Below are 41600 nucleotides of genomic sequence, written 5' to 3'. Positions count from 1 at the left end.
TGATGCCCACTCGTTTTCGGTTGGGGCCTTCTCTGTCGGTGCGCCGCCAGGGACTCGAACCCCGGACCCGCTGATTAAGAGTCAGCTGCTCTAACCAACTGAGCTAGCGGCGCCTGCTGACAGAGATAACTCTACCCGACCTCTAGGGGTGCTCCTGACCAACGGTGACCGTCTCCGGCCTGTCGGATGGTCTTATGAGGCCTTTGATCCGTCAAAATGCGTTTTGTCCAGACAGTTGAGAAACTGGCGCCCGAAACGAGGCCCAGAAGATCTTGACGAGTGTGGAGGGGAATCGCATGAGCGTGCCGGTCTTCGAGGAATTCGAACCCGCGCCCGACTGCGGCTGCCCGGGCTGCGCCCGGCACCGCCGCGACCTCGCGCTGGGCCTGCCGGTCCGCGCGGGCGGCCACCCGGCGGCGCACGGCGCCCGCCGGGCCCTGGTCCTGGTGACGGCGGCGGGCGCGGTACTGGGCGGGGGAGGGGCGAGCACCGCCGCGACGGCCCTGGCGCCCGGGACCCCCGCGACCCCGGCGGTCCCGGCGGACGCGGCCCTGGGCTCCGACACCCCGCAGGGCGGGCGCGCCCCGCTGCACGGCCCGCCGGCCGCGCCGGCCGACGGCGCGCCGACTCCCGGCGCGGTCCCGACGACCAGTCAGATCTCGACGGAGACGCTGCGGAAGACGACCCGCACGGAGATCGTCAACCGGGCCAAGAAGTGGGTCACGGCCCAGGTGCCGTACTCGATGGAGAAGTACTGGTCGGACGGGTACCGCCAGGACTGCTCCGGCTACATCTCCATGGCCTGGAACCTGCGCAGCAACGAGTGGACGGGCAGCCTCGACCGCTTCGCCGTCCGCATCGACCGGACCGAGCTCCAGCCCGGCGACATCCTGCTCTTCCACAATCCGGCCAACCCGACCCGCGGCTCGCACGTGACGATCTTCGGCGGCTGGACGGACTACACCCACACGTCCTACATCGCGTACGAGCAGACCAAGCCGCGCACCCGGAAGCAGGCCACGCCGATGGCGTACTGGGAGAACTCCGCCCGGTACGTCGCCTACCGCTACAAGGGCCTGGTCAGCGGCGGCACGGGCGCGGGCGGCGGAACGACGGCGCCGCCGGCGGGCGCGGCGGCGTACCCGGGCGGTTCGAAGTTCGGCCCCGGCGCGGACAACGCGCACGTGACACGGCTCGGCCGGATGCTGGTCGACCGCGGCGCCAAGGGCTTCTACGCCACGGGCCCCGGCCCGAAGTGGGGCGAGGCGGACCGGCGGGCGACCCGGGCGTTCCAGCTCGCGCAGGGCTGGAAGGGCAGGGAGGCGGACGGGCTGCCGGGCCCGCACACGTGGGCGCTCCTCGTCTCGGGGCAGGGCAGGGACATCGGCGGTTCGAGTGGTTCGGGCGGTTCGAGCGCAGATGCGACGAGGTTCCCCGGGCGTGGCTACTTCCGTCCGGGCCAATCCAACGCATATGTGGAGAAGCTGGGCAAACAACTGGTGAAGCGGGGCTTCGGCAAGCACTACCTGTCGGGACCCGGTCCGCGCTGGACGGAGGCGGACCGCCGCAACGTCGAGGCGTTCCAGCGGGCACAGGGCTGGCGCGGCGCAGCGGCCGACGGTCACCCCGGCCCGGAGACCTGGCGGCGATTGTTCCGATGACCCCGAGAGCATGAGGTGGACCCCGAATGACGGCAGCACCCCCCAACGACTCCGGCGCCGCGGCCTCACGCGACGCCGCGAGAACCGCCCGCCGCCTCACCGACGGCACCCTCCCCCGCAGACCCCCCACCCCGCCGCCCCACGAGACCCCACCGACCACCGAGGCCCCGCCCCCCACACCCGCCGACACCCCACCGCCCCCGCCTCCGCCTCCGACACCCGGCGACCCCGCTCCGGTCGCGGCCTCCGACGGCCCGCTCACGGCCGCCGACTCCGCGCCCCCTCCGGCCCAGGCCGCCGCCGAGGACCCGGACCCGGCCCGGCCCGCCGACGCCTCGCCCGGTGCGGCGCGGACGACCGCCGACGCTTCGCCCGGCGCGGTCCCGTCCGCCACCGGCGCGCCGGGCGGACCGCACCCCGTACCGGCCGCGCCCGGTCTCCCGACGGACTCGACTCCGGCGCCTACTCAAGCCCCGACTTCGGCTCCGGCTCCCGCGCCGACTTCGGCTTCGACTTCGGCTCCGGCTTCGGCGCCTGTCGTTGCCGGGCCTGCCGTCCGCGCGCCGGGCGAGGCGCGGGCGGAGTCCGTAGCGGCCCCCGCTCCGGCCGACCCGGCCCGTACGCAAGCTCCCGCCGGGGCGGCGCCGCGCGAGGCAGGAGCCACGCCGGTCCCGGCCGCTGTCCCGGCGGGCCCGGGGCAGGCCCCGGCCGGGACGGCCGCGACGTCTGCCGTCCACCCGCCGGACCTCCCGGCGGGCTCGGCAGGCGCCCCGACGGGGCCGGTTCGGACGGACGCCCCGACGCCGAAGCCGACGCTCACACCGACACCGACACCGACACCGACACCGACACCGACACCGACACCGGCGCCGGTCGGCCGGACGTCGGCCACGGCCGGTGTCCCGGCCGGCTCGGCGGAGGCGGCCCGTACGCCGGGGGAGGCGCGCCCGACGGCGGGTCCGGCCCCGGCCCTGGACGGCTCCGCCGCCCGGGCCACCGCCGCTCCGGCGGAAGGAGTGGCGGGCCCGGCCACCGGGGCCCGGGCCCGTACGGCCGGTGACCCCACCCGTACCCCCGTCGGCTCCGTCTCCGCCGCCCGGCCGTCCGGCACGAGGCGCGCGGCGGGGGTGACCGGGGGAGCGACGCCCGGCAGCTCCGACCTGCCGGGAGCTCAGGGAGCTCAGGCGGCCCGGACAGTCCAGGGAGCTCAAGGAGCCCAGGCGGCCCAGGCGGCCCAGGGAGCCCAGGCGGTCCAGGGAGTCCAAGGGGCTCAGGCGGTGCGGACGGTCCAGGGGGTCGGTGTGTTCAAGGAGGAGCGGGAGTTGCTCGACTTCGGGCGGATCACGGGGATGCGGGTGGCGTCGGTCGCGATGCCGGTCGCGGGGGTGGGTCGGCTGCCGCGCCGGAAGAACCTCATCGGGGCGGAGACGACCGGGTCGATCCCGGTGCACCTGCTGTTCCGCGACGGCGGCGGGCCCGGCGGCGGGCCCGGGGGCGACGCCGTCGCCGCCCGCGGGGACGACGGCGGGCCCGACACCGTCGCCATGGCGCCGCCCGGCGGGCGGAAGCCGAGGACCGTCATTCCGAGGCCCGTCACCAAGCCGGTCCGTGCCGACTCCGCGCGGCCCGCGCCGACGGCCGATCCGGCGCTGGTGGAGCGGTCGGCCGCGGTCCTCCCGGGTTGGGTCGGCGTGGCCGGCGGGCTGCTCGCGCTCGTGGGGTGCGCGGCCGTCGTGTGGTGGACGGGTGTCGTGCCCGACGGGGTCGCGCGGATGCTGCGCCTTCCCCCGCGCCCGTACCACGGCGTCCACCTCGCCCAGTGGGCCCTGTTGGCCCTCGGTGTGCTGGCGGTGCTCTTCGCGGTGGGCGGGCTCGGCCGGGGCAGGGTCGGGTACGCCTGGGTGCTGACGCTGTTCGGCGAGTACCGCGGCACGGTCCGGCGTACGGGCCTGGTGTGGGCGAGTCCGCTGCTGCTGCGCCGCCGGGTGGACGTCCGGTTGCGTCACTGGCGCAGCGAGCCGCTGCCGGCGGTGGACGCGAAGGGGACGGCGCTCGACGTGACGGTGCTCGTGGTGTGGCGGGTCCGCGACACCGTCCGCGCGGCGCTCGGCGTCGACGACCACGAGGACTACCTGCGGGAGCAGGTCGAGGCGGCGATGGCCCGGGTGCTGTCGCAGCTGCCGGCCGACGCCTTCCACGAGGACGCGCCGACGCTGCGGGACGCGGAGGCGGTCGGCGAGGCGCTGACCCGGATGCTGTCGGCGGAGTGCGCCCCGGTCGGCCTGGACGTCTTCTCGGCGCAGCCGACGAGGATCGAGTACGCCCCCGAGGTGGCGGAGGCGATGCGCCGCCGCCGGATCGCGGCGATCGACGCGAAGCACCGGGACAGCGTCCTGACGTCGGTGGTGGACGCGGTGGACGACGTGGTCCACCGGCTGACCAGTCGTGGTCTGGTCGAGCTGGACGACTACGAGCGCAAGGCGCTGGTGAAGGACCTGACGGTGGCGTTCTACACGGGCCGTGGGGGGCCGGGCGAGGGCGCCTGAGATCGGTTCCGGCTTCTGGTCACGAGGGCGGTCGGGGTCTCCCGGCCGCCCTCGCCGTTGGTATGGACATGTTCAACTTCCGTCCCTACCTTGGTACTTGGTCTAGACCTAGAACAGTCCCTTCCGCACGCGTGCAGCACGGCCCACGGGCATCACGGAACTCCCCCACGTTCTCCCTGGAGCGACAGCATGCGCAAAAAGACAGGGCTGGCCGCCGTGGCACTCGGCGTCACGGCCGCCTCCCTCTTCGCCACCAGCACCGCGAGCAGCCACGGCTACACCGACTCCCCGATCAGCCGCCAGAAGCTCTGTGCCAACGGCACGGTGACCAACTGCGGCAACATCCAGTGGGAGCCGCAGTCCGTCGAGGGGCTCAAGGGCTTCCCGGGCGCCGGGCCCGCCGACGGCACCATCTGCGCCGGCGGCAACTCCCAGTTCGCCCAGCTGGACGACCCGCGCGGCGGCACCTGGCCGGCGACCAAGGTCACGGCGGGTCAGAGCTACACCTTCCGCTGGCAGTTCACGGCCCGCCACCGCACCACGGACTTCCGCTACTACATCACCAAGAACGGCTGGAACCCGAGCAGCAAGCTCACCCGGGCCCAGCTCGACCCCCAGCCGTTCCTGACCGTCCCGTACAACAGCCAGCAGCCGCCGGCGACCCTCTCGCACTCCGGGACCATCCCGGCGGGCAAGACGGGCAAGCACCTGATCCTGGCGGTGTGGACGGTCGCGGACACCGCGAACGCCTTCTACGCCTGCTCGGACGTTCAGTTCTGACGTACCGTCAGTTACAGTCCGGGCCATGACGGCCAGGACACGGGCAGGCGCGGACACCGTCGCGGAGCTGATACGGCGCCGCTGGGGCGACCACCGGACCGGGCTGAGGGACGAGCAGCACACCCTCAGCCACCACCGGGCCGCCGCCGGCGCCGCCGCCCGGGCCGCCCTGCTCGTGGAGCTGATGCCACCCCGGCCGGGGAGCGAGCCGCACCTCGGCCTCCTGCTCGACAACACGCCGGAGTACCCGCTCTGGCTCGGCGCGGCGGCCCTCGCGGGGGCCGCCGTCGCCGGTCTCAACCCCACCCGCCGCGGCGCCGAGCTGGCCCGGGACATCACCCACACCGCCTGCCGGGTCCTCGTCACCCAGCGCGCCCACCTGCCGCTCCTCGACGGCCTGCCGCTGCCCGGCGTCCGCGTCCTGGTCACCGACACCGAGGCGTACCGGGAGCTCCTCGCGCCCTACGACGGCGCCCGCCCCGGCGACGCCGTCCTCGGCCCCGTCGGCCCCGGCACCCGCTACCTCCTCACCTTCACCTCCGGCTCCACCGGCGCCCCCAAGGCGGCGCTCCGCAGCCAGGGCGCGGTCGCGTCCGCCGGCGCCTCGCTCGCCCGCGCCTTCTCCGTCGGCCCGGACGACACCCACTACGTCTGCATGCCGATGTTCCACGGCAACGCCGTCATCGCCGACTGGGCCCCCGCCCTCGCCGCCGGCGCCGGGGTCGCCCTGCGGGCCCGCTTCTCCGCCTCCCGCTTCCTGCCGGACGTCCGGCGCTACGACGCCACCTACTTCACCTACGTCGGCCGGGCCGTCCAGTACCTCCTCGCCACCCCGCCCGGTCCCCACGACCGCGACCACCGGCTCCGCCTCGGCTTCGGCACCGAGGCCGGCGCGGTCGACGCGGCCCGGTTCCGCGAACGCTTCGGGGTGCCGCTGATCGAGGGGTACGGCTCCTCCGAGGGCGGCGCGTCGGTCCAGCGCACCCCCGACACCCCGCCCGGCGCCCTCGGCCGCGCCGCGCCCGGCGACGACCTGGCCGTCGTCGACCCCGAGACCCTGCGCGAGTGCCCACCGGCCCGCTTCTCGCCCACCGGCCGGCTCCTCAACGCCGACGAGGCCATCGGCGAACTCGTCAACCGCGGCGGCACCGGCACCTTCGAGGGCTACTGGCGCAACCCCGCCGCCGAGTCCGCCCGCCGCCGCGGCGGCTGGTACTGGACCGGCGACCTCTTCCACCGCGACGAAGCCGGCTTCCTCTACTTCGCCGGCCGCACCGACGACCGCCTCCGCGTCGACAGCGAGAACCTCGCCGCCGCCATGATCGAGGCCATCCTCGCCCGCTGGGACCGGGCCGCGGGCGTCGCCGTCTACGCCGTCCCCGACCCGGTGGCCGGCGACCAGGTCATGGCCGCGCTGGCCCTGCGCCCCGGCATCGCCTTCGACCCGACGGCCTTCGCCGCCTTCCTCGCCGCCCAGCCCGACCTCGGCACGAAGATGCCCCCGCGCTTCGTCCGCGTCACCCGCGAACTCCCCCTCACCGCCACCAACAAGATCCACCGCGTCGCCCTGCGCCGCGCGTCCTTCCTCTGCGACGACCCCGTCTGGTGGCGTCCGGCGCCGACCGCCCCGTACGAACCCCTCACCGGACCCGCGACCGCCGCCCTCCTCGCGGAGTACGCCCGCCACGGCCGCGAACCGGCGTGACCCCCGCCCCCAAGCGGCCCCCCGAGCGCCCCGGCCGAACCCCCGCCGGAACCCACTCCGGGTGTTCCGCGAAGGACGCCGCCGAGCCCGGCCCGGGGTAGGTCCGGCCCCACCTCCGACCCACCCTCCCGCCCCATGGCCCGCCCCCGGCGCGCCCGCCTACGGTGGGCGGTCATGGAAGCCCGTGACCTCCGCCAGGCCCTCGTCCTCCGGCCCCGGCGGTACCCCTTCGGCGCCTGGCCCTGGCGGGCCGCCGCCTATCTGGCGAGCGGCACCGCCGCCGGCGCGCTGGCCTGCGCCGCGCTGCTCGTGCTGCTGCTCGCCTCCCTCCTGCTGGTCGGCATCCCGCTGCTGCTCCTCGGCGGGGTCGCGCTCGGCGGCCCCGAGCGGCTGCGGCTGCGGCTGGTGGACCGGCGACCCGCCCCCGACCCGCACCGGGTGCCGGGCGCCCCCGGGCTCGGGGCCTGGGCGCGGGTGCGGGCGGGGGAGCCGGCGACCTGGCGGGAGTTCGCGTACGGGCTCCTCCTCGCCACCGTCCTGTGGCCGCTCGACGCCCTCGCGCTCGCCGTCGCCCTCGGCGTGCCCGGCGTCCTGCTCGCCACGCCGTTCCTGCTCGCCGCCGACGGACACGAGACCAAGGTCCTCAAGGCGGTCCTGGTGACCTCGTACCCCCCGGCCCTCGCCGCCGCCGTGCTCGGCGCGCTCCTCCTCGTCGGGCTCTCCTACCCCCTCGGGCTGTACGCGGCCGGGCGCGGCGCGCTCGCCCGGGCCCTGCTCGCGCCCCGGGACACCGGCGCGGCGGACGGGCTCGGCGAGGTCATCGCCTCCCGGGCCCGGCTCGTGGACGCCTTCGAGGCCGAGCGGCGCCGGATCGAGCGCGATCTGCACGACGGGGCCCAGCACCGGCTGGTCGCGCTCACGATGACCCTGGGACTCGCGCGGCTGGACGCCCCGGCGGGCGGTCCGCTGGCCGAGCGGCTGGCGCGGGCGCAGGAGGAGGCAGGTCAGGTGCTCACCGAGCTGCGCGAACTGATCCACGGCATCCATCCGCAGGTCCTCGCCGACTACGGGCTCGGACCGGCGCTCGCCGACGCCGCCGACCGTACGGCCGTCCCCGTCGACACCGACCTCGGCGGTCTGCCCCGGCTGTCCGCCGCCGTCGAGAGCGCCGCGTACTTCACCGGCCGGGAGGCGCTCGCCAACGTCGACCGGCACAGCGGTGCCTCCCGCGCCCGGCTCGCCGGCCGGCACGACGGCCGTGTCCTCGTCCTCACCGTCGAGGACGACGGGCGCGGCGGCGCCGATCCGGCCCGCGGCTCCGGGCTCACCGGCCTCGCCGACCGGCTCGCCGTCCTCGATGGCACACTGACGATCACCAGCCCGCCGGGCGGGCCGACGGTCCTACGAGTGGAGATCCCGTGCCGCGTTCGCTCCGCGTCGTCCTCGCCGAGGACGGTGTCCTCCTCCGCGAGGGACTGATCGGTCTCCTGGCCCGTTTCGGCCACGAGGTCGTGGCCGCGGTCGGGGACGCGGAGGCGCTGCGGGCGGCGGTCGCCGCCCACGACCCGGACGTGGTGCTCACCGACGTGCGGATGCCGCCGGGCTTCCAGGACGAGGGGCTGCGGGCGGCGGTCGCCCTGCGCGCCGACCGCCCCGGGCTTCCGGTCCTCGTCCTCAGCCAGTACGTGCAGCGGGACTACGCCGCCGACCTCCTCGACTCGGGCGACGGCACCGGCGTCGGCTATCTGCTCAAGGACCGGGTGGGGCAGGTGGAGGAGTTCGTGGACGCCCTGGCCCGGGTCGCCGCCGGCGGCACGGTCGTCGACCCGGAGGTCGTGCGGCAGCTGCTGCGCCGGCGGCGGGACCCCCTCGCGGCGCTGACCCCGCGCGAGCGGGAGGTCCTGGCGCTGGTCGCGGAGGGGCACTCCAACGGCGAGGTGGCCCGTCGGCTCGTCGTCACCGAGGCCGCGGTCGGCAAGCACATCGGCAACATCCTCGCCAAGCTCGGCCTGCCGCCGGCCGAGGACACCCACCGGCGGGTCCTCGCCGTCCTCGCCTATCTCCAGGCGTGACCCGCGGGCACGACAGAAGAGGCCCCCCGCTTCCGCGAGGGGCCTCTTCCCGTCTGTGCGCCGCCAGGGACTCGAACCCCGGACCCGCTGATTAAGAGTCAGCTGCTCTAACCAACTGAGCTAGCGGCGCGTGCTGACAGAGAAAATACTACCTGGTCCCGACGGGTGCTCGTGACCGCCCCGCCGGGACTCCGCTTTCCGCGGCTCAGATCGCCAGCGAGAGCACCACCGGAGCCGCCCGCCGGTTCAGCGTGTCGGCGGCCGAGCGCAGCCGGTGCGCGTGCTCGATGGGGAGCGAGAGCGCCAGGCAGCCCACGGAGGAGCCGGCCGTCAGCGGCACCGCGGCGCAGACCGTGCCGACCGCGTACTCCTGGAGGTCGAGGACCGGGACGGTCGGCGGCTGGCTGTCCAGCTTGGAGAAGAGCACCTTCTCGTTGGTGATCGTCCGCGAGGTCAGCCGGGCGATCTTGTGCCGGGAGAGGTGGTCGCGCCGGCCGTTGAGGTCGAGCTGGGTGAGCAGGCACTTGCCGACGGCGCTGGCGTGGGCCGCGGAGCGGAAGTCCACCCACTCGTTGACCTTGGGCGTGCGCGGGCCGTCGGCGAACTGGGTGATCTTCACCTCGCCGTCGATGTACCGGCTGATGTAGACGGCGGCCCCGACGGAGTCGCGCAGCTCGGTGAGGGTCTCCTGGAGCTTGGCCTCCAGGGCCTCCCGGCGGGTCGAGCCCGAGCCGAGGAGGACCAGCGAGTCCCCGATGACGTACGCGCCGTCGGAGACCTGTTCGACGTACCCCTCGCGCCGGAGCATGAGGAGCAGTGACGAGAGGTGGTGGACGGGCAGTCCGGCCTCCCGGGCGATCTGGACGTCCGACACCCCACCGCCGTGCCGCGAGACCGTCTCGAGGACGCGCAGGGCGTATTGCACCGAGTGGAACGGCGCGGTGGGCTCGGGCTTCAGCGCCACGGTTTCCCCCTACCAGGTTGTGACCGCAAGCTTCCGTACCACGATAGCCGCCAAGGGCCGTTTGCGGGGCGGCTGTTGGCGAGAATCATGCGGAGGATCCCCGGCCTGTGCAGGGGCGCGCCACCCTGGCATATGACATGGGCATGAGTGAACGGGAGAGGGTGAGGTCAGAAGGGTGCGGACCCCTGCTCGCGCAGGCGTTCGGGCGGTCGTGGCGCGAAGATTCCCTGCGGGGAAGCGGAGCCGGACGCCGATCCTCCGGTGGCCGGAATGTGACCCTCGCCACCCGAATTGTCTCTCTCATCCCGTAATGGGGCGTCATGGAATAACCGCCACCGCACCCCTGTTGCCGTTCCGTTGGACATACCCCACGGAGGAAGGACCGGACGGTGAGCGAGACCGGCACCCAGGCAGACGCGGACACGGCGGACGAACCCACGAGGGACGTCATACGCGGGCAGGCCCTGGGCTCCGCCCCCGTACCCCTCTCCGTCCTCGACCTGGTGACCGTGGGCAGCGGATCCACCGCGAGCCGCTCGCTCGCCACCAGCGCGGAGCTGAGCCGGCTCGCCGAGCGGCGCGGCTACCACCGGCACTGGGTGGCCGAGCACCACTCGATGCCCGGGGTCGCCTCCTCCTCCCCGGCCGTGATCCTCGCCCACCTCGCCGCCCACACCAGCCGCATCCGTCTCGGCTCCGGCGGCGTGATGCTCCCCAACCACGCCCCGCTGGTCATCGCCGAGCAGTTCGGCACCCTGGAGGCGCTCGCCCCGGGCCGGATCGACCTCGGACTCGGCCGCGCCCCCGGCACCGACGGCGCCACCGCCGCCGCCCTGCGCCGCACCGACACGCTCGACGAGGGGGCCGACGACTTCCCCGAGCGGCTCTCCGAGCTGACCCGCTTCCTCGACGACGACTTCCCCGACGGGCATCCGTACGCCCGGATCCACGCCGTGCCCGGTCCCGTGCAGGGGCCCGGGGGCCGGCCGCCGGTCTGGCTGCTCGGCTCCTCCGGCTTCAGCGCCCGGCTCGCCGGGCTGCTCGGACTGCCCTTCGCCTTCGCCCACCACTTCTCGGCCCGCAACACGATCCCGGCGCTCGACCTCTACCGGCAGTCCTTCCGCCCCTCCGCGGTGCTCGACGCGCCCTACACCCTGATCGGCGTCGGCGCCCTCGCCGCGGACGAGGAGCGGGAGGCGCACCGCCAGGTGCTCACCGGCGCGCTGTCGATGCTGCGGCTGCGCACCGGCCGGGCGGGGCTGATCCCGACGCCGGAGGAGGCGGAGGCGTACGGATTCGGCCCGATGGAGCGGGAGTTCACCGACGGCTGGCTGGCGAACGTCGTGTACGGCACCCCGGACGCGGTCCGCGCGGGGCTCGACGAGCTCCAGAAGCGGACCGGCGCCGACGAGCTGATGCTGACGGCCAACGTGCACGGCGGGGCGGCGCGGCTGCGGAGCTACGAACTGATCGCGGACGCCTACGGCTTGCCCGAGCTCGACGCCCCGGCCGGCTGAATCCCGGATTCCGGTGAGGGGTTGGTTCATCGTCGAACCACCTCGCCGGCTTCCCTAAAGAAACCTTAAACCGCTCGTCACGCATGGTGGCGAGCGGTTTCTTTTTGTGCTGCACGCCTCTGACGAGGGCTTTCGCCCTCGAATTGGTCTAGTCCTCAATCTGGTTCAGACCATTGACGCGCCGTTTACACGGGGGTTATCACTTCTCCAACTCCTGTACGGCACCACCAGTACCCCCCCATCGGAGGACGCTCGTGCACCCCCGTAAGTCATTGATCGCCGCGCTGCTCAGCTCGGCCCTCGCGGCCGGCGCCCTCGCCGCCACCGCGGGCCTCGGATCCGCCCAGGCCGCCGACGCCTCGACCACCGCCTCCGCCGGCGGTGTGCGCATCGCGTACTACGACCAGTGGAGCGTGTACGGCAACGCGTTCTACCCCAAGCACCTCGACACGCGGGGCATCGCGAGCCAGCTCGACGTCGTCAACTACTCGTTCGGCAACATCCACCCGACGAACCTCACGTGTTTCGAGGCCAACAAGGCCGCGGGTGACGACAACAACCCGAACGCGGGCGACGGCGCCGGCGACTCCTACGCCGACTACCAGAAGTCCTTCTCCGCGGCCGACTCCGTCGACGGCGTCGCCGACAAGTGGGACCAGCCGATCGTGGGCGTCTTCAACCAGTTCAAGGAACTGAAGGCGAAGTACCCCCACCTGAAGATCAACATCTCGCTCGGCGGCTGGACCTACTCCAAGTACTTCAGCGACGCGGCCAAGACGGACGCGAGCCGCAAGAAGCTCGTCTCCTCCTGCATCGACCAGTACATCAAGGGCAACCTCCCGGTCGAGGGCGGCTTCGGCGGCCCCGGCACCGCGGCCGGCATCTTCGACGGCATCGACATCGACTGGGAGTACCCCGGTTCCTCCGGCGGCCACCTGGGCAACCACTACGCCCCCGAGGACAAGCAGAACTTCACCCTGCTCCTCGCCGAGTTCCGCAAGCAGCTCGACGAGTACGGCGCGGCCAACGGCGGCAAGAAGTACCTGCTGACCGCGGCCCTCCCGGCCGGCCAGGACAAGATCAAGTACATCGAGACGGACAAGATCGGCGCGTACCTCGACTACGCGAACATCATGACGTACGACATGCACGGCGCCTGGGACGGCGACGGGCCGACGTACCACCAGTCCCCGCTCTACTCCGGCTCCAACGACCCGACCGACGTGATCGCGCCGGGCCAGGAGAAGTACTCGATCGACGCCGCCATCGACTCCTGGATCGACGGCAACCCGACCTACGGCATCACGGGCGGCTTCCCCGCCAACAAGCTGACCCTGGGCTACGAGTTCTACTACCGCGGCTGGAAGGGCGTGCCCGCCGGCGCCGCCAACGGCCTCGCGCAGCCCGCCACCGGCGGCTCCAACGTCCGCCCGCTCTCCCAGCAGGCCGGCATCGCGCACTACAAGGAGCTCGGCGGCATCGTCGACAACGCGTCGACCACCTTCTGGGACGACCAGGCCAAGTCCTCGTACTTCTACAAGGACGGCGAGTTCTTCACCGGTCTCAACCAGAAGTCCATCGAGGCCCGGGTGGCCTACGGCAAGCAGCGCGGGCTGGCCGGCGCGATGATGTACTCGCTCCTCGGCCTGGACAACAACGCCACCCTGCTGACCCAGATCAACACCGCGCTCGGCGGCACCACCGTCCCGCCGACCACGCCGCCCACCACGCCGCCCACCACCCCGCCGACCACGCCTCCGACCACCCCGCCGACCACGCCTCCGACCACGGAGCCCCCGGCCGGCTGCGGCTCGGCCCCGGCCTACGTCGCCGGCACGGTCTACAACGCGGGCAACGAGGTCTCCCACAACGGCCGCAAGTACAAGGCCAAGTGGTGGACCCAGAACGAGGCCCCCGGCACCACCGGTGAGTGGGGCGTCTGGCAGGACCTCGGCGCCTGCTGAAGCCCCACCTCGCCTCACCCCGCATGAACCGCTGCCCCCGCCCGGAATGTCCCTCCGGCCGGGGGCAGTTCCATGCCCGTGTACCACCCGCCGGGGCTCAGACCCGCAGCGGCGCCGTGCCCTCCAGCATCGCGGCGATGCACTCCGGGGCCACCGGCCGCGAGTAGAGCCAGCCCTGCCCGGTGTCGCAGCCGATCCGCCGCAGCCGCGCCGCCTGCCCGGCGGTCTCCACGCACTCGGCGGTCACCGTGAGCCCCAGCCGGTGGGCGAGCTGCACCAGGGCCTCCACGATCAGCTCGTCCGCCGGGTTGGCGTGCTCCTCGTCCTGGAAACCGCGCACGAAGGAGCCGTCCAGCTTGAGGACGGAGACCGGCAGCCGGCTCAGATAGGCCAGGTTCGAATAGCCGGTGCCGAAGTCGTCGATCGCGATCCGCACGCCCATGTCGCTGAGCGCCTGGAGGGCCTGGAGCGGGCGGCCCGCCGAACCCATCACCGCGGACTCGGTCAGCTCCAGCTGGAGCAGGTGCGGGGCGAGCCCGGTCTCGGCGAGGATCCCCGCCACGTCCGCCACCAGGTCGGAGTCCCATACCTGACGGACCGCCACGTTGACCGAGACGAAGAGCGGGCGCTCGCGCGGATGGTCCTTCTGCCACTGTCGTGCCTGCTCGCAGGCGGTGCGCAGCACCCACCGCCCGAGCTCCACGATCGAGCCGTCCTCCTCGGCGATCGCGACGAACCGATTCGGCGGCAGCACCCCGAACTGCGGGTGGTTCCACCGCACCAGCGCCTCCACCCCGCGCACCGCCCCGCCGGCCAGGTCGACCAGCGGCTGGTACTCCAGGGCGAACTCCCCGCGCTCCACCGCCGGGCGGAGGGTGGAGGAGAGCGCCTGCCGGGTCATCCGGTGCGCGTTGCGCTCCGGGTCGAAGAGCGTCCACCGGGCCTTGCCGTCGGCCTTCGCCCAGTACAGCGTGGTGTCGGCGGCCTGCATCAGCCCGGTGGCGGTGGTGCCGAAGGCGGCGCGCTCGACGACGCCGATCGAGGCCGAGACCGAGAGCCGCTGCCCGCCGAGGTCGAAGGGCCGCTCCAGGGCGGAGAGCACCGAGCGGGCCAGGTCGGCGAGTTGCTCCGTACCGGTCGACTCCTCGACGAGGACGGCGAACTCGTCGCCGCCGAGCCGGGCCACGAGATGACCGCCGCTGCGGGTGTAGCCGGCGCTGTCGGCGCACTCGGTGAGCCGCCCGGCGACGGCGGCGAGCAGCCGGTCGCCGACCCGGTGCCCGAGCGTGTCGTTGACCGCCTTGAAACCGTCGAGATCCAGGTAGCAGAGGCCGATCCGCCCTGTTCTGCCATGGCTGTGTGATCGGTACGACCGGTACGGCTGATGCGACCGGTACGAGTCCGGGGCGCCGGCCGGCTCGATCGGTCCGGCCGCGCCGGTGGCCGCCTCGGCGCTCTCCGCCGCCGCCGTCTCCAGGGCGGCCGAGAGGCGCTCGAAGAAGAGCGTCCGGTTGGGCAGCCGGGTCACCGGGTCGTGCATCTGGAGGTGGCGCAGCCGGGCCTGGAGCTCGCGCCGTTCGCTGATGTCCGCGACGGAGAGCAGCACCCGGCCGGTGTCGGGGACCGGGGCGACCGTGACCTCGGCCCACAGCTTGCGCCCGTCGGGGTGCTTGAGCCGGCGGGTGCAGCGGAAGCGGGAGCGCCGGCCGCGCAGCACCTCGCGGTAGGCGTGCCAGGTGCGGCCGTCGGCGGCGAGGTCCACGAGGTCGGCGGCGGCCTGCTCGCGCAGGGCGGCGCCGTCGGTGCCGAGGAGGGCGCCGAGCGAGTCGTTGGCGGCGATGACCAGGCCGTCCCGGTCCACGAGGGCCATGGCGAGCCGGGAGGCGCTGAAGGCGGCCCGGTAGTCGCGGAGTTCACGCTCCGTGAGTGCCGGGCGGGCCGGCGGGATGCCGGGCGGTTCTGGGTGTACCGGTCCTTCGGGGGTTCCGCTCACCGCTCGCTCCCGTGGTGCAGGGGGGCCGTTCACATGTGGTCGGGATGGTCGGCCTGGGACAAGTCTGCCGATCATAGAGCCAGCCCGGGGGGCCGTTCCAGCTCCGGGGCGGGTGGCCGGGGGCGCGGACGGTGTGAGGCGGGCCACCGGGCGCCTCCCCCTCGACCGTTTCCGCTCGGGTCTGACGCACGGCGTCTTCGGGATGACCGAATGTGACTTTCCGTGAGCTGAAGTCCGACCGTCTCACGTCCACCGGGCGCCGCCCTCTCACCCGACCGGGGCAGCGGAAACATGCGAAACACCGCGAACCATCACAAGGTGGGGGAGGTGTCCCGCACTCGCGAACCGGAGGTCCACGTGGAGGGTCAGCAGCCACCCGGGGGAGTGGAGCGCTCCCGGCTGCGCGCCGGAGCCGCCTCGTTCACCGCGCTCGCCGCGCTCGCGGCCACCGGCCTGGTCGCCGGGCCCGCCGTGGCCTCGCCCTCGGCCGGCCCCTGCGCCCTGCCCCGTACCGCAGCCCACCACTCGCTCGGCCTCGACAGCTGGAACGGCTCCTATCCGCGCCCGGACCGCTCGCTCGACGCCGTCATGATCTTCCTGTCGTTCCCGGACGCCACTCCGCTGACCACCCCGGAGGAGCTGACCGCCGACCACTTCCCGGCCACCGCCGAGTTCTTCCGGCGCGCCTCCTACGGGCGGTTCACCCTGCGCCCGCACCCCCGCGCCACCTGGACGCGGATGCCCCGCCCGTCCACGGAGTACGACATACGGCGTGACTGGGACGCCGGGAAGCGCGCCGCCTACCTGCGGGACGCGGTCGCCGCGGTCGACGGCTCCGTGGACTTCTCCCGGTACGACATCGTCTATCTGGTCGCCGACCCGGACGCGCCCGGAGTCGACTCCGACGCCACCAAGGTGGTCAACCTGGAACGCCCGCTGGAGGCCGACGGCGCGGAGATCCGGCGGGTCGTCACGGTCTTCGAACGGCACCCGCCGGACCGGAACGTCCTCGCCCACGAGACCGGCCACGTCTTCGACCTGCCCGACCTCTACCGCCGTCCGGCCGACGGCAAGGGCGACTGGGACACCCATGTGGGCGACTGGGACGTCATGGGCAGCCAGTTCGGGCTCGCCCCCGACCCCTTCGGCTGGCACAAGTGGAAGCTCGGCTGGCTCGACCGCTCCCAGGTGACCTGTGTGACGGGCGACAAGCCGCGGGTGGTCGGCCTGGAGCCGGTCTCCACCGCCCCCGCGACCCCCGGTGCGCGCTCCACCCGGCTCGCCGTCGTCCGCACCGGCTCGGACAGCGTCCTCGCGATCGAGGCCCGCGCCGCCACCGGCAACGACGCCGACACCTGCACCGAGGGCGTCCTCGTCTACCGGGTCAGGGCCCGCGCGGCCTCCGGCGACGGCCCGGTCCAGGTCGTCGACGCCCATCCGCGCACCGAGGCCTGCTGGGAGCGCTCGGTCTACCCGCCGCTCGCGGACGCCCCCATGGAGGTCGGCGAGACCCTCACCGTGCCCGGCACCGGTGTCCGGGTCGAGGTCGCCGACCGCAGCGAGTCCGGCGTCTGGACCGTGAAGATCACCCCGCCCGGCGTCTAGGCCGTCGCTTCGCCCGGCGTCCAGGCCGTCTCTTCCGGCTCCAGCCGGGCTCCGAGGCGCCGGACATGCGGAAAGCCCCCCGCTCGCGCGAGGGGCTTTCCGTGTCTGTGCGCCGCCAGGGACTCGAACCCCGGACCCGCTGATTAAGAGTCAGCTGCTCTAACCAACTGAGCTAGCGGCGCCTGCTGACGTCGTAGACATTAGCACCCTGACCGGCGGGAGCGAAAATCGATACCCGCACGTCGGCCGCGGAAACCATCCGGGCGGCCCGCACGCAGGCCCAGAGCATCACCTCGGGCCCCGGCAGCCACGGGCTCCGGGTGTCCGGGGCGACCAGCCACCGCGGCCCGGAGGAGTCCTGTCCGGCCGGCACCAGCGGCGGCACGGTCACCGCGTCCCCCGCCCCGTGGCAGAGCGGCCGCGGCACGGCCTGCCCCCACTCCTCCCAGTCGAGCAGCGCGGGCAGCCGCTGGGCCGTGCCGGGGGCGGCGAAGAGCAGCATCCGACCCCGGTGCGCGGCCACCGGGCCCGAGCCCGGGCCCTCCTCCCACAGCCGGTCCAGCATCCGCCGTCCGAAGACCGGGTCCACGCCGACCACGTCGAAGGCCGTCCCGCAGGGCAGCACCGCCGGCGACTCCGGCCGGGCCTCCCAGCGCGCCAGTGCCGCCCCGGGCTCCCCGCCGGCCGCCGAGGCCAGCCAGGCGGCGCCGTCCGCGGTCACCCGGGCGGTCTGGTGACGGTCCTCGTCACCCGCCCGCAGGAAGCGGAAGACGTCGTACGGGGTGGTCTCGTCACGCAGCCAGGTCGTCGTCGTCATGGAGACAGGTCTACCGCCGGTGACGAAACGAACGCCGAGAGTTCCGGGAAACGCGGACGCGGCCGGGGCCGGGGGAGTATCGTGCGCCCCGCATATGCCGAACGCCTGTTCCGCGCCGGCGGGTCACTCCTCCGCCGGACGCCCGTCCGCGCGGATCAGATCCCGGCCGAACTCGATCATCTTCCGGGCGTAGTCCTCGGTCCACGCGGCCCGCTCGGCCACGTCCGCCGCCGTCAGCCGGTCGAACCGCTTCGGGTCGGCGAGCTGCGCCGCGGCCACGGCCTGGAACTCGACCGCCCGGTCCGTCGCCGCCCGGAACGCCAGGGTCAGCTCGGTCGCCCGCGCCAGCAGTTCCTTCGGGTCCTCGATCGACTCCAGGTCGAAGAAGTGCTCCGGGTCGGCGGTCGCCTCGGCAGGTTCGAAGACCAGGGGCGCCGGCCGCAGCCGCCGCCGTCCGCTCAGCTCCGCGGGTTCCGCCATCGTTCCGCTCCTCCTCGCACGCGCACGGTCCGGAATGCCGGACCACACCCCATTCTCCCGCGCCCCGCAAGACCGCCTGCCGGGCTCAGTCCCGCAGGCCGCGCAGCAGCATCCGGAGTCCGCCGGAGAACTCGTCGTCGGGGGCGACCCCGCCGGCGTCCCGGGCGGTCGCGGCCAGCAGCGGGAACCTGTCGCCGGGAAGCGCGGCGATCGCCTCCGTGCCGGGGCCCGCCAGCGGACCCCGGTGCTCCAGCTGGATCGCCCCGGTCACGTACGCGTGGAGCGCCCGCAGCGCGATCACCCGCCGGGGGCCGTCGATCCCGGCCTCGGTGAGGATGCCGAGCACGGTCTCCGACCAGCGCAGTCCGCCGGGGGAGCGGTGGCGGTGGGTGAGGGTGAGCGGGACGGCCTCCGGATGGCGGGCGACGGCCTCGCGCAGCCGCCCGGCCATGAGCTCGACCCGTTCGCGCCAGGGCGCGTCGCCGGGCGGTGGGGTCGTGTCGAGCTCCCCGAGGATCCGGTCGACGACCAGTCGTTCCAGCTCCTCGCGGTCGGAGACGTACCGGTAGAGCCCCATCGGGCTCATGCCGAGCTCCTTGGCCGCGGTGCGCATGGAGAGGGCGGCGAGTCCGTCGCGGTCGACGACGGCCAGCGCGGCGGCGGCGAGCCGTTCGGGGGTGAGGGAGCGGGGTCGTGGCATGGCGCTTGACAGCGTACGACCTGCGTCCGAGTCTTTAGGAGTACGCCGTACGCCTACGGGCTTTCCCTCGGAAGGTGACCCATGCGCACGCCCCCGTCGACCCCCGCCCCCGAACCCGAACCCGCCCCCGTCCCGGTCCGCGCCCGCACCGGCGCCCGGCTCCGGGCGGGCGACTCCGTCCCCGTCCGCACGCTCGACCCGGTCGTCGGTCCCCCGCTGGTCGTGCCCGACTCCGGCCGCGTCGTCCACGTGCAGTTCCGGCGCTTCGCCGGCTGCCCCGTCTGCAACCTCCACCTCCGCTCGGTCGCCCGCCGCCACGAGGAGATCGAGCGGGCCGGGATCCGGGAGGTGGTGTTCTTCCACTCGCCCGCCGAGGAGCTGCGCGAGCACGTCGCCCACCTCCCCTTCGCCGTCGTCGCCGACCCCCGCAAGGAGCTGTACACGGCGTTCGGCGTCGAGGCGCACCGCCGGTCGCTGCTCGACCCGCGGGGATGGCCGGGGATCGTCCGGGGCGTCTGCGGAGGCGTCGTGGAACTGCTCCGGGGCCGTGGCCGGCTGCCGGCCGCCGACCAGCCCGGCGGCCGGACCGGCCTCCCCGCGGACTTCCTCATCGCCCCGGACGGACGGATCACCGCCGCGAAGTACGGCGAGCACGTCTACGACCAGTGGTCGGTCGACGAACTCCTCGCCCTCGCGGCCGGCCCCGGTCCCACGGACGGGTGACCCGTCCCGGTCCCACGGGCGGCCGACCGGCACCGGACCGGCCGCCGGCGGGGCCTCCGCGCCGCCGCGAACAGCCCCCGCCCTCAGGGCGTCCAGCGCACCCGGTGCTCCGCCAGGTGCGACAGGACCGCGTGGTTGGCCTCCCACCCGTCGGGGAACTTCACCGTGACGCCGAGCTGGACCGGTTCCGTCGACGGGTGTTCGTCGAGGAGGTCGGTGACGCCGGCGCGGCAGACGACCACACAGGCGTGGCGGTGGCGGGAGGCGAGGACGCAGAGGCGGCCGGTCTCCAGGTGGAAGGCGGTCGCGTCCGGGCGGCCCGACAGCGGGTGCAGGACGACGGTGACGTCGTACTCGCGGCCCTGGAGCCGGTTGGCCGTGTCGACCGTCACCCCCGACACGCCGAGCGCCGCCAGGGCCGCGCGGACGGCCGCCGCCTGGTCGCGGTGGGCGGTGCCCACCGCGACCCGTTCCGCGCTCAGCGGCACCGGCGTGTCGGAACGCTCGCTGACCGCCGCGCCGCCCCGGTCCAGAAGGCGCCGGACGACCAGCGCGACCGCGTGCACGGCCTCCGGGTCGGTGCGCGGGGTGTGCCGGGCGGGCAGCTCCAGCAGACCCCAGCCGGACTCGGCGGCCTCGTCCAGGACCCGGTCGGCCGCGGACCCGTCGGAGGCGACGCCGAAGGCGAGCCGGCGGTCGCCGGGGCCGGTGCCGGAACGGAACGGCGTGTACGGGTAGAAGGCGTCCGACACCAGGGGCGCCGCCGAGGCCGGCAGCCGCCAGGAGACCGGCAGCCGGTGCTGCGGCAGCTCCGGGTTGTGGGCGAGCAGCGTCGACACCGCCGACGCCGACGGGTCGTACGACAGCCCCGCCCACTGGTCGGCGCCGACCACCGAGAACGGGTCCAACTGCCCCGGGTCGCCCACGAACAGCGCCCGCTCGAAGAGCCCCGCCACGGCGAGCAGCGCGTCCGAACGCATCTGGTACGCCTCGTCCACGATCGCGTGCGCCCACGGCTCCACGTTCTTCACGTGCGCCCACTTGGCGGCCGTCGAGATCACCACCGGCAGCCCGGCGAGGTCCCCCGCCTTCGCCGACTTCCGTACGTGTTCCAGCGCGTCGAGCGCCTTGTCGTACGGGTCGCTGTCGCTGGAGTGGAGCCGGCCCACCTCAAGCTCCGGCTCCTTCTCCGCGAGCCGCAGCACCAGGTCGTCGACCTGCGCGTTGGTCTGCGCGACCACCATCAAGGGGCGCCCCACGGCGGCCAGTTCGAGCGCCGCCCGCACCACGAGCGTCGACTTGCCGGCCCCGGGCGGCGAGTCGACGACGACGCCCGGAGCGGTGGCGGCCAGGGTGCTCTCCAGGATCTCCGCCGTCGCCTTCGCGGCGGCCGCGGCGGGATCGGGCACGGCGGGGTCGTACATGGTCACAGCAGGTCCTCGGAGGTCACGGCGTCGGGCAGCTCGGCGGTGTCGGCGTGGCGCGGCGGGCCGCCGTGGGTCCACGGCGTCTCCTCCGGGTCGGGCAGCTTCGGCCCCACCCGCTGGTCGTGCTCGAAGAGCGTCCAGGCGATCCGCTCGCCCTTCTCCGGCACCGTGCCCTCCGCCGGCTCCTTCGCCCGGCCCATCTTGTCGAGCAGCCGCAGCACCAGCGAGCCGTCCTCCTCGCGGGCCACGAACTCCGCCGACTGCGGCCTGCCGTCCAGCGAGCGGTACACCCGCACACCCGTGTCCAGATGCGGCCGGTCCTCGGTGCGGACCGTGAGCAGCGGGCGCGGCGCGGGCCGCTTCGACTCCGTCCACGCCATGGTCACCTCGGCGACCTCGGCGGTGAACGCCTCGCCCGCCAGCCGCCGCCCGGCCAGCACCAGCGGGTCGTCCAGGGCCTCCTGGGCGTCCAGCTGCCCCTGCGCCTGCTCGCGCGCGGCGAGCTTCGCGGCGGCGGTCACGGCGTCGTCGCGACGGGGCTGCGGCGGCTCCCCGGCCGTGATCCGGTCCCGGTGCGCGGTGAAGGACCAGCGGTCCCGGGTCCACCGGTCGGCGACCCGCGCCCCCTCGGGCAGCTCCCGCAGCAGGCCGAGCGCCCGCCAGGTCGCGTCCCAGACCGGCTTCAGCTGCGAGGCGACCAGCCCGCGGACCTCGCGCTCGGCCCGGTGCAGGCCGGCGAGGGCCGCGTCCGCCGTCTCGCCGTCCTCGGCGGCGCCGACCGCCTGCCGGGCCCGGTCGTACGCCTCGATGGCGGGCGCGAGCAGCTGGTTGTCGAAGGCCGGGTCGGTCGCGGGCCCGGCGGGCGGGCACAGCAGCTGCCCCCGGGCGTCCCGCCCCAGCTCCGCGCGGTACGCGGCCCGGGCGCCGGACTCGGCACCCGGGCCGCCGGACCGGTCGATCCAGGCGAGCAGCGCCCCCAGGTGCTGGTCCTCCAGGGAGGACTGGCCGGTGGCCCAGTGCCGGTTCAGCAGATCGGTCGCCGCGAGCAGCAGCGACGAGCCGGGGACCCGGGCCCGCTCCCCGTAGTGGGTCAGCCAGCGGCCGAGCAGCGGCACGCGCGGCGGCGCCGGATACGGCGTGTCCGGGTCCTGCTCGGCGGTCCGCCGGAACCGCGTCGACCGCCCCAGGAGCCGTACGTACTCGATCCCGGCCCGGCTCGGCACGACCAGCTGCGGCGCGTCCAGACAGAGCTCGACCCGCACCTTCTCCCCGGTGGCCGGGTCCTTCCGCTCCACCGGCTCGACCGCGTCCGTGAACCCGTCGACGTACGGCAGCACCTCCTCGGCCAGCTCGGCGAGGAACGCGAACCGCAGCTCCCGGTCCCGGGGCTGCGGCACCACGAGCAGCCGCGGCTCCTCGGGATCGGTGCCGACCAGGGCGCCGAGCGGGGCGCCCGCCTCGCCGGCGGTGGTCAGCGGCACCAGGACCAGCGGCCGCTCCCCGAGGTGCCGGTGCCGGACGGTCGCCAGGGGCTGCGCCCGGCCGGCCTCCACGGCCTCCATCCGGGCCAGGTGCGCGATCAGCGACATGCGGCGGCCCCCGCCCCGTCCAGCGCCTCCTGGCGCAGGGCCCGGGCGCGGCGCAGCGCCACGACCGCCGGGTCCTCCGGGTCGCCGGCCTCCCCCCGCGCGGCGGCCAGCACCGCGCCGACCGTGGTCAGCCCGCCCAGCTCGCCCCGGACCGAACGGCCGAGGGTCTGCACCGCGTCCGCCTCCCGGGCCCGCGACCGGCAGTGGAACCCCATCTCGCAGGCGGCCAGGCACTCCGGCGCGTAGGCGTGCGGGACGGCCTCCACGGCCGCCGACAGCTCCTCCGGCGAGCAGCCCCGCACGTCGAAGCTCAGCCCCTCCGGCAGCGCGTCGGCGATCTCCTCGATCCGGGTCAGCCGCTCCAGCTGCCGCCGGGTGACCGCCCGCTGCTTGCGCACGTCCACCGCGGAGGCCGTCGGCAGGTTCGAGAAGTCCTTCGGGCAGACGAGCAGCACCGTGTGCCGGACCTCGGCCCCCTCGGTGAGCGCCGCCACCCGTTCGAGGGCCAGCACGTACACCGCGGCCTGCCGGGCCGCCGCGCCCACCTTCGCCGCGTCCGCCGCCCCGTCGATCATCGGGAACGACTTGATCTCCACGACCGTCCACCGGCCGGCCGGGTCCACGACCACCGCGTCCGGCTCCAGGTGCACGGGGGAGCCCGCCACCTCCAGCGTCAGCAGCGGATGGTCGAGCAGCGTCCACCCGTCGCCGGCGGTCGCCTCGCGCAGCGCGAGCGCGGTCCGCGCGGTCCGCCCCTCGGGCCCGGCCGCCGACAGGTCGGGTACGGAGACGGCCCCGGGGTCCTCGACGCCGAGCAGTCGCAGCAGCTCGCGTCCGCCGTCCGCCTTCACCTTCGCCTCGAAGCTGTTGCCCCGCACGATCGCGAACTGCGACTGGCCGAACGGCGCCGGCGAACCGAGCCGCGACGCCAGCGCCCCCTTGTCGACCCCGGCGCCGTCGAGCAGCGCGCGGCGCCTGCACCCCGGGTTCGCCGCCAGCGCGGCCAGCGCCCGGGCGTCCAGCGGGCGCGGTGGGACGGCCGGGCCGCGCAGCTCGGCGAGTCTCTCCCGCGTCCTGCGCCGGCTCGCCGGGGTCGGCACGGGGTCGGTCGTCTGCGGCGGCCGTGACCCGCCGTCGTCCAGGGATGCGCTCACGCGCGGAAGTCTCCCATCCGCCACTGACAACGCGGGGGCGTTCCGGCCCGGGGACACCGGGAGTTCGCGCCGGGGCCACCTGCGCGATGATGGGAGGCGACCCCCCGGAAGGGCACCCGACGGAAGGACACCCGCCGGACAGGCGGCCGCCGGAAGGGCGCCCGGTCCCCCCCGTATCCGCATCCGCGCAATCTCTGGAGAGCCCCGCCCATGGCACCGCGCATCCTGCTCGCCCGACACGGCCAGACCGAGTGGTCGCTCCTCGGACGCCACACCGGCAGGACCGACATCCCGCTGCTCGACGAGGGCCGGCGCGGCGCCAAGCTGCTCGGCGAGCGCCTGCACCGGGGCCCCTGGCAGGGACTGCCCGGCGTGGAGGTGCGCACCAGCCCCCTGGTCCGGGCGAGCGAGACCTGCGCCCTGGCCGGCTTCGGCGACCGCGCCGAGCCCTGGGACGCCCTGATGGAGTGGGACTACGGCGCCTACGAGGGCCTCACCCCGCCCCAGATCCAGGAGCTCCGCCCCGGCTGGCTGATCTGGCGCGACGCCGTCCCGGAGGGCGAGTCCCTCGACCAGCTGTCGGCCCGCGCCGACGAGGTCGTGGAGTGGGCGCGTTCGGCCGACCGGGACGTGCTGGTCTTCGCCCACGGCCACATCCTCCGCTCGATCGGCGCCCGCTGGCTCGGCGAGCACGTCTCCTTCGCCGCCCGCATCCGCCTCGACCCGACGAGCCTGTCGGTCCTCGGCTGGGCGTACGGCGCTCCGGCGATCGAGCGCTGGAACGACACGGGGCACCTGGAGGGCTGAGCCCGGACGGGATCCCGGATCCAGGAGACGGCCTTCTGGATCCCGTAGTCAGGAGACAGTCTTCTGGATCCCGGATCCCGGATCCCGGATCCAGAAGGCCGTCGGCCGTGGGATACCGGACATCGGATCCGGTATCCCCGCTTTCGCCCACCCGTCTTTCACACACCCGTAAGGATGAGTCGAGTCTCGGCCAGCAGTCCCCTGATCCGGGCCGACGCGATCCCGTCCAGCGAGTCCTCCACCCGTCGCGCCTCCGCTTCGGCCTCGTCGCGGCGGCCGGCGCGGGCGAGGTTGCCGGCGAGCTGGGCGCGGTAGAGGGCGAGGTTGCGGGCGAAGCGGGGGTGCTGGAGGACGGTGGCGCGGTAGGAGTGGCGGGCGGCGCGGCTCCAGTCGCCGAGGGCGGCCCAGCAGTGGGCCTCCAGCGCCTCCAGCTCGGGTTCGCCGAAGAAGGACATCCACTCGGGGTCGTGTTCGGCGTGGCCGCGGTCGAAGTGCTCGTGGGCGCGGCCGAGGCACTCCTCGGCGGCCGAGCGGTCGCCGAGTCCGGCCCAGGCGGCGGCCTCGCGCAGCGAGAGCAGGGCGAGCAGCCGGGAGGAGCCGAGCGGGTCGGCGGCGCGCAGTCCCGCCTGGGCGGCGCGGACGGCCTCGCGGTAGCGGCCGGTGTCGCGGGCGAGGAACGAGGTGTTGCAGAAGGCGTGCGCTTCCAGGGCCGCGTTCCCGGAGACCCGGGCGGTGGCGAGGGCCTCGGCGTAGTGGGAGCGGGCGTCCTCGTGGCGGCCCGAGTCGTGGGCGAGCCAGCCGACGGAGAGGGACAGTTCGCCGGCGCCGGCGAGCAGCCGGTCCTCGGTGGAGCGGCGGGTGGCGGTGCCCTGGTCGAGCAGGCAGTAGGCGGTGCGGAGCGGCTGGGCGGCGACCTTGTAGAGCCCGTCGGCGCCGTGCCGGTCGTCGAGCAGGCGGATGCGCCGTACGGCGTCCTCGACGGCGAGGACCTCGGCCTCGCCGATGCGGTGGGAGCCGCGGGGGCTGGGGATCGCCGCGGCGGTGCCGCCGAGGCCCCAGGAGACGGCCGCCAGGGTGGCGGTGCCGCTCGTCATGAATGCGCGACGCAGCACGTCGCTCTCCTCATCGTTCCGGGTCGGGAGGGCGGGGGGCCCCGAGGCCCCGGCCGGGGCGGCCTGCCGTCGGCCGCGTACCGCCTCCCGCGCAGAGAAACCCAGGTCGGCAAGGGTGAGGCCGGGGAACATGTGCAGGAAGACCCGCTCGTACGCGTAGTTCGGGCAGCGGATCTCACCCGCCTCCACGCGCCCGATGTAGCGGGCGTCGCACGCGACCTGTTCGCCGATCTCCCGCGCCGCCCGGCGGACCGTGGCGGCGAACTCCGCCGGGGAGTGCTGTCCGCGGAGCCGTCGGAAGGCGAGATTGGGAACTGCCCGTGACATGGCCATGGCCGAGCCCTCTCCTGGTGCTGCCGGGTGTTCCGGCGGCATGAACGTACCTGCTGTGACCAGATGCCTACGCTGAGTTTGGCTACAAATCGGATATCTCGCCTGTGATCTGCCATGAACTGCCATCCTTTGCGGCGGCGTGCCGCCGTAGCCGTTGACGCGCACGGGCGTTGAACCGTATGGGAGAGACGGAACGTGTCTCCTCTGGGAAGCGAGGAGGGGTCCATGTCCGAGAACGCCGCGCCTTTCGAGACGACCGTGACGACCGCGACGACCGCTACGACCGCCGAGGCCGCCGGCACCCCGGGCCGCGCCGGCGCCGACGAGCCCTGCGACCTGGTGACCGTGCCCGCCCGGCAGGGGCTGGAGGCCGTCGACATCCTCCGCCGCCGCGGCGCCCCCTCCGTCGGACCCGTCCTCCACGACGGCGCCTGCGACACCCTCGGCTTCCTCGTCCCGCCCGGCACCGCCGCCGCCTGGGACCTCCCCGGCAGCGCCTGCACCCGCACCTCGGGGCGCGGCCTGCGCCTCCCCGAACTGCCCGAACTGCCCGAGCCGGCCGGCGACGCCCCCCGCCCGGCCGGCTGGCTGCTGCCTCCCGGCGACACCGGCCCGGTCACCGACCCCGCCGTGCTGCGCCGTGCCCTCGGCGAGGCGGCCCGCCTCATCGAGGCGGCCGACGGCTGTCACTGAACGCCGCGTCCCGGTCGCGCCGATAATGGACGGATGGCCAGGAACAAGCAGCGCGAGCGGGCGGCCGACGCCGTCTCCGAGACCGTCGACGGCGGGCTCGCCGAACTGATACCCGACCGCGACCGCCCCCGCGCCTGGACGCTGCTCCTCGACGGCGCCCCGCAGTCCCACGTGGACCTCGACGACCCCGCCGCGCTCACCTTCGAGTACCAGCGGCGGCTCGGCCACGTCGCCGACCTCGCCGCCCCGCCCGGCCGCCCCCTCCAGGCCGTCCACCTCGGCGGCGGCGCCCTGACCCTCGCCCGGTACGTCGCCGCGACCCGCCCCCGCTCCACCCAGCAGGTCGTCGAGATCGACGAACCCCTCGTCCGCTTCGTCCGCCGCGAGCTGCCGCTCGACCCCGGCGCCCGGATCCGGGTCCGCGCCGTCGATGCCCGCGCCGGACTCGCCAAGGTCCCGGACGGCTGGGCCGACCTGATCATCGCGGACGTCTTCCGCGGCGCCCGCACCCCCGCCCACCTCACCAGCACCGAGTTCCTGGACGAGGTGCGGCGCGCGCTGCGGCCCGGAGGCACGTACGCCGCCAACCTCGCCGACGGCCCGCCGCTCGCCCACCTCCGCGGCCAGATCGCCACCGCCGCCGGGGTCTTCCCCGAGCTGGCCCTGATCGCCGACCCGACCGTGCTGCGCGGCCGCCGCTTCGGCAACGCGGTCCTCGTCGCCTCCGGCCGGGAGCTCCCCGTCGCCGACCTCACCCGCCGGGTCGCCACCGACCCGCACCCCGGCCGGGTCGAACACGGCCGGGCCCTCGCCGACTTCACCGGCGGCGCCACCCCCGTCACCGACGCCACCGCGAAGGCCTCGCCCGCGCCCCCGCCGTCCGTCTTCCGCTGAGCCGGGCGGCCTCTCAGACCGCGCGTTCCTCGATCTGCACCCGGGGCGCCGAGTCGTGCCAGAGACAGAACACCGAGAGTTCGCGACCGCCCTGGGTGAAGGTCACCCGGATCCACGTCGGCTGCTTCCACACCTGCATCTGCCAGCCCGACGCCGGGGTCGCCGAGACCAGCTCGGCGGAGCTCTCGCCCAGGTCGAAGGTGACCCGGCCGCCGTCCACCGCGTAGCTCTTCACCGAGGAGGCGCCCGCGGCGGGCGAGGGCGGCTCGCCGGTCGGCGCCGGGGTGGTGCGGGACGGGGCGGCCGGGCGGGTGGACGCCGGAGGGGCCGCGGTCGGCGGGGACGACGACGGGGGCGGGACGGGCGGCGGCGTGGTCGCCGGCCGGCGCGTCGAGGCCGTCACGGGGTCGCCGATCGCCGTCTCGGCCGGCGCCGGATCCCCCTGCGTGCCCACCGGCAGCGGCAGGGCGCGCGGCGGGTCGTAGACGGTGCCGGACAGCACGGTGTGCACTCCCCACCAGGAGAGCGTGACCGCCGCGCCGGTGGCGAGCGACCAGGCCAGGGCGTGAACGAGTCCTCTTCGCATCCGGGCCATAGTGCACCACGCCGCTCCGGCGCGTACCGGAAGGTACGGAGTGACCGGGGTGTCCCCCGAATGGCGTACGGTGCGGCCCATGGCAAGTGTGCTCGTGGTCGAGGACGACCAGTTCGTGCGCTCCGCCCTCATCCGGCAGCTGACGGAAGCCTCCTACACGGTACGGAGCGTCGGCACGGCTCTGGAGGCGCTGCGCGAGGTCGCCCATTTCCGCTTCGACGTGGTCGTCCTGGACCTCGGTCTGCCCGATCTGGACGGGTCCGAGGCGCTCAAGATGCTGCGCGGGATCACCGACGTACCGGTGATCATCGCGACCGCCCGGGACGACGAGGCGGAGATCGTCCGGCTGCTGCACGCCGGTGCCGACGACTACCTCGTGAAGCCGTTCTCCGTCGAGCACCTCACCGCCCGCATGGCGGCCGTGCTCCGCCGCGCCCGGGCGGTCTCCGGGGAGCCCGCGCCGACCACGGAGATCCGGGTCGGCGGGCTCGCCATCGACCCGCTGCGCCGCCAGGCCGAACTCGACGGCGTCCCGCTCGACCTGACCCGGCGCGAGTTCGACCTGCTCGCCTTCCTCGCCGGCCGGCCCGGCGTGGTCGTCCCGCGCAAGGAGCTGCTCGCCGAGGTGTGGCAGCAGGCCTACGGGGACGACCAGACCATCGACGTCCATCTGTCGTGGCTGCGCAGGAAACTGGGCGAAACGGCCGCCCGTCCCCGCTACCTCCACACCCTGCGCGGCGTCGGCGTGAAGCTGGAACCGCCCCGGGAGCAGCAGCCGTGAGCCGGGAGCGCCGACCGTGAGATGGGCCCTCGTCAAGGTGTCGCTGGCCGTCACCGCCATGGTCGTGATCGCCTTCGCCGTCCCGCTCGGCCTCGTCGTCAAGGAGATGGCCCGCGACCGGGCGTTCTCCAACGCCGAGCGGCGCGGCGCCGGGCTCGCCCCGGTCCTCGCCATCACCACCGACCGGACGGAGCTGGAGAAGGCCGTCGCCACCACCGAGGACGGCGCCGCGGGCCGGCTCGCCGTGCACGTCCCGCCCGCCACGCCCGACGGCCAGGCCCTGGAGATCGGCACCCGCCGCGCCGGCGCCGACGAACTGGCCGCCACCCGCACCCTCGGGCGCGCCTCCATCGCCGAGGTCCCCGGCGGCTACGCCCTGCTCCAGCCCACCGCGCTCAGCTCCGGGCAGGTCGCCGTCGTCGAACTCTTCGTCCCCGAGGGCGAGGTGACCAACGGTGTCGCCACCGCCTGGCTCGTCCTCGCCGGAGTCGGCGTCGCCCTGATCGTCGGATCCCTCGCCGTCGCCGACCGTCTCGGCGTCCGCATGGTCCGCCCCGCCCAGCGCCTCGCCCGCGCCGCCCACGAGCTCGGCGAGGGCAGGCTCGGCGTCCGGGTCGCCGAGGAGGGGCCGCCCGAACTCAAGTCCGCCGCCGTCGCCTTCAACTCCATGGCCGACCAGGTCGTCCAGCTCCTCGCCAACGAACGGGAGCTCGCCGCCGACCTCTCCCACCGGCTGCGCACCCCGCTCACCGTGCTCCGCCTCAACGCCGCCTCGCTCGGCTCGGGGCCCGCCGCCGACCAGACGCGGGCCGCCGTGGAACAGCTGGAGCGCGAGGTCGACACCATCATCCGCACCGCCCGCGAGGCCAAGCCGCAGACCACCCCGCAGACCGGTCACGGCGCGGGCTGCGACGCGGCCGAAGTGGTGCGGGAGCGCATGGAGTTCTGGTCGGCGCTCGCCGAGGACGAGGGGCGGCTCGTCCGTCTCGCCGGCGTGGAGCGGCCGGTACGGATCCCGGTCGCGCGCCCCGAGCTCGCCGCCGCCCTCGACGCGCTCCTCGGCAACGTCTTCCGCCACACCCCGGAGGGCACCGCCTTCTCCGTCGACGTCCACAACGGCGACGACGCCGTCATCGTCCTCGTCTCCGACGCGGGTCCCGGCATCGCCGACCCGGACGCCGCGCTGGCCCGCGGCAACAGCGGCACCCGGGCCGGTTCCACGGGCCTCGGCCTCGACATCGTGCGCCGCATGGCCGAGACCACCGGCGGCGACGTCCGCATCGGCCACTCGGTCCTCGGCGGCACGGAGGTGCGCATCTGGATCGGGCTCGGCGGCCACCGCCCCGACGACTCCGCGGGTCGCCGCTCGCACCGTCCGGCCCGCCGCCGCAAGGCCGTTCGGCGCTGAACCTTTGCCCGTGGTGATGGCTTCCTTAAGCGGAGCCTAAGAATCCCAACCTCCTTCCGTCGTACGGCATTTGTCCGGTTCCGGGGCGCTAGCGTGCTGCCGCACCCCCACACCGCACCCCCCATCCCCCCACACACCCCCCACCCCCACACCCCCGCACCACGGAGGCAGCACGCATGGGCAGCAACGGGCACCGGCGCAGGACCAGCGGCCGTACGAAGGTCGTCGGCGCGGTCGTCGCGGCCGCGATCACCGGCGGCACGGTCTTCGCCCTCACCGGTACCGCCCAGGCCGCCGCCGTCGGCGCCGCCTACACCAGGACCTCCTCCTGGACCGGTGGCTACACCGGCCAGTACGTGATCACCAACGAGACCTCCGCCGCCCAGTCCGACTGGACGCTGGAGTTCGACCTGCCCGCCGGGACCACGATCGGCTCCCTGTGGAACGGCGACCACACCGTCTCGGGCCGGCACGTCACCGTGCGGCCCGCGAGCTGGAACCGGCAGCTCGCCCCCGGCCAGTCCGTCACCGTCGGTTTCGTGACCGCGGCGGCCGGACAGGCCGGGGATCCGGCCGGCTGCCTCATCAACAAGGCCGCCTGCTCGGCCGGCGGCCCCGCCCCCACCCCCAGCGGCCGCCCCACCGACCAGCCCACCGCCACGGCGACGCCGACCGCCACCGCCACCGCGAGCCCGAAGCCGACCGCCACCGCCACGACCGGCCCGAAGCCCACCCCCACGGCCACGGCGACCGCCACCACACCCCCGAAGCCGACCCCCACCCCCACCCCGACCCCGACGCCCACCCCCACCGGGGCCCCCGCCGGTGGCGCCGGGTTCGCCCCCTACGTCGACACCTCGCTCTACCCCGCGTACGACCTGCTCGCCACCGCCGCCGCCACCGGGGTGAAGGAGTTCAACCTCGCCTTCATCACCTCCGGAGGCTCCTGCGCCCCCCTCTGGGGCGGGGTCACCGAGCTGGCGAACGACAGGGTCGCCGCCCAGATCGGCGCCCTGCGCGCCAAGGGCGGCGACGTGCGGGTCTCGTTCGGCGGCGCGGCCGGCCACGAGCTGGCGCTGAACTGCGCGAGCGCCGCCGACCTGGCGAAGGCGTACGGCAGGGTCGTCGACCAGTACGCGCTCACCAAGGTCGACTTCGACGTCGAGGGCGCCGCCCTGCCCGACACGGCCGCGAACACCCGCCGCTCCCAGGCCATCGCCCAGCTCCAGAAGTCGCACCCCGGCCTGAACGTCTCCTTCACCCTGCCGGTGATGCCCGAGGGCCTCACCCAGCCCGGGGTGAGCCTGCTCGCCGACGCGAAGCGGAACGGCGTCCGGATCGACGCGGTCAACATCATGGCGATGGACTACGGCCCGGCCTACAGCGCCGACATGGGTACGTACGCGATCCAGGCGGCGACCGCGACCCAGGCCCAGCTCAAGGGCGTCCTCGGGCTCTCCGACGCGGCCGCCTGGAAGGCGGTCGCCGTCACCCCCATGATCGGCGTGAACGACGTCACGACCGAGGTCTTCAAGGTCGACGACGCCACCCAGCTGGTCGACTTCGCGAAGTCCAAGGGCCTCGGCTGGCTGTCGATGTGGTCCTCGACCCGGGACAAGCAGTGCGCGGCCGGCGCGGTGAATTACGCGGACGCCACCTGCTCCTCGATCCTCCAGCAGCCGCTGGCCTTCACGAAGGCCTTCGCCGCCTACAAGTAGCCGCCTACAAGTAGCCGCCTCCAGGTGACCGCCTCCGGGTGGCCGCCTCCGGGCACCTCCCCGAGAAGCCACCCCGTCCCCCCACACCGCGTGCCCCGGCCGGACCACCCCACCTCCGGCCGGGGCACGCTCTTGTCGTGTGTCAGACGCTCCGGGAGCCCTGCCACTCGGTCTCGTAGGCGTGGAAGATCGCCCGCAGATGGTGGCCGATCTTCAGGTAGTCGAGGTCGTCCAGGTTGGCCAGGGAGACCCGGACCGACCACTCGGGACCGTCGAAGCCGCCGCCGTTGAGGAGGACGACGCCGGTCTGCTCGGCGAGCCGGAACAGCGGGTCGACGGGCTCGTAGTTCTTCTCCAGGAAGTCGGCGAAGTCCTTGCCGTGGACGCGCTCGGCCTCCGCGAGGAGGTCCAGCTCGATGTAGTAGCCGGCCCGCTTGTCGTCCTCGGCGATCTTCATCTGGGCGCCTTCGAGGAGCAGGTCGAGCCGCTGCTTCACGATCGCCCGCAGCCGCTCCTTGTACGCCTGGCCCTCGGGGAGCATGGCGAAGAGCGAGAACAGCGTCATCATGACCTGCTGCGGCAGCGACAGGCCGGCGGTGTGGTTGAGCGCGACCTGCCGGGAGTCCGCGACCAGCCGGTCGATGAACCCGATCCTCCGCGGTTCCAGGGAGAGCGTCCCGTACCGCTTGTCCAGCCGCTCCTTCTCGGCCGCCGGCAGGTCGGCGATCATCCGGTCGATGACGTTGTCGTCGTTGAGCCCGATGACGCCCAGCCGCCAGCCGGTGGCGCCGTAGTGCTTGGAGTACGAGTAGACGAGGAGGGTGTTCCGCGGCAGGTCGGCGGCGACCGAGCGGAAGCCGGGGACGAAGGTGCCGTAGACGTCGTCGGTGACGATCACCAGGTTCGGGTTCTTCTCGGCGACGATCTCCTTGAGCTGGTCCAGGGACTTGCCGGCCGCCGACCTGTCGGTGAGGGAGACCTGCCGGGTGGCGAGCGGGGTGTCGAGGCCCGGCACGGCCGGGGTCTCGGGGCCGATCAGCCGGCCCGCCTCGATGATGCCGGCCCGTCGGCCGACCGCGAGGACGAGGTCGGAGAGGGGCAGCTCGAAGCCGGGCGGGGGAGGGGTGAGGATCTCGCTGCCTTGCTGCCTCGCTGCCCCCTCCGTCCCTGCACCCCCTTCATCCCCTTCATCCCCGCCCCCTCATCCCTTCACCGCGCCCCGCATCACCCCGCCCACGATCTGCCGCCCGAACAGCGCGAGCACCACGAGCAGCGGAAGCGTCCCGAGCAGCGCCCCCGCCATCACCACCGAGGTGTCCGGCACATAGCCCCGGCCGAGCCCGGTCAGCGCCACCTGCACCGTCGGGTTGCCCGTCTGGGTGAGCGCGAGCACCGGCCAGAAGAAGTCGTTCCACGCCGCCACGAAGGACAGCATCCCCAGCACCGCCATCGCCGGCCGCGCCGTCGGCAGCACCAGGTGCCACACCACCCGCAGCGTCCCCGCCCCGTCCATCCGCGCCGCTTCGAGCAGCTCCGGCGGCAGCGCGCCCAGCAGGTGCTGGCGCATGTAGAAGACGCCGAAGGCGGAGACCAGCGAGGGCAGCACCACCGCCTGGAGCTGGTCGGTCCAGCCGAGCCGGGCGATCAGCAGGTACAGCGGCACCACCCCGAGCTGCGGGGGCACCAGCATCGTCGCCCCCACCAGGAGCAGCAGCGGCCCCCGGAGGCGGAACCGCAGCCGGGCGAAGGCGAAACCGGCCAGCGTCGAGAAGAGCACCGTCCCCACCGCCACCGACCCCGCCACCACGGCGGTGTTGGCCAGCGCCTCGCCCATCCCGCCCTCGCCCCAGGCCACGGACAGGTTCCGCGGCAGGTTCCGCCCGAACCAGAACGGCGGCGGCGACTCGGCGAGCCGCCCGCTCGTCCGCGAGGCGGCGACCGCCGTCCACAGCAGCGGGAAGACGGACACCGCCGTGAAGAGCGCGAGGAGCAGATACGTGCCCCACCCGCCCCGCTCGTACGACTCCGGGCCCGACCGCCCCGTCACCGCGCACCCCTTCCCCGGAGCAGGCGCACGACCCCGAACACCACCACCAGGAGCAGCAGCATCGCCCAGGCGATCGCCGCCGCCCGCCCGAGGTGCAGGTTCACCCAGCCCTGCTCGTACAGGTAGAGGCCCAGCGTCTGGTACTGGTGGTCGGCGCCGCCCGACGCGCCCGCCCCGCTGCTGAAGAGCAGCGGCTCGCCGAAGAGCTGCACCGCCCCGATCGTCGACACGATCCCGGTGAACGCCAGCGCGGGCCGCAGCCCCGGCAGGGTGACGTGCCGGAACCGCCGCCACCGCCCGGCCCCGTCCAGCGCCGCCGCCTCGTACAGCTCGTGCGGGATCGTCTGCATCGCCGCCAGGTAGATCAGCGCGTTGTACCCGGTCCAGCGCCAGACCACGATCGACGCCACCGCGAACTTCGACGCCCACGGCCCGTTCTGCCAGTCCACCGGAGCCAGGCCCACCAGCCCGAGCGCCCAGTTCACCATCCCCTGGTCGCGGCCGTAGAACAGCGCGAAGACCAGCGTCGCCGCCGCCACCGAGGTCGCGTACGGGGCGAGCGCCGCCACCCGGAAGAAGAGCCGCCCGCGCAGCCGCGTGTCCAGCAGGTGCGCCGCGCCGAGCGCCAGCAGCAGCTGCGGGACGGTGGCGAGGACCCCGATCAGCACCGTGTTGGACAGCGCGTTCCAGAAGAAGTCGTCCGTGACCAGCCGCGCGTAGTTGTGCAGCCCCACCCACTCCCGCGCCTCCGGGTCCGTCAGCTCCACCCGGAACAGCGAGGTCCACGCCGTCGCCACCAGCGGGAAGAGCCCGAACGCCCCGAACAGCACGAAGAACGGCGCGACCAGCACGTACGGCGCCGCGCGCGACCGCAGCCGTCCCAGCCGCTCCCGCCGCTCCCGCCGGCCCCGGCCCGTCGGCACCACCGGCGTGAGCACCCGCTCCACCACCTCCTCGGCCATGGCGCTCACCGGTCCAGCGCGTTGTCGATGGCCTTCATCGCCGCCCGCCACGCCGAGTCCGGCGATCGCCCGGTCTGGTCGACCTGGAGCATCCCGGTGTCGGACAGGATCGTGTTCACCAGGCCGTCCTTCGGTCCGACCGGCGCCACCGGCACCCCCATGGCCGCCGCCGAGTAGATCCGGCCCACCGGCGCGTCCCCGAAGTACGGATGCCGGGCGTCGCGCACCTGCGGCAGGCCGAAGGCGGCCTCGGCGCTCGGGAAGCTGCCCCGCCGTTCGAAGAGGACCGCCTGCTGCTCCGGCGCGGTCAGCCAGGCGGCCAGTTCGACCGCCTCCTCGACGTGCCCGCCGGCGGCCGGGACGACGAGGAAGGAGCCGCCCCAGTTCCCCGGCCGGGGCGCCGTCGCGATCTCCCACTTGCCCTTGCCGTCGGGGCCGCCCTTGTCCTGGATGTAGCCGAGCATCCACGCCGGGCAGGCGATCGAGGCGAACCGGCCCTGTGCGAAGCCCTGGTCCCAGTCGGGGGTGAACTGCTGGAGCCGGGCGGTCAGTCCGTGCTCCGCGAACTCCGCGCCGAGGTCCCAGGCGGCCCGCACGGCCGGGTTGGTCGCCACCACGAGCCGCCCCTCGGCGTCGTAGTAGCGCAGCTTCGCGCCGGAGATCACGGCGGCCATCACCCCGGACGCGGAGTCGGTGAACGCCACGCCCTCCGGCGCCCGTTCGGCGAACCGGCGGCCCGTCTCCAGGTACTTCCGCCAGTCACCGGCCCACAGCCGTCCCACCTCCTCCCGGTCGGTGGGCAGCCCGGCGGCGGCGAAGTGGTCCTTGCGGTAGCAGACGGCCAGCGGCCCGATGTCGGTGCCGAGGCCCAGCACCCGTCCGTCCTCCGTCCGCGCCTGCGCCCACTTCCAGGACAGGAAGTCGCTCTCCCGCACCCCGGGCGCGTGGGCCAGGTCGACGAGCCGGCCGGCCTGGGTGTCGACCACCTCCGCGATGTTCCCGACCTCGACGGCCTGGACGTCGGCGAGGCCGGCGCCGGCCGTGAGGTGGGTGAGCAGCTGCGGGTAGTAGACGTCGGCGCGGGCGAGGGAGGTCTGACGGATGGCGACGTCCGGGTGGAGCCTCATGTACGTGTCGTACAGCCCGGCCTCCTTGAGCCCGAAGGTGCCGTACACCCCGACGGTGAGCGTGACCGGCCGCCCCGAGCCGTCGACGGCCTCCCCGGCGCCGGCCGCCGGCGGCACCGGCGGGTCGTCCGCGCAGCCGCCGAGCAGCGCCGCGGCGAGCAGTGCGGCCAGGGCCCGGCCGAGGATGCCGCCGGTCCGCCGGCGGCGCTGTCGTGGTGTCCCGGTCCTCCGCCCCATGGGCCCGACCGTAGGCGGAGGTGCCGGGGCGGCCGGTGGGGCGGCGCCGGGGTCCGGGTCCGGGCCACCCGTTCGGCCCACCGGTCACGCCGGGTCGTCGAACGTCTTCGACGGTTCCCGTGTATTGACCGTGTTCTGACAGGACTCGGATAGTGGGAGCGCTCCCATACTTCACTTCCCGACGGGATACCCATGCGCAGACCACGACTCCTCGCGGGGCTCGCGGGGCTGGCCCTCACGGGCGGGCTCCTCGCGGGCGCCCTCCCGGCCGGCGCCGCCGAGACCGCCGCGCCGACACCGGCCGCGGCCACGGCATCCGCCTCGTACACCTGGAAGAACGTCCGGATCGACGGCGGCGGCTTCGTCCCCGGCCTGGTCTTCAACCGGTCCGAGAAGAACCTCCTCTACGCCCGCACCGACATCGGCGGCGCCTACCGCTGGGACCAGGCCGCCTCCGCCTGGGTCCCGCTCCTCGACCACGTCGGCTGGGACGACTGGGGCCACACCGGCGTCGTCTCCCTCGCCTCCGACACCGCCGACCCCGACAGGGTGTACGCCGCCGTCGGCACGTACACCAACGACTGGGACCCCGGCGCGGGCGCCGTCCTGCGCTCCGCCGACCGGGGCGCCACCTGGCAGCGCGCCGACCTCCCCTTCAAGATCGGCGGCAACATGCCGGGCCGCGGCATGGGCGAGCGCCTCGCCGTCGACCCGCACAAGAACAGCGTCCTCTACCTCGGCGCCCCCAGCGGCAACGGCCTGTGGCGCTCCACCGACTCCGGCGCCACCTGGGCGAAGGTCACCTCCTTCACCAACCCCGGCGACTACCGGCAGGACCCCTCCGACACCAGCGGTTACAACTCCGACGAGCAGGGCATCGTCTGGGTCACCTTCGACGAGTCCACCGGCACCGCCGGCACCGCCACCAAGACGATCTACGTCGGCGTCGGCGACAAGGAGAACGCCGTCTACCGCTCCACCGACGCGGGCGCCACCTGGACCCGCCTCGCCGGCCAGCCCACCGGCTACCTCGCCCACAAGGGCGTCCTCGACGCCGAGAACGGCTACCTCTACCTCGCGTACAGCGACACGGCGGGCCCGTACGACGGCGGCAAGGGCCAGGTCTGGCGGTACGCCACCGCCACCGGCGCGTGGACGGACATCAGCCCCGTCGCCGAGGCCGACACCTACCACGGCTTCAGCGGCCTCACCGTCGACCGGCAGCACCCCGGAACGGTCATGGTCTCCGCCTACAGCTCCTGGTGGCCCGACACCCAGATCTTCCGCACCACCGACTCCGGCTCCACCTGGACCAGGGCGTGGGACTACTCCTCCTACCCGAACCGGTCCGACCGCTACACCATGGACGTCTCCTCGGTGCCGTGGCTGACCTGGGGCGGCAACCCCACCCCGCCCGAGCAGACCCCCAAGCTCGGCTGGATGACCGAGGCCCTGGAGATCGACCCCTTCGACTCGGACCGGATGCTGTACGGCACCGGTGCCACGGTCTACGGCACCACCGAGCTCACCCGGTGGGACGCGGGCACGGACTTCACCATCAAGCCGATGGTGAAGGGCCTGGAGGAGACGGCCGTCCTCGACCTGGTCGCGCCGCCCTCCGGCGCCCCGCTGATCAGCGCCCTCGGCGACGTCGGCGGCTTCCGCCACACCGACCTGTCGGCCGTCCCGTCGATGATGTTCACCTCCCCGAACTTCACCTCGACGACCAGCCTCGACTACGCCGAGACCAACCCGAACACGCTGGTCCGCTCCGGCCACCTCGACGGCGGACCCCGGGTCGCCTTCTCCACCGACAACGGCGCCAACTGGTTCGCCGGACAGGAGCCCGCGGGCGTCACCGGCGGCGGCACGGTCGCCGCGGCCGCCGACGGCAGCCGCTTCGTCTGGAGCCCCGAGGGCACCGCCGGCGTCCACGCCGCCACCGGCTTCGGCACCTCCTGGACGGCCTCGACCGGCATCCCGGCCGGCGCCACCGTCGAGTCCGACCGGGTCGACCCGAAGACCTTCTACGGCTTCAAGGGCGGCACCTTCTACGCCTCCACCGACGGCGGCCTCACCTTCACCGCGAAGGCCACCGGCCTGCCCGCCAAGGGCAACGTCCGCTTCAAGGCAGTCCCCGGCAGGAAGGGCGACCTCTGGCTCGCGGGCGGCGCCCCCGACGCCACGTACGGCCTGTGGCACTCCACCGACGGCGGCGCCACCTTCGCCCGCCTCTCCGGCGTCGAGCAGGCCGACGCCATCGGCTTCGGCAAGGCCGCGCCGAACGCCACCTACCCGGCGCTCTACTCCAGCGCGAAGATCGGCGGCGTCCGCGGCATCTTCCGCTCCACCGACGCCGGCGCCACCTGGGTCCGGGTCAACGACGACGCCCACCAGTGGGGCTGGACCGGCGCCACCATCACCGGCGACCCGCGGGTCTACGGACGGGTGTACGTCGCCACCAACGGGCGCGGCATCCTCTACGGCGACACGAGCGAAACCGGCGGCACCGATCCGGACCCCACGGACCCGCCGGACCCCACCGACCCGCCGGACCCCACGGACCCGCCCACCCCGCCCGCCGGCGCCTGCAAGGTCGCCTACAAGATCACCAACCAGTGGCAGGGCGGCTTCCAGGCCGACGTCACCCTGACCAACACCTCCACCACCGCCTGGAACGGCTGGACCCTCGGCTGGTCCTTCGCCGCCGGGCAGACCGTCGGCCAGATGTGGAACGCCACCCCCGCCCAGACCGGCACCGCCGTCACCGCGAAGAACGCCGGCTGGAACGGCACCGTCGCCGCCGGCGCCGCCGCCTCCTTCGGCTTCACCGGCAGCTGGACCGGCACCAACCCCGTACCCGCGGCCTTCACCCTCGGAGGTGCCACGTGTTCCGCCGCCTGACCGCCACCGCGGCGCTCCTCGCCGCCGCCCTGACCGCCACCGCGACCGGGACCGCGGCCGCCGCGGACGCCCCGCTCCGGGAGCTCGCCGGGGCGCGGGGGGTCTACCTCGGCACCGCCGTCACCGGCGGGAAGCTCACCGGCGCCTACGCCGACACCGCCGCCGCCCAGTTCGACTCGGTCACCCCCGGCAACGAGATGAAGTGGGGCTCCGTCGAACCCGTCCGGGGCCAGTTCTCCTGGACCGGCGCCGACCGGATCGTCGACTTCGCCGAGGCCCACGGGCAGCGGGTCCGCGGCCACACCCTGGTCTGGCACAGCCAGCTGCCCTCCTGGGTCTCGGACGGCACCTGGACCGCGGACACCCTCCGCACGGTCATGACCGACCACGTCACCACCGAGGTGAGCCGCTACAAGGGCCGCGTCGACCACTGGGACGTCGTCAACGAGCCGCTGAACGAGGACGGCACCCTGCGCCAGTCCGTCTTCGGCGCCACCCTCGGCGAGTCGTACATCGGCGACGCCTTCCGGGCCGCCCGGGCCGCCGACCCGGCCGCGGAGCTCTACCTCAACGACTACTCGACCGACGGCGTCGGAGCCAAGAGCGACGGCATGTACGCCCTCGTCAAGCGGCTCCTCGCGCAGGGCGTCCCGGTCGACGGCGTCGGCTTCCAGGCCCATCTGATCCTCGGCCAGGTCCCGTCCACCCTGGAGGCCAACCTCCGCCGCTTCGCCGACCTCGGCGTCGACGTGGCGATCACCGAGCTCGACATCCGGATGACCCTCCCGGCCACCGACGCCAAGCTCGCCCAGCAGAAGGCGGACTACGCGGCCGTGACCCGCGCCTGCCTGGCCGTCACCGGCTGCGCGGGCCTCACCGTCTGGGGCTTCGCCGACTCCGACTCCTGGATCCCGGACTTCTTCCCGGGCCAGGGCGCGGCGACCCCGTACGACGAGAGCCTGAACCCGAAGCCGGCCCGGGCCGGGATCGCCGAGGCCCTGGCCCCGGTCACGCCCCCCGGCCCGGCGGGCTGCACCGCCACGTACACCGTGCAGAGCCAGTGGGGCGGCGGCTTCACCGGCCAGGTCACCGTCCGCAACACCGGCACCGCCCCGCTGACCGGCTGGCGGGTCGCCTGGGAGTACCCGGCCGGGCAGCGGATCTCCCAGGGGTGGAACGCCACGGTCGCCCAGACCGGCACCGCCGTGACGGCGACGAACCTCTCCTACAACGGCGCGGTCCCGGCCGGCGGCTCCACGAGCTTCGGCTTCAACGCCTCCTGGACCGGCACCAACCCGCCCCCGGCGGTCCTCGCCTGTTCCTAGGGCCCTGGCCCCCGGGAACGCGAAACGACCGAGGCCCCGGTTCTTCCGAACCGGGGCCTCGGCCTTCAGGGTGAGTAACGGGACTCGAACCCGCGACATCCTGGACCACAACCAGGTGCTCTACCAGCTGAGCTATACCCACCACGACCGGCGGTTTTCCCGAAGGTTTCCCCGACCGGCCGAGAAGAAGTCTACAGGGTTCCGAGGGGTGCTCGCGCACACGTTTTCCCCGGGTGCGCGAGCGGGCCTTCCCGGAGGTCCTACTCCGCGGGGACGACGTGCCGGGCCGCGATCTCCTTCGCGGTCTCCGAGTCGGGGCCGGGCTGCGGGACGAAGACCGCCTCGCGGTAGTAGCGCAGCTCGGCGATGGACTCGCGGATGTCCGCGAGCGCCCGGTGGTTGCCGTTCTTCTCCGGACTGTTGAAGTACGCCCTCGGGTACCAGCGGCGCGCGAGCTCCTTGACCGAGGACACGTCGACGATCCGGTAGTGCAGGTGGCCCTCCAGGGCCGGCATGTCCCGGGCGAGGAAGCCGCGGTCGGTGGAGACCGAGTTCCCGCACAGGGGGGCCTTGCCGGGCTCCTTCACGTGCTCGCGGATGTACGCGAGGACCTGGGCCTCCGCGTCGGCCAGCGTGGTGCCGCCGGGCAGCGCGTCGAGCAGGCCCGAGGCCGTGTGCATCTGGCGCACGATCTCCGGCATGGTCTCCAGGGCGCGGTCCGGCGGGCGGATCACGATGTCCACGCCTTCGCCGAGCACGTTCAGTTCCGAGTCGGTGACCAGTGCGGCCACCTCGATGAGTGCGTCGTCCGTCAGCGAGAGCCCGGTCATCTCGCAGTCGATCCACACCATGCGATCGTTCATGCGTCCTACCTTAGGCGGCGAGGGCGGGGGAGAGGCGTCCCCGGGGCCCGGGGACGCCCCGAAACGCCGACGGGCGCCCGGGGGAGGTGTCCCCGGG

Annotated in this window: 32 protein-coding genes, 4 tRNA genes and 1 pseudogene; 18 read left to right on the top strand and 19 right to left on the bottom strand. The window is 74.3% G+C overall.

Going from position 1 to position 41600, the window contains the following annotated elements:
• Positions 1–39: 39 nt before the first annotated feature.
• Positions 40–113 (bottom strand) — tRNA-Lys (locus tag ACFQ8C_RS20535).
• A 183-nt stretch (positions 114–296) separates the two neighbouring features.
• Between ACFQ8C_RS20535 and ACFQ8C_RS20530 the strand changes: the two genes are divergently transcribed.
• From ACFQ8C_RS20530 to ACFQ8C_RS20505, 6 genes are all read left to right on the top strand, one after another.
• On the top strand, positions 297–1661 hold the full coding sequence (locus ACFQ8C_RS20530) for a peptidoglycan-binding protein (RefSeq protein ID WP_383459368.1): 1365 nt from the start codon (positions 297–299) through the stop codon (positions 1659–1661).
• A 1277-nt stretch (positions 1662–2938) separates the two neighbouring features.
• Positions 2939–4207 carry an SPFH domain-containing protein gene (locus tag ACFQ8C_RS20525; protein ID WP_383459365.1) on the top strand — a complete coding sequence of 423 codons (1269 nt, stop codon included), beginning with the start codon at positions 2939–2941 and terminating at the stop codon, positions 4205–4207.
• 189 nt (positions 4208–4396) lie between these two features.
• Entirely contained in the window at positions 4397–4987 is a 591-nt protein-coding gene (locus ACFQ8C_RS20520; RefSeq protein ID WP_383459362.1) for a lytic polysaccharide monooxygenase, read from the top strand.
• 25 nt (positions 4988–5012) lie between these two features.
• The gene (locus ACFQ8C_RS20515) at positions 5013–6692 is read left to right on the top strand and encodes an AMP-binding protein (protein WP_383459360.1); all 1680 of its coding nucleotides are present in this window, start codon (positions 5013–5015) and stop codon (positions 6690–6692) included.
• Between the two features lie 174 nt (positions 6693–6866).
• Complete coding sequence (locus ACFQ8C_RS20510; RefSeq protein ID WP_383459357.1) at positions 6867–8171, top strand: sensor histidine kinase; 1305 nt, start codon at positions 6867–6869, stop codon at positions 8169–8171.
• Complete coding sequence (locus tag ACFQ8C_RS20505; RefSeq protein WP_383459354.1) at positions 8111–8764, top strand: response regulator; 654 nt, start codon at positions 8111–8113, stop codon at positions 8762–8764. Before ACFQ8C_RS20510 ends, ACFQ8C_RS20505 begins: the two co-directional genes overlap by 61 nt.
• 56 nt (positions 8765–8820) lie before the next feature.
• On the opposite strand, the gene ACFQ8C_RS20500 is transcribed toward ACFQ8C_RS20505, so the two are convergent.
• Both ACFQ8C_RS20500 and ACFQ8C_RS20495 read right to left on the bottom strand, forming a co-directional pair.
• Positions 8821–8894 (bottom strand) — tRNA-Lys (locus ACFQ8C_RS20500).
• Between the two features lie 75 nt (positions 8895–8969).
• Positions 8970–9728, bottom strand: coding sequence for an IclR family transcriptional regulator (locus ACFQ8C_RS20495; RefSeq protein WP_383459352.1), 759 nt, complete (start codon positions 9726–9728; stop codon positions 8970–8972).
• Positions 9729–10117: 389 nt separating this feature from the next.
• On the opposite strand from ACFQ8C_RS20495, the gene ACFQ8C_RS20490 reads away from it, so the two are divergent.
• On the top strand, positions 10118–11245 hold the full coding sequence (locus ACFQ8C_RS20490; RefSeq protein ID WP_383459349.1) for an LLM class flavin-dependent oxidoreductase: 1128 nt from the start codon (positions 10118–10120) through the stop codon (positions 11243–11245).
• 254 nt (positions 11246–11499) lie between these two features.
• Positions 11500–13209: a glycosyl hydrolase family 18 protein gene (locus tag ACFQ8C_RS20485; RefSeq protein ID WP_383459346.1), complete on the top strand. Its 1710-nt coding sequence runs from the start codon at positions 11500–11502 to the stop codon at positions 13207–13209.
• A 97-nt stretch (positions 13210–13306) separates the two neighbouring features.
• Here ACFQ8C_RS20485 and ACFQ8C_RS20480 read toward each other — a convergent pair whose 3' ends face one another.
• Positions 13307–15202: a putative bifunctional diguanylate cyclase/phosphodiesterase gene (locus tag ACFQ8C_RS20480; protein ID WP_383459344.1), complete on the bottom strand. Its 1896-nt coding sequence runs from the start codon at positions 15200–15202 to the stop codon at positions 13307–13309.
• Positions 15203–15586: 384 nt separating this feature from the next.
• On the opposite strand from ACFQ8C_RS20480, the gene ACFQ8C_RS20475 reads away from it, so the two are divergent.
• Complete coding sequence (locus ACFQ8C_RS20475; RefSeq protein WP_383459373.1) at positions 15587–16807, top strand: M6 family metalloprotease domain-containing protein; 1221 nt, start codon at positions 15587–15589, stop codon at positions 16805–16807.
• A gap of 108 nt (positions 16808–16915) precedes the next feature.
• Here ACFQ8C_RS20475 and ACFQ8C_RS20470 read toward each other — a convergent pair.
• The 4 genes from ACFQ8C_RS20470 to ACFQ8C_RS20455 form a co-directional block, all read right to left on the bottom strand.
• A tRNA-Lys gene (locus tag ACFQ8C_RS20470) sits at positions 16916–16989 on the bottom strand.
• A complete protein-coding gene (locus ACFQ8C_RS20465) occupies positions 16980–17624 on the bottom strand; it encodes a hypothetical protein (RefSeq protein WP_383459341.1) in 645 nt (214 codons plus the stop codon). The genes ACFQ8C_RS20470 and ACFQ8C_RS20465 overlap by 10 nt, the downstream gene beginning before the upstream one ends.
• A 123-nt stretch (positions 17625–17747) precedes the next feature.
• The gene (locus tag ACFQ8C_RS20460) at positions 17748–18104 is read right to left on the bottom strand and encodes a hypothetical protein (protein ID WP_383459338.1); all 357 of its coding nucleotides are present in this window, start codon (positions 18102–18104) and stop codon (positions 17748–17750) included.
• Between the two features lie 85 nt (positions 18105–18189).
• Entirely contained in the window at positions 18190–18804 is a 615-nt protein-coding gene (locus ACFQ8C_RS20455) for a TetR/AcrR family transcriptional regulator C-terminal domain-containing protein (RefSeq protein WP_383459336.1), read from the bottom strand.
• An 81-nt stretch (positions 18805–18885) separates the two neighbouring features.
• Between ACFQ8C_RS20455 and ACFQ8C_RS20450 the strand changes: the two genes are divergently transcribed.
• The gene (locus tag ACFQ8C_RS20450; RefSeq protein ID WP_383459333.1) at positions 18886–19527 is read left to right on the top strand and encodes a peroxiredoxin-like family protein; all 642 of its coding nucleotides are present in this window, start codon (positions 18886–18888) and stop codon (positions 19525–19527) included.
• Between the two features lie 83 nt (positions 19528–19610).
• On the opposite strand, the gene ACFQ8C_RS20445 is transcribed toward ACFQ8C_RS20450, so the two are convergent.
• Genes ACFQ8C_RS20445 through ACFQ8C_RS20435 form a run of 3 tightly spaced genes read right to left on the bottom strand, consistent with a single transcriptional unit; the run spans position 19611 to position 23697 of the window.
• On the bottom strand, positions 19611–20951 hold the full coding sequence (locus ACFQ8C_RS20445) for an AAA domain-containing protein (RefSeq protein WP_383459370.1): 1341 nt from the start codon (positions 20949–20951) through the stop codon (positions 19611–19613).
• A 2-nt stretch (positions 20952–20953) separates the two neighbouring features.
• Positions 20954–22543, bottom strand: coding sequence for a hypothetical protein (locus ACFQ8C_RS20440; protein ID WP_383459330.1), 1590 nt, complete (start codon positions 22541–22543; stop codon positions 20954–20956).
• A complete protein-coding gene (locus tag ACFQ8C_RS20435) occupies positions 22534–23697 on the bottom strand; it encodes a hypothetical protein (protein WP_383459328.1) in 1164 nt (387 codons plus the stop codon). Before ACFQ8C_RS20435 ends, ACFQ8C_RS20440 begins: the two co-directional genes overlap by 10 nt.
• Positions 23698–23907: 210 nt before the next feature.
• Here ACFQ8C_RS20435 and ACFQ8C_RS20430 point away from each other — a divergent pair, with 210 nt between their 5' ends.
• Positions 23908–24504 carry a histidine phosphatase family protein gene (locus tag ACFQ8C_RS20430; protein ID WP_383459322.1) on the top strand — a complete coding sequence of 199 codons (597 nt, stop codon included), beginning with the start codon at positions 23908–23910 and terminating at the stop codon, positions 24502–24504.
• Between the two features lie 158 nt (positions 24505–24662).
• Here the strand turns inward: ACFQ8C_RS20430 and ACFQ8C_RS20425 are convergent, their stop codons facing one another.
• Positions 24663–25949 (bottom strand): tetratricopeptide repeat protein, encoded by a 1287-nt coding sequence (locus tag ACFQ8C_RS20425; protein ID WP_383459320.1) that lies wholly within the window; start codon positions 25947–25949, stop codon positions 24663–24665.
• 225 nt (positions 25950–26174) lie between these two features.
• Between ACFQ8C_RS20425 and ACFQ8C_RS20420 the strand changes: the two genes are divergently transcribed.
• The gene (locus ACFQ8C_RS20420) at positions 26175–26642 is read left to right on the top strand and encodes a hypothetical protein (RefSeq protein ID WP_383459317.1); all 468 of its coding nucleotides are present in this window, start codon (positions 26175–26177) and stop codon (positions 26640–26642) included.
• A 33-nt stretch (positions 26643–26675) separates the two neighbouring features.
• Entirely contained in the window at positions 26676–27536 is an 861-nt protein-coding gene (locus tag ACFQ8C_RS20415) for a spermidine synthase (protein WP_383459316.1), read from the top strand.
• A 13-nt stretch (positions 27537–27549) separates the two neighbouring features.
• Here ACFQ8C_RS20415 and ACFQ8C_RS20410 read toward each other — a convergent pair whose 3' ends face one another.
• Positions 27550–28131 (bottom strand): hypothetical protein, encoded by a 582-nt coding sequence (locus ACFQ8C_RS20410; protein WP_383459313.1) that lies wholly within the window; start codon positions 28129–28131, stop codon positions 27550–27552.
• Between the two features lie 79 nt (positions 28132–28210).
• Between ACFQ8C_RS20410 and ACFQ8C_RS20405 the strand changes: the two genes are divergently transcribed.
• The 3 genes from ACFQ8C_RS20405 (at position 28211) to ACFQ8C_RS20395 (ending at position 32038) form a co-directional block, all read left to right on the top strand.
• Positions 28211–28912, top strand: a complete 702-nt coding sequence (locus ACFQ8C_RS20405) for a response regulator transcription factor (protein WP_383459310.1) — start codon at positions 28211–28213, stop codon at positions 28910–28912.
• Positions 28913–28928: 16 nt separating this feature from the next.
• The gene (locus ACFQ8C_RS20400) at positions 28929–30320 is read left to right on the top strand and encodes a sensor histidine kinase (protein ID WP_383459307.1); all 1392 of its coding nucleotides are present in this window, start codon (positions 28929–28931) and stop codon (positions 30318–30320) included.
• Positions 30321–30496: 176 nt separating this feature from the next.
• On the top strand, positions 30497–32038 hold the full coding sequence (locus tag ACFQ8C_RS20395) for a cellulose binding domain-containing protein (RefSeq protein ID WP_383459304.1): 1542 nt from the start codon (positions 30497–30499) through the stop codon (positions 32036–32038).
• 142 nt (positions 32039–32180) lie between these two features.
• Here the strand turns inward: ACFQ8C_RS20395 and ACFQ8C_RS20390 are convergent.
• From ACFQ8C_RS20390 to ACFQ8C_RS20375, 4 genes and pseudogenes are all read right to left on the bottom strand, one after another.
• Positions 32181–33089 (bottom strand): annotated as a pseudogene (locus ACFQ8C_RS20390) (bifunctional aspartate transaminase/aspartate 4-decarboxylase); the annotation flags it as partial.
• Between the two features lie 150 nt (positions 33090–33239).
• The gene (locus ACFQ8C_RS20385) at positions 33240–34085 is read right to left on the bottom strand and encodes a carbohydrate ABC transporter permease (protein ID WP_383459301.1); all 846 of its coding nucleotides are present in this window, start codon (positions 34083–34085) and stop codon (positions 33240–33242) included.
• Positions 34082–35047, bottom strand: coding sequence for a carbohydrate ABC transporter permease (locus ACFQ8C_RS20380; RefSeq protein ID WP_383459298.1), 966 nt, complete (start codon positions 35045–35047; stop codon positions 34082–34084). The genes ACFQ8C_RS20385 and ACFQ8C_RS20380 overlap by 4 nt, the downstream gene beginning before the upstream one ends.
• Before the next feature lie 5 nt (positions 35048–35052).
• Complete coding sequence (locus ACFQ8C_RS20375) at positions 35053–36411, bottom strand: ABC transporter substrate-binding protein (protein WP_383459295.1); 1359 nt, start codon at positions 36409–36411, stop codon at positions 35053–35055.
• Positions 36412–36603: 192 nt separating this feature from the next.
• Here ACFQ8C_RS20375 and ACFQ8C_RS20370 point away from each other — a divergent pair, with 192 nt between their 5' ends.
• Both ACFQ8C_RS20370 and ACFQ8C_RS20365 read left to right on the top strand, forming a co-directional pair.
• The gene (locus tag ACFQ8C_RS20370; RefSeq protein WP_383459293.1) at positions 36604–39315 is read left to right on the top strand and encodes a cellulose binding domain-containing protein; all 2712 of its coding nucleotides are present in this window, start codon (positions 36604–36606) and stop codon (positions 39313–39315) included.
• Positions 39300–40640 carry an endo-1,4-beta-xylanase gene (locus ACFQ8C_RS20365; RefSeq protein ID WP_383459290.1) on the top strand — a complete coding sequence of 447 codons (1341 nt, stop codon included), beginning with the start codon at positions 39300–39302 and terminating at the stop codon, positions 40638–40640. Before ACFQ8C_RS20370 ends, ACFQ8C_RS20365 begins: the two co-directional genes overlap by 16 nt.
• 69 nt (positions 40641–40709) lie before the next feature.
• Here the strand turns inward: ACFQ8C_RS20365 and ACFQ8C_RS20360 are convergent.
• Positions 40710–40782 (bottom strand) — tRNA-His (locus ACFQ8C_RS20360).
• A gap of 118 nt (positions 40783–40900) precedes the next feature.
• Entirely contained in the window at positions 40901–41503 is a 603-nt protein-coding gene (orn, locus tag ACFQ8C_RS20355) for an oligoribonuclease (RefSeq protein WP_169084502.1), read from the bottom strand.
• Between the last annotated feature and the right edge of the window lie 97 nt (positions 41504–41600).

The sequence above is a fragment of the Streptomyces sp. NPDC056503 genome (genome assembly GCF_042794995.1).
In the GTDB taxonomy this organism is placed as follows: Bacteria; Actinomycetota; Actinomycetes; order Streptomycetales; family Streptomycetaceae; genus Streptomyces.
The sequence above is the reverse complement of the archived record's forward strand: the minus strand, read 5'-3'. Positions and strand labels throughout refer to the sequence as shown.

Bases quoted from the DNA above. Each gene is read 5' to 3' on its own strand.
- ACFQ8C_RS20530 (WP_383459368.1), top strand. From the start codon at position 297: ATGAGCGTGCCGGTCTTCGAGGAATTCGAACCCGCGCCCGACTGCGGC.
- ACFQ8C_RS20520 (WP_383459362.1), top strand. From the start codon at position 4,397: ATGCGCAAAAAGACAGGGCTGGCCGCCGTGGCACTCGGCGTCACGGCC.
- ACFQ8C_RS20515 (WP_383459360.1), top strand. From the start codon at position 5,013: ATGACGGCCAGGACACGGGCAGGCGCGGACACCGTCGCGGAGCTGATA.
- ACFQ8C_RS20510 (WP_383459357.1), top strand. From the start codon at position 6,867: ATGGAAGCCCGTGACCTCCGCCAGGCCCTCGTCCTCCGGCCCCGGCGG.
- ACFQ8C_RS20465 (WP_383459341.1), bottom strand. From the start codon at position 17,624: ATGACGACGACGACCTGGCTGCGTGACGAGACCACCCCGTACGACGTC.
- ACFQ8C_RS20460 (WP_383459338.1), bottom strand. From the start codon at position 18,104: ATGGCGGAACCCGCGGAGCTGAGCGGACGGCGGCGGCTGCGGCCGGCG.
- ACFQ8C_RS20455 (WP_383459336.1), bottom strand. From the start codon at position 18,804: ATGCCACGACCCCGCTCCCTCACCCCCGAACGGCTCGCCGCCGCCGCG.
- ACFQ8C_RS20450 (WP_383459333.1), top strand. From the start codon at position 18,886: ATGCGCACGCCCCCGTCGACCCCCGCCCCCGAACCCGAACCCGCCCCC.
- ACFQ8C_RS20445 (WP_383459370.1), bottom strand. From the start codon at position 20,951: ATGTACGACCCCGCCGTGCCCGATCCCGCCGCGGCCGCCGCGAAGGCG.
- ACFQ8C_RS20440 (WP_383459330.1), bottom strand. From the start codon at position 22,543: ATGTCGCTGATCGCGCACCTGGCCCGGATGGAGGCCGTGGAGGCCGGC.
- ACFQ8C_RS20430 (WP_383459322.1), top strand. From the start codon at position 23,908: ATGGCACCGCGCATCCTGCTCGCCCGACACGGCCAGACCGAGTGGTCG.
- ACFQ8C_RS20425 (WP_383459320.1), bottom strand. From the start codon at position 25,949: ATGGCCATGTCACGGGCAGTTCCCAATCTCGCCTTCCGACGGCTCCGC.
- ACFQ8C_RS20420 (WP_383459317.1), top strand. From the start codon at position 26,175: ATGTCCGAGAACGCCGCGCCTTTCGAGACGACCGTGACGACCGCGACG.
- ACFQ8C_RS20415 (WP_383459316.1), top strand. From the start codon at position 26,676: ATGGCCAGGAACAAGCAGCGCGAGCGGGCGGCCGACGCCGTCTCCGAG.
- ACFQ8C_RS20410 (WP_383459313.1), bottom strand. From the start codon at position 28,131: ATGGCCCGGATGCGAAGAGGACTCGTTCACGCCCTGGCCTGGTCGCTC.
- ACFQ8C_RS20405 (WP_383459310.1), top strand. From the start codon at position 28,211: ATGGCAAGTGTGCTCGTGGTCGAGGACGACCAGTTCGTGCGCTCCGCC.
- ACFQ8C_RS20395 (WP_383459304.1), top strand. From the start codon at position 30,497: ATGGGCAGCAACGGGCACCGGCGCAGGACCAGCGGCCGTACGAAGGTC.
- ACFQ8C_RS20380 (WP_383459298.1), bottom strand. From the start codon at position 35,047: ATGGCCGAGGAGGTGGTGGAGCGGGTGCTCACGCCGGTGGTGCCGACG.
- ACFQ8C_RS20375 (WP_383459295.1), bottom strand. From the start codon at position 36,411: ATGGGGCGGAGGACCGGGACACCACGACAGCGCCGCCGGCGGACCGGC.
- ACFQ8C_RS20370 (WP_383459293.1), top strand. From the start codon at position 36,604: ATGCGCAGACCACGACTCCTCGCGGGGCTCGCGGGGCTGGCCCTCACG.
- orn (WP_169084502.1), bottom strand. From the start codon at position 41,503: ATGAACGATCGCATGGTGTGGATCGACTGCGAGATGACCGGGCTCTCG.